The sequence below is a fragment of the Nonomuraea sp. NPDC004702 genome (genome assembly GCF_053601695.1).
Map to the genome: position 1 here is coordinate 166,860 of NZ_JBSGCE010000010.1, position 57,180 is coordinate 224,039.

The window sequence follows — 57,180 nt, forward strand, 5'->3', positions numbered from 1 at the left end:
CACCAGCAGCGGGCAGAACGACGAGGCGGCCACCGCGAACGCCAGCCCCACCACGTCCGCGACCGGCAGCGCCCGCGCCCACAACGCCAGCGCCAGCGGCACGGCGACGGCCATGAGCGTGGCGATCCGGAACGAGCGCACCCCGCCTTTCAGCAGGTCCTGCGCGATCACCCCGGCGACGGACACGGTCAGCCCCGAGGAGGTGGACAGGAAGGCCGCGAAGGCCCCGGCCGTCACGAGGGCGGTGAGCAGGTCGCCGAGCGTGCCGCCGATCATGCGGCTGGGCAGGGTGAGCACGACCGCGTCGGTGCGCACGAGGTCGGGGGCGTAGAGGCGGCCGAGCCAGCCGTACAGGGCGGGCAGCAGGTAGAACGCGCCGAGCAGGGTCAGCACGACCAGCGTCGTACGGCGGGCGGCCCGGCCGTCGGGGTTGGTGTAGAAGCGCACGAGCACGTGCGGCAGGCCCATCGTGCCGAGGAACGTGGCCAGGATCAGCGAGTACGTCGAGTAGAGGCCGTACTCCTTGGCCCCGGCCAGCGGCATCTGCCAGGTGGTGGCGTCCTGGACGCTGAGCGCGGGCGCGCCGTCGCCCTTCCAGGCCAGCAGCAGGAACACCAGCGGCACGGCCAGCGCGGTCAGCTTGAGCCAGTACTGGAACGCCTGCACGAACGTGATCGACCGCATGCCGCCGGACAGCACGTTCACCGCCACCACCCCCGCGACCAGCAGCCCGCCCGCCCACACCGGCGCCCCGGTGATCGTGCGCAGCACCAGCCCGGCGCTCTGGAACTGCGGCATCAGGTACAGCCATCCGATCAGGACGACGAGCACGCTGGCGGTCCTGCGCACGGTCATCGACTCCAGCCTGGCCTCGGCGAAGTCGGGCAGCGTGTACGCCCCCGAGCGCCGCAGCGGCGCCGACACCAGCACCAGCAGCACCAGGTAGCCGCCGGTCCACCCGACGGGCAGCCACAACATGTCCACGCCGTAGGACAGGATGAGCCCGGCGACGCCGAGGAAGGAGGCCGCCGACAGGTACTCGCCGCCGATGGCGGAGGCGTTCCACAGGGGGCTGACGGTCCGGGAGGCGACGTAGAAGTCGGAGGTGGTGCGGGAGAACCTGATGCCGTACGCGCCGATGAGCACGGCCGCCGCCATCACGACGACCACCGCGGTGAGGCTCACGAGGGGCCCTTCGCGCCGGTCACCGGCGTTCCACCAGCTCGGCGAAGTGGCGTTCGTTGCGCTCGGCCTGGCGGACGTACAGCCAGGCGCCGATGACGAAGGCGGGGTAGATGAGCCCGGCCAGCACCGCCCACGGCAGGGAGACGCCGAGGACGTCCACCTCGCGCAGTTCGGGGATGAGCAGGAACAGCAGCGGCAGGCCGCCGACCACGCAGGCCAGCACGGTGCAGACGAACAGGGCGAGCCGGAACTGGGTGCGCAGGAGCGAGCGCATGTAGACCTCGCCGAGGCGGGTCTGCTCGTCGATCTCCCTGGTGGCCGGGTAGCGGGGGCGACGGGCGGCGGCGGTGCGCGGGCTGGTGACGCTGACCCGGCGCGGCGTCTCGGAGCGGCGGAAGGCGTCCATGCGGCGGGCGGCGTCGGTGCGGCGGGCGGGGTCGGTGCGGCGGGCGGGGTCGGTGCGCGGCGACCCCGCAGGACGCCCCGGCCGGGGATCGGAGGTCATTCCGTCCTGCCCTTCCTGGCGCGGCGGACCAGCAGGTCGCGCAGCTCGCGGGTGTGCCGCCGGCTCACCGGGAGCTCGGTGTCGCCGACCCGGACGCTGCACCGGCCCGAGTCGATGTGCAGTTCCTCGATGTGCTTGACGGCGACCAGATGGCTGCGGTGCACCCGGACGAACCCGGCCGGGGCCCAGCGCTCCTCCAGCGTGGCGAGCGGGATGCGGACGAGGTGGCTGCCGTTCGCGGTGTGCAGCCGGGCGTAGTCGCCCTGGGCCTCCACGTAGAGGACGTCGGCGCTGGAGACGAACCGGGTCACGCCGCCCAGCTCGACGGGGATGGTGTCGCTCTCGCCGGTCTCGGCGGGCACGTCGGCCGAGACCGCCACGCGCCTGATGGCCTCGGCGAGCCGTTCGGGACGCACCGGTTTGAGCAGGTAGTCCTCGGCCTTGATCTCGAAGGCGTCCACCGCGTGCTCCTCGTACGCGGTGACGAACACGACCCGCGGCGGGTTGGCGAACTGCGACAGCAGCCGTCCGAGCACGACGCCGTCCAGGCCGCGCATGCGGATGTCGAGGAAGACGGCGTCGATCGGGCGGCCCTCGGCGATGCCGCGGTCCAGCAGGCGCAGCGCGGCCGCCCCGTCGCGCGCCGTCACCACCTCGCCGATGCGGGCGTCGGCGCGGAGCAGGTAGGACAGGTCCTCCAGCGCGGGTAGCTCGTCGTCCACCGCCAGGACGCGCAGCCCGGTCACACTCACTCCTCACACCTCGAATGCATTAGACAGTGATGAAACCCGCACCAAACGTCAAGGCCGTCACGGCGGGGTCACAGGTGGGGGCAGGTGTGGGAAGTCGGCGGGAGGTCAGCGGGCCGAGACGCCGGGGTGGTACTTCGGCAGGCGCACGTTGACCTTGGTGCCCGCGCCCGTGCCGGTCTCGACGACCAGGCCGTACTCGTCGCCGTAGACCTGGCGGAGCCGTTCGTCGACGTTGGCCAGGCCGACGCCGCCGGTGGGGGCGATCTCGCCGGCCAGGATGCGGCGCAGCCGGTCGGGGTCCATGCCGAGGCCGTCGTCCTCGACGCTGATGCGGCACTCGGCGCCGGCGTCCTCGGCGATGATCGTGATGCGGCCGACGCCGTTGCGGCTCTCCAGGCCGTGCCGGACGGCGTTCTCGACCAGCGGCTGCAGGCACAGGAACGGCACCGCGACCGGCAGCACCTCGGGGGCGATGCGCAGGGTGACCTGCAACTGGTCGCCGAATCTGGCGTGTTCGAGGGTGAGGTAGCGCTCGATCGAGTGCAGCTCCTCGGCCAGCGTGGTGAACTCGCCGTGCCGCCGGAAGGAGTAGCGGGTGAAGTCGGCGAACTCCAGCAGCAGCTCGCGGGCGCGTTCGGGGTCCGTACGGACGAAGGAGGCGATCGTGGTGAGCGAGTTGTAGATGAAGTGCGGCGAGATCTGCGCGCGCAGGGCCCGGACCTCGGCCTCCATGAGCAGCGTGCGCGAGCGGTCGAGCTCGGCCAGCTCCAGCTGCGAGTTCACCCAGCCGGCCACCTCCTGCGCCGCCCTGACCAGGCCGGCCGAGGCGTTCTGCCCGTAGGCGGCCAGCGCGCCGACCAGGCGGTCGTCGGTGGTCAGCGGGACGACGACGGCGTGCCGGATCGGGCATTCGAGCAGCTCGCAGTCGATGGTGAGCACCTGGGTGCGGCCGTCGCGCAAGGTCGCGGCGGCGTGCTCGAACGCCTGGGCGGCGTGGTGGTCGCCGGCGCCGTCGTAGACGAGCAGGCGCTCGCGGTCGGTGATCGCGAGCGCGGCCGAGCCGAGCAGCGCGCGCAGGTGGCGGGAGGCGCGCTCGGCGCCCTCGGGGGTCAGCCCGGCCCGCAGCGGCGGCCCGGCCATGGAGGCGGTGTGCAGGGTCTCGAACGTGGCCCGCTCGGCCGGGCTGGTGCCCAGCTCGCGGCGGCCCCGCATGACGCGCCAGAGCACGATCGCGGGCACGCCCACCAGCACGGCCACGACGGCGACGCCGACCAGGTACTCCACGCGCCCCGAGCCTAGCGCCCGCCGCAGCCCGTGCCGCGCGCCGCCCTCACTCGGCCGCCAGCGCCTTGGCCACGGCCGCCGCGTAGGTCTCGGCCTCCTGCGCGGACTCGTAGGTGGTGCGCGGCCAGAAGAAGCCGCGCAGCCCGTCCTTGCGGTTGCGCGGCACGACGTGCACGTGCAGGTGGGGCACGCTCTGGCTGACCCGGTTGTTCATCGCCACGAACGTGCCGGCCGCCTCCAGCCCCTCCTCCACGGCCCTGGCCATGGCCTGCACCCGGGAGAAGAACGGCCCGACGTCGGCGAGGTCGGCCAGCGTCTCGACGTGCAGCCGGGGCACGACGAGCACGTGCCCCTTGAAGACCGGGCGGGTGTCGAGGAAGGAGACGGCCACCTCGTCGGCGCTCACCACGTGGGCGGGACGCGCGCCGGCGATGATCTCGCAGAACAGGTCGGTGCTCACCGCCCGACCTTATCGGCGAAGGCCGTCCAGCTCGTCATGTTGGGCGCGGTCCACTCCTCGGGGGCGTGCAGGAAGTGCTTGCCGACGCGGTCGCGCAGCCGCCCGGGGACGTCGGCGACCTTGGCCCCGCGGCAGTGGTAGACCAGCCCGCCCGGCCGCTGTCCCATGGCCATCCAGGGCAGCCAGGGCGAGACCCGGCACCAGGAGAAGACCGCCGGCACGTCGGGCATGCCGGACTCGACGTCGGCGGCCGAGGCGAAGAACTGGAAGAGCTCCAACGCCCGATACGTGTCCCGAGCCGAGTTTTCCGGATATTTCGCGACAGGTAGTGGCGAAGGGTAGGAAAGGCGGATGTCGGCGTTGTAGACGACCTGCTCCCCCAACCGCGTCACCGGCACCGGATAGGCCCCGAGCCGCTGGTTGACCGGGTCGTTGAAGACGTGCTGCACCTCGACGGACCGCCCGGTGAGCGGGTTGTCCCACACGTCGATCGGTTCCCTGGTCCTCGGGTCGAGGTAGAGCGCCGCCTCCCTGGTCAGCAGCTCCCAGCCGCCGTCGGCCGGGCGCGCCCGCGCCACGTTCAGCCCCTCGAAGCCGAACAGGTGATGGGGGCCGTCGTCGTCCTGCCAGCCGTAGACGTCGCCGGTCCAGTAGGAGATCGTCTCGGCGCCGTCGGCCGAGGCACGCACCCGGATGAAGTCCATGATCCGGAGCTTACCCCTTGCTTCGAGACAGCATGTTGCTATCTTTAGAGACATGGTGTCGCTAAATGAGCGGACCCGGCAGAGCTGGCTCCCGCTGATCGTGCTCGGCGTCGGGATGTCGATGATCATCATCGACGCGACGATCGTGAACGTCGCCGTCCCCGCGATCATGGGCGATCTGGGGTTGTCGGCCACGGACGTCGAATGGGTCAACTCCATCTACTCCCTGGCCTTCGCCTCCCTGCTCATCCCCCTCGGCCGGACCGGCGACGTGCACGGCAGGCGCCGCATGTTCGCCGTCGGCCTGGCGGTGTTCCTGGCCGCGAGCATGCTGGCCGCCTCCGCGCCGAGCGGCGCGCTGCTCATCGCCGCCCGCGTCGTCCAGGGCGTCGGGGCGTCCATGGTGGTCCCGATGACGCTGGCGATCATCAACTCCCTCTACACGGGCTCGCGCCGGACGATCGCCTTCGCCGTCTGGGGCTCGATCATCGGCGGCATGGCCGCGCTCGGCCCGCTGCTCGGCGGCTGGGTGGTGACCGACTTCGGCTGGCGCTGGGCGTTCTGGGTGAACCTGCCGATCGGCCTGCTCGTGCTGCTCGGCACGGCCCGGGTGCCGGAGTCGAAGGACGCGGCGGCGGGCGGCTCGGACGTCCCGGGCGTGCTGCTGTCGGTGGTCGGCCCGGCCGCGCTGGTGTTCGGCCTGATCGAGGGCCAGCGCTACGGCTGGTTCACGCCGACCGGCGAGGCCACGCTGTTCGGGTGGACCTGGCCGCTCGGCGGCGTCTCGCCGATCCCGTTCGCCTTCGGGCTCGCGGCGCTCGCGCTGGCCGCGCTGCTGCTGGTCGAGCGCTCGCGGGCACGATCGGGCCGCCCGGTCGTGCTGGACCTGTCGCTGTTCGCCATCCCCTCCTTCAGGTACGGCGGCGCCGCCGCGATGATCGTCAGTCTCGGCGAGTTCGGCCTGATCCTGGTGCTGCCGCTGTTCCTGCAGGCGGCCATGGGGTTCACCGCATTCGCCACCGGCCTGATCATCGCCTCGCTGGCCGGGGGCACGTTCCTGGCCGGCGGCGTCGTCCCGCGGCTCGACCTGGCGCCCAGGGTCATCGTGCGGCTGGGGCTCGTCCTGGAGGCCGTGGGCGCGATCGCGATCGGCCTGGCCGTCTCCCCCTCGCTCGGCCCGTGGACGCTGGTGCCGTGGCTCGTCCTGTACGGCGTCGGCGTCGGCTTCGCCTCGGCCCAGCTCCCGAACGTGATGCTCGCCGACGTGCCCGCCCGCCGCTCCGGCGTGGCCTCCGGGCTCCAGAGCACGATCCGCCAGCTCGGCGCCGCCGTCGGCATCGCGGTGCTGGGCGCCGTCCTGGTCACCGGCCTGGACGCGGCGATGGCCGAACGCCTGCCCGGCGAGCCCGCGCTCGGGCAGGCCGTCCGGGAGAGCGCCGGCGCGGCCATCGCGGCGATCAGGGACCCCGCCGACCACGCCGCCGCGGTCGCGGCGGGCGCCGACGCCACCCGCCGGGTCACGATCGTGACCGGCCTCGTGCTGTTCGGCGGCGTCGGGGCGACGTTCCTGCTGCCCGATACTGGGAGGAGACGACGCGAGGAGGAGTGAGTCCGGTGCCGAGGATCAGCGCGGCGACGGTGGCCGACCATCGGGCCAGCCAGCACGCGGCCCTGCTGGCGGCCGCCATGGAGGTCCTGGCGGCCGAGGGCCCGGCCGGGCTCACCCCCGCGGCCGTGGGCGCGCGGGTCGGGCTGGCCCGCTCCAGCGTCTACCGCTACTTCTCCTCCACCGCCGACATCCTGGCCCAGCTCGTGGAGGACGCGATCCCCCGCTGGGCCGACCGGCTCGTCACGGCCACCCGCGACGGCGGCCTGGAGGAGCGGGTGCGCGCCTTCGGCGCCGTGTCGCTGGCGTTCGTGACCAGCCCCGACCACGCGCTGCTGCGCGCGGTGGCCGCGGTCGACCTGCCCGCCGAGTGCCGCCACCGGCTCGACCAGCTGCACGAGACGATGATCGAGCCGCTGCGCGGGCTGCTCGCCGAGGCCGGGGAGCCGCATCCCGACCTGGTGGCCCACCTGGGGTGGAGCATCCTGGGCGAGGGCCGCCGCCGCCTGGCCGCGTGCGCCGACTCCGGCGAAGGCGCCGAGGCCGAGGTGATCGCCGCGACCACCCTCGACGTGTTGTGCCGGGCCGTGCTCAGCGCACGGTGATCTCGAAGACCGCCTCGCCCGACTGCCGCCTGCTCTCCTCGTCGGGCGGCGTCGAGCTCTGACCGCACCGCCAGCAGTCGCGCAGCGTGATCTCGGCGGTGCCCGGGCTCTTGGTGTTGAAGACGAAGTAGGCGGTGCCGCCGCTGCCGGGGGCCTGGCCCGCGCTCCTGCGCTCCTCGCTGATGTAGGAGGCCACCCTGGCGTCGGGCACCGCCGCCAGCCGCCAATTGTCGCCCACCGAGGGGTTGTCCGGGACGGCCAGCGAGAACCGCTGCCCCGGCCGCAGCTCGGCGCGCACGGTCGTGCCCTTGGCGCCCTTGACGACGGTGCCGAAGTCGCTGACCGCCGAGCCGTCGCCGCAGCCGGCCACCAACCCCGAGGTCAGCAGGGCGAGTGCGGCGACGACGGCCTTTCCACGCTTCACTCGGGAAGGCTATCCTCCTTCGGCGGGTCCCGGGGCTCCACGTACGGCTCCTGCCCGACGGGCTCGCCCTCGGCGATCTGGCGTTCCCTGATGAGCTCGGCGTCCAGCTCGGCGCCCAGCAGCAGGGCCATGTTCGACAACCACAGCCAGATCAGGAACACCACGACGCCGGCCAGCGTGCCGTAGGTCTTGCCGTAGGACCCGAAGTGGGCCACGTACAGGGCGAAGCCGCCGGAGACCACGACCCAGAGCACCACCGCGAGCAGCCCGCCGGGGGTGATCCAGCGCACGCCGGGCTGGCGCACGTTCGGCGCGGCCCAGTAGAGCACCATGATCAGCCCGGCCGCGACGAGCGCGAGGACCGGCCATTTCAGGATGTCCCAGGCGGTCACCAGCGCGCTGCCCAGGCCGAGCGCCTTCCCGACGCTCCTGGCCAGGTCGCCGGTCAGCGCGACGGAGATCGCGCCGAGCGCCAGCAGCACGGTGGCCAGCACGGTGAGCCCGATCCGGAGCGGGGTCACCTTCCAGAACGGACGCCCCTCGTCGATGTCGTAGATGGTGTTGCCGGCCCGGATGAACGCGCCGATGTAGCCCGACGCCGACCAGAGCGCGACCAGCAGGCCGACGATCGCGACCAGGCCGGCCGAGGCCGCGTTCTCCTGGACCGACCGCACGCCCGTGACGATCAGGGAGCGCACCTCGTCGGGCGCCAGCACCACGAGGTTGCCGACCAGGGTGGCGGTGTCGCGCCTGCCGAGCAGGCCGAACACCGACACCAGCACGATCAGCGCGGGGAAGATGGACAGGACGGCGTAGTAGGTGAGCGCCGCCGCGAGGTCCTGGACGCCGTCGTTGCGGAACTCGACGACGGTGCGTTTGAGCACGCTCCACCAGGCCCTGCGCGGCAGTTCCGCAGGTCTTTCGGGGGAACGCACGCCTACTTCGCCCTGTTGCGCTTCCTGAGCCGCCGCACGACGAGGGCCGTCACCGCCGCCGCCGCGGCCAGCAGCAGCACCGGACGCTTGCGCGCCCCGGTGGCGGCGTCCTTGACCTGGTGGGGGGTGGCCTCGCGGACCTTGCCCGCGACCTCGCCGGCCAGGCCCTTGGCCGTGCCGGTCACCTCGGCGGCCTTGCCCTTGGCCACGCCGGTCATCTCGGCGACCTTGCCCTTGGCGGTGCCGGCCGCCTCGGCGGCCCGGCCCTTCAGGTCGGCCTTGTGGGCCAGGGCGCTGACCGTGTCGCCCAGTTCGTTCCTGGTCTCCTTGATGCTTTTTCGCACGTCTTCCTCTTCCTCGTCGTCCTCGCCACGGCCCCCGCCCCCGCCCAGCGACTCCTCCTCGACCGCGCGGCTCTCCACCGCCTCGGTCCGGTCGTCCGGCACGGGGGTCTCGGGGATGAAGGTCTCGTGTTCCTGCCGGGCCAGTTCGGCCCGTTTCGCGTTCTCCGCAGCCCCCGGTCTCGTCGGAGGCACGTTGATCGACTCGCGTTCGGTCGGCGTGCCGACGGTCGCCCTGCGGGCGCCCACGTCACCGGCGTGCTGCTCGCTGTATCCGGGGTCCGTCTCGCTCATCGGCGTGCCCTCTCCTTGACCATGTCGATATCGGCCTTGACGCTCGCGATGGTCTCCTCGGGGACCGGCGGCGTGGCCTGTTTCACCTGGTTCTTTCCGGTCAGGCCGAGCAGGGCGGCGGCGATGAGCAGGACCGCCCCCACGATCGCGGCGGCCGCCCACGCGGGCATGACCAGAGCGAGGAGCAGGACGACGGCGGCCACCAGCGCGGCAGCGCCGAAGAACGCGGCCATCCCGGCCGCGCCGAACAGCCCCGCGCCGAACCCGGCGCGCCTGCCCTTCTCCGCGAGCTCCAGCCTGGCCAGGCGCAGCTCGTCCTTGACGAGCCTGGAGACCTGGTCGGACAGATCACTGACCAGCTTGTGGGTATCGTTCACGACGTCGCCTCCTCCGCTGAGGAAGGCGACTACCCAGCTGACCGCCTGTTATTACCTCTTGGCGGCCTTCAGCAGGAACCGGAGGACGGACGCCACCGGCGACTCGGGCGCCTCGCACCAGTTGTCGGGCTGCTTCGGCTTGCTCCACGGTGCGGGCAGCTCGCACGAGGGAGCCTGCGGCTCAGGCCGCTCACACCACGATCCGGGAGTGTTCATCCTTCGATGGTACGACCTCCGGCCCGGCCCGCAGAAGACTCGCGGACCGGTCGCTCCAGGCCGGCGGTAACCTGCCGGGGTGCTGGTACACGGGGTGTGGGCGGGTGACGGGCTCGCCTTCTGGGGAGAGGTTCCCGGCCGGGCCGCCGCCGTGTCCCGTGGGGCGGGCGCGCGGCCCCATCCGTTCGCCGCGTCCCCTGCCGAGCTGGCCGGCGTGCCGGGCCTCGGGGTGGGCGGGCCGTCCAGGGAGCTGGAGCTGCTGCTGCCGGGGTCGGCCAAGGGGCCGCTGCCCTCGCCGGAGACGGGGCTGCTGACCGAGGTGGTCAGGCCGCGGCTGCTGCCGTGGCGGGTGCCCGCGGTCGTGCTGCCGCCCGCCGAGGCCCTTGCCGCGCTGGACGGCCTTCCGGGCGACGCCACCGCCACCGTCCGCCACTGGGCCGCCGTCGCCGCGCTCGCCCGCGACCTGGTGGGCCGTGGCCGGGTCGTCCCCCAGCTCGTCCCGGTGCCCGATGCCGACGGCGCCGCGCTGGCTCTGTGGCGGCCCGTGCTGACCGGGGCCGACGCCGCCTACTTCCGCGACCTGGCCCTGGCCATGCCGCCCGCCTGCCGCACCTGGGCCGCCGAGCGTCCGGCCGCCGGGGTGCAGCTCCAGGCGCTGGAAACGTTCACCGACGCGCTCGTCCGGCAGGCCGTCACCACTCCCCTGGCCGCTCCCTCCGCCGCCGCCCCGGCGACGCCGCGGGAACGGTGGCTGGCCGCGCTGACCGGCGACCCGGCCTGCCCCGACGACCCTGGGCTGCGCGAGGAGCTGGACCGCTGGCGGGCGGCCGTCACGGCGGCCGAGGGCGCCACCCGCGTCTGCTTCCGCCTGCTCGAACCGGCCGCCGGCGACGACTGGCGGGTCGAGCTGGCGTTGCAGGCCGCCGACGACCCCAGCCTGTACGTCCCGGCCGCCCGCGTCTGGGACGGCGAGAAGGGCCTGCCCGGCCGGCCGGAGCGTGAGCTGCTGGCCGGGCTCGGCCGGGCCGTGCGGCTCTACCCGGAGCTGGACCGGGCCCTGCGCGTGCCGGAGCCGAGCGAGCTGGCCCTCGACACGGCGGGCGCGTTCGGCTTCCTGCGCCAGGCCGCGCCGCTGCTCCAGGCGGCCGGGTTCGGGGTGCAGCTGCCGCGCTGGGCGGGCCGTACGCGGCTCGGGCTCAAGCTCACCACCAGGACCAAGCCGCAGACGGCGGCCGTCAGCCAGGGCTTCGGGCTGCGCGAGCTGGTCGATTTCCGCGTCGACCTGGCGGTGGGCGAGGAGACGATCAGCGAGGCGGAGCTGGCCGAGCTGGCCAGGCTCAAGGTGCCGCTGGTCCGGGTCCGCGGCCAGTGGGTGGAGCTGGACGACCGGCAGCTCAAGGCCGCGCTGCGGGCCGTGGAGGGGGTGCGCGCGGGCGAGGCGGCCGCGGCCGACCTGCTGCGCCACGTGATCCAGGGCGACGACGAGCTGCCGTTGCTGGCGGTCGACGCCGACGGCGTGCTCGGCGACCTGCTGTCGGGCCAGGCCGAGCGGCGGCTCACCCCGCTCGCGACCCCGCCGGGCCTGGACGCCGTGCTGCGGCCCTACCAGGAGCGCGGGCTGGCGTGGCTGAGCTTCCTGTCGGAGCTGGGCCTCGGCGGCGTGCTCGCCGACGACATGGGCCTGGGCAAGACGGTCACCACGCTGGCGCTGCTCGTCCACGAGCGGGCCACCGCGCCCACGCTGCTGGTCTGCCCGATGTCGCTGGTGGGCAACTGGCAGCGGGAGGCGGCCAGGTTCGCCCCGGGGCTGAGCGTGTACGTCCACCACGGCCCCGGCCGGGACGCCGCCCGCATCGCGGCGGCCGACCTGGTGATCACCACGTACGGCACCGCCCACCGCGACCTGGAGATCCTGCGGGAGCACGAGTGGCGCCGGGTGGTGTGCGACGAGGCCCAGGCGATCAAGAACAGCGGCACCCTCCAGGCCCGCGCCGTCCGGTCGATCCCCACCCGCACCCGGCTGGCCCTGACCGGCACGCCCGTCGAGAACCACCTCGCCGAGCTCTGGTCGATCATGGAGTTCGCCAACCCCGGCCTGCTCGGGCCGCGGGCCCGCTTCCGCACCCGGTTCCAGGAGCCCATCGAGGCCCGCCAGGACGAGCAGGCCGCCGATGCGCTGAAGCGGGCGACGGGCCCGTTCATCCTGCGCCGTCTCAAGACCGACCGGTCCGTCATCTCCGACCTGCCGGAGAAGATCGAGATCAAGGAGTGGTGCCCGCTCACCCCCGAGCAGGCCACGCTGTACCAGGCCGTCGTGGACGACATGCTGGCCCGGATCGACGACAGCGAGGGCGTCGAGCGGCGCGGCCTGGTGCTGTCGGCCATGGCCAGGCTCAAGCAGGTCTGCAACCACCCGGCCCACCTGCTCAAGGACGGCTCCCGCCTGGCCGGCCGGTCGGGCAAGCTGGCCCGGCTGGAGCAGCTGGCCGAGGAGGTCCTGGCCGAGGGCGAGAAGGCGCTGCTGTTCACGCAGTACGCCGAGTTCGGCACGATGCTCCAGCCCTACCTCGCCCAGCGGCTCGGCCGCCCGGTCCTGTGGCTGCACGGCGGCCTGCCCAAGAAGACCCGCGACCGTCTGGTCGAGCGTTTCCAGCACGACCCGGAGCCGATGTTGTTCCTGCTGTCGCTCAAGGCGGCCGGCGTCGGGCTCAACCTGACGGCGGCGAGCCACGTCGTCCACGTCGACCGCTGGTGGAACCCGGCCGTGGAGGACCAGGCCACCGACCGGGCCTTCCGCATCGGCCAGCGCAGGAACGTCCAGGTGCGCAAGCTGATCTGCGCGGGCACCCTCGAAGAGCGCGTCGACCAGATGATCGAGCGCAAGAAGGCGCTGGCCGAGCGGGTGGTGGGCGCCGGCGAGGAGTGGCTGACCGACCTGTCCACCGACGAGCTGCGCGAGGTGTTCCGCCTCACGGGAGGGTCCTGACCATGCCCGACTGGTACGACGGCGGCGGCCCCATCGAGGTCGAGGGCGGCCTGCGGGCCCGGTCGCGGCGCGGCAGCATCGGCTCGGCCTGGTGGTCCAGGCGCTTCGTCGACATCCTGGAACGCGTCTGCGACAAGGGCCGCCTGTCCCGCGGCCGCGCCTACGCCCGCAAGGGCCAGGTGCTCTCGATCGACCTGTCGGCGGGGCTGGTCCGGGCGTCCGTGCAGGGGTCGCGGCCGAAGCCGTACGACGTCGTGGTGAGGATCGACGTCTACGGCGAGGACGTGTGGGCGCGGCTGGAGGAGGCCGTCGCGGCGCAGGCCGTCCACCGGGCCAGGCTGCTGGCCGGGGAGATGCCGGTCGAGATCGAGGAGCTGTTCGCCGCCCATGGCGTCGACCTGTTCCCGCGCGACCTGGACATGGAGTGCTCGTGCCCCGACTGGGGGTTCCCGTGCAAGCACCTGTCGGCCGTGCTCTACCTGCTGGCCGAGTCGTTCGACGACGACCCGTTCCTGGTGCTGGCCTGGCGCGGGCGCACCCGCGAGCAGCTGCTCGGCTCGCTGGCCGACGACCCGCCCGCGCCCGACCCGCTGGAGGTGGCCGACGTGCCGTTCGCCGACCGGCTGGCCGACTTCTACGCCCCCGGCGCCACCGCGCACCGCCCGGAACGCCGCCCCGCCGCGGCCGCCCCCGACCTGCTGCCGCGGGTCTTCCCGCCGCCCGCCGGCCTGGCGGACGCGCTCGCCCCCGCCTACCGGGCGCTGGGCGAGGGCTGAGGTCAGTTGTCCTCGAAGGAGTCGGGGACCATCACGCGCACGCCGTTGGGCACCACGCGCAGCGTGATCGGGGTGCGCAGGCGCACCTCGCCGTCGACGTCGGCGGCCATCGGCGGGTCGGTCTCCAGCAGCATCTCCCGGCCGACCACGAACGGGCCGCCCGCCAGGCTGCGCCAGCGGCCGGTGGTCGCGCGCAGCAGCGTCTCGCCGAGCAGGCGCAGCTTCTTGCCCGAGCCGAGCTGGTAGGCCACCAGCATGCCGTTGTCGATGCTGATGTCCTTGGCCACCTGCCAGCCGCCGTGGAAGCGGCCGTTGGCGATGTTGAGCTGGTGGGTGAGCAGCTCGTGGCGCTGGCCCTCGACGGTGATGTAGGCCCGGAAGGGCCGGTGGCCCGGCAGCACGGTGAGCGCGGTCATCGGGTAGGCCGGACGGCCCACGATGCGCTTGAGCCAGGGCTTGACCCGGCCGGCCACCTCGACCGAGACGCCGAAGCTGGCCAGGTTGGCGAAGGGCCGGTCGCCGGCCATGCCGAGGTCGATGTCGGCGACCTTGCCGGTGGAGAACACCCGGATGGCGCCGGCCAGGTCGAGCGGCAGGCCGAGGCTCCTGGCGAAGTTGTTGGTGGTGCCGAGCGGCAACACGCCGAGCGCCACGTCGCGGTGGGCGACGTGGCGCACGGCCGAGGAGAGGGTGCCGTCGCCGCCGCCCACGATCAGCAGGTCGGGGTCGGTGGCGAGGGCGGTGTCGAGCAGGTCGCGCAGCCGCTTGGGGTTGTAGACCGACAGCTCGGCCAGCGGCTCGAACCCCAGGTTGTGCAGTTGCTCGATGACCTCGAAGTAGTGGCGGCGGCCGCGGCGTGAGCGAGTGTTCACCACCACCGCCACCCGGCGATCCCGCCGGATCGCCTCAGTGTGCTCGATCTTGGTGCGCAGTTCGCTCATGGTCATCAATCGTAGGCGCTGTGTCCGCCGCTCAGTGCTGGATCGGGGGGCCGCCGGAGACCCGGCGGCCCCCCTCACGCTACTTCTTCGGCGGGACGACCTGGACGACGGCGCCCAGGTTGCCCGGCAGCTGGCTGATCAGCTTGAACTGCACGCCCAGCGCCTTGCCCTCGTCGCCGGGGTTGCCCGAGCCGGCCACGTGGCCGTTGCCGAGGTCGGTCCCGTACAGCTCGGTGGCGGGGGTGCCGTCCAGGTGCACCACGCGGGTGCTGTACGGCTGGTCGCCCTTGCTCGGCACCACCGCGGAGGCGTCGAAGTCACGGTAGTAGAGCGAGCCGTTCTGCAGCTCGAAGCCCGGAACCCAGGTCTTCGCGTCGGTGAAGGACGACACGCCCCTGAGCGCGGGGATGTTGGTGCAGTACTCGCTGAACGGCTCGTCCGGCGCCTCCAGGCACTCCTTCAGCGGGTACGTCTGGTCGAAGGAGAACGCCGCGTTCGAGGACTGCGTGCGGCCCTCCATGTTCTTGTGCCTGGTCGGGTCCTTCTGGGCGGCGGTGCCGGTGCGGCGCAGCGGGTCGTAGTGCGAGTCCACGACCAGCAGGCTGCCCTTGGAGCCGATGCTCGGCGGCAGGGTCAGGTTGTTGACCACCGAGTTGTTGGTGAAGGTCGAGTCGCGGTACCAGACCAGCAGGCCGGGCGCGTTGTACTTGACCTTCTCGACCTTCCACGCCCCGTCGCGGGAGTAGTTGGTGTCGTAGGCGTACTGCAGGCCCTTGTCGAAGCCGTCGAAGTTGCGCCACTCGGCGAGGTAGAAGCGGGAGATCTCGCGCGAGCCGTTGTTGACGGTCCAGCCCTGGCCGCTGGTGTTGGTGAACGTGCCGCCGGTGGCCTTCCAGCCGTTCTCGCCGTTCTCGACGTCGTCGCTCCAGACGGCGGTGCCGCCGTTGGTGAGCGAGAAGTCGTCGGCGTGCCAGCCGCGCGGCTCGAAGGCGGCGTCGGTGTTGTAGGTCAGGCGCAGCTTGATCGACTGCCCGGCGTACGGCGTCAGGTTGACGTAGTCGTGCCGCCACTGGCCGCCGGTGTCACCGGTGAGCCCGTACTTCTTGTTGCCGAACGTCTTGAGGTTCTTGTTCGGGTCGGGGTAGCCGTCGGGGGTGGTGACCTCGGCGCCGGCCTCGTCGTAGACCTTGAGCTGGGTCCAGGTCTGGCCGCCGTCGGTCGAGACCTCCACGAAGCCGAAGTCCCAGTCCTGCTCGATCTCGTAGTTGTTCCACATCCAGAACCGCACGTCGGAGCCGGCGGGCACCGGGACGTCGCGGGTCAGGGTCTGGTTGGCCCAGTCCTGGTCGAGGTTGGACCACCAGGCCTTCGTGCCGCTGTGCGGGTCGATCATCTTCAGCGGCGTGGAGGCCAGGTTCACCCGGACGCCGTCCTCGGTGTACTTGGGCGTGCGCGAGGACTGCCCGACCGTGACGGACTGGGCGGCGTCACCCGGGTTGAACGTCTTCGGGTTGGCCCAGCCGAGCACCCACTTGTCCCACAGGCCCATGTGCGTGGGCATGGACTGGAAGATGGGGCCGGAGTGGGAGCCGCTGGACATCAGGTCCCAGAAGTCCACCGCGGAGCTGGCCTGGCCGCTGGTGTCGTACAGGTCGGGCAGGCCCAGGTCGTGGCCGTACTCGTGGGCGAAGACGCCGACGCCGGAGTCCTCGGGCTGCACGATGTAGTTGGAGATCTTCTTGTCGCTGCCGGGGATCTTGTAGCCGCCCGCGACCGCGCTGGAGTGCGCCCAGATGGCGTAGGTGCCCTCGGCGCCGCCGTCGGAGGACTTGTCCTTGCCGGCGTGCACCATCACCAGGTGGTCGATGACGCCGTCGGGCTCGTTGAAGTTGCCGTCGCCGTCGGAGTCGGCCACGTCCTCCTGGTCGTAGTCGGCCCACGGGAAGTTCGGCTGGGCCGCGGCCAGGGCGTTGACCGTGTCGATGGCGAGCTGGCCCGCGCCGGTCGGGTTGCTGGGGTGACCCGACATGTCCTGCGGCTGGCCGCCACAGGCCGCGGCGCCGTAGTACGCCTCGGAGTGGGGGGCCTTGATCCAGCCGACGGCCGAGCCGGTGACGGAGTAGGCGCCCTTGGACAGCTCCTCGTACATCTTCTTCATCGTGAAGCCGGAGATGTCGATGCCGGGCTTGCCGTCGCGCGGGTCCTTGAGGTCCTTGCGCACGCGCTCGGTGATGCCCTCGTCGCTGTAGAGCATCTTGTTGAAGTGGTCGGTGCTGAAGTCCTTGAGCCAGAAGGAGTTGTTGTCCTTCTGCGGCAGCGTCGCCGGGTCGGGGATGTTGTTGTGCAGCGGGCCGTTCTTGAGCGTGCCCGGCGGCTCGACCACGCAGTCGTCCGGCGCGCTGTCGGTCGTGCGCAGCCGGTTGAAGCCGGAGAAGTCGTCGTTCGCCTGCTCGTTGAACTCGACCAGGACGGTGAGGAGCTTGGCGGTCTTGACCTGCTTGGAGTTCTTGTAGATCCATTCAGCCGGGTTGCGGCCGGTCCTGATCGCCTGGTTCTCCCGGGCGGCGAGGACGCGGGCCGCGGCGGGGTTCCCGCTGACGAACTTCCTGTCGAACTTCTCCGCCGGTGAGAGCGAGCGGGCCTTGCCCTTGTTCAGGCCGGGTTCCTGCGGCTCCTTCTCGACCCGCGGGGGAGCGTAGTTGATGTAGTAGTCCGCCGCCGTGGGCTGGTAGCTGGCCACTGACGTGGCCTGGGCCGCCGGGACGGTCAGCGCGGCGCCGAGGAGGGCGACCGCCGGGAACGCGACTAACAGGCGCTTTGAGCTTGGCACCAGGTACCCTCTCTGCCCGGGGTCGCCGGGCGCATGGCCATAGGGTGTGCAATGCCGGACGCTAGAGGGTGGATAAACGGGTCGTAAAGTACGTTGTTGAAACGTGATCAAACTACGACATTTTGACCAACAGAATTGTCGCGGCGGCATCGCCCGCAATGACCCCGCATAAACGCAACAACGCGATCTTGAAACGCCGGATCGGCCGGAAGGTCAGTCGGCGGCGAGCACCGGCGGCGGCTGCTCAGGGCCGGGGTCCGGCGGCGGCTGCTCAGGGCCGGGGTCCGGTTCCACGGCGGGCGTCGCGTCCTCGTGCGGGTAGTGCAGGTCGAACGCGGGCCGCTCGGAGCGGATCGGCGGCATGCCGGTGAAGTTGTGCCGCGGCGGCGGGCAGGAGGTCGCCCACTCCAGCGAGTTGCCGTAGCCCCAGGGGTCGTCGAGCGTGACCCTGGGCGCGTGCCTGGCCGTCCGGTACACGTTGTAGAGGAACGGCAGCGTCGAGGCGCCGAGCAGGAACGCCCCGGCCGAGGAGATCTCGTTGAGCGCGGTGAACCCGTCGGCCGCGCTGTAGTCGGCGTACCGGCGCGGCATGCCGAGCTGGCCGAGCCAGTGCTGGACGAGGAACGTGGTGTGGAAGCCGGCGAACAACGTCCAGAAGTGCACCTTGCCGAGCCGGTCGTCGAGCATCTTGCCGGTCATCTTCGGCCACCAGAAGTAGAAGCCGGCGAACATGGCGAACACCACCGTGCCGAAGACCACGTAGTGGAAGTGGGCGACGACGAAGTAGGTGTCGCTGATCTGGAAGTCCAGCGGCGGCGAGGCCAGGATGACGCCGGTCAGCCCGCCGAGCAGGAACGTGACCAGGAACCCCACGGCGAACAGCATCGGCGTCTCGAACGACAGATGGCCGCGCCACATCGTGCCGATCCAGTTGAAGAACTTCACCCCCGTCGGCACCGCGATGAGGAACGTCATGAACGAGAAGAACGGCAGCAGCACCTGCCCGGTCGCGAACATGTGGTGCGCCCACACGGTCATCGACAGCCCGGCGATGGCGATGGTGGCCGCGACCAGGCTCAGGTAGCCGAAGATCGGCTTGCGGCTGAACACCGGGATCACCTCGGTGACGATCCCGAAGAACGGCAACGCGATGATGTAGACCTCGGGATGGCCGAAGAACCAGAACAGGTGCTGCCACAGCAGCGGCCCGCCGTTCGCGCCGTCGAAGACGTGCGTGCCGAGCTTGCGGTCCGACTCCAGCACCAGCAGCGCGGCGGCCAGCACGGGGAAGGCCATCAGCACGAGCATGCTGGTCAGCAGCACGTTCCAGGTGAAGATCGGCAGGCGGAACATCGTCATGCCCGGGGCCCGCATGCCGATGATCGTGGAGATGAAGTTGACCGCGCCGAGGATCGTGCCGAGGCCGGACATCACCAGGCCCATGATCCACAGGTCGCCGCCGACCTGCGGCGAGTGGATGGCCGACGACAGCGGCGTGTAGGCGAACCAGCCGAAGTCGGCGGCCCCGCCCGGGGTGAGGAAGCCCGCCACCACCATGAGCCCGCCGAACAGGAACAGCCAGTACGCCACCGCGTTCAGCCGGGGGAAGGCCACGTCGGGCGCGCCGATCTGCAGCGGCATGACCACGTTGGCGAACCCGGCGAACAGCGGCGTGGCGAACAGCAGCAGCATCACCGTGCCGTGGATGGTGAACAGCTGGTTGTACAGCTGCTGGCTGACCACCTGCATGCCGGGCCGCGCCAGCTCGGCCCTGATCAGCATGGCCATGACGCCCGCGACGAGGAAGAAGCCGAAGGAAGTGATCAGGTAGAGGTACCCGATGACCTTGTGGTCGGTCGTCGAGAGCCAGGAGGCGATGACGGTCCCGGTACGGCGGCGCCTGACCTGCTCGATCGAGGTGTCCCGAACAGTCGTCACGGCTGCTCCCTCCTTCGCGGAGTTGTGCCTGCCCCGATGTCCTCCATTCCACTCCGGCGATCGCCGGACGGGAAGCGCTTCTTTAGAACGTCTTTGAACCGGTGTCCCACATGCCGGGCGATTACCGGACCCCTCGGGGACTTCTTCTATCCTTTGGACCGAACCGACTCGGAGGAGAGATCTCGTGACCGCACAGAGTGACTACGCCGCCCTCGTCCAGCGGGGGCTCTCGCTCGACCTCACCCGGGGCAAGCCGTCACCGCGCCAGCTCGATCTCTCCGACGGCATGCTCAAACTGCCCACCTCCGTCAAGGCCGCCGACGGCACCGACGGCCGCAACTACGGCAACCTCCAGGGCCTGCCCGAGCTGCGCGAGATCTTCGCGCCGCTGGTGCAGGTGCCCGCCGGTCAGCTCGTCGTGGGCGGCAACTCCAGCCTGACGCTGATGCACGACACGATCGTGCACGCGCTGCTGTCGAAGGTGCCGGGGGCCGAGCGCCGCTGGGTCGAGGAGCCGGAGATCACGTTCCTGTGCCCGGTGCCCGGCTACGACCGGCATTTCACCATCTGCGAGCGGCTCGGCATCAAGATGACGGCCGTCCCGATGAACGCCGACGGCCCCGACATGGACGTCGTGGAGCGCCTGGTCGCCGCGGACCCGGCGGTCAAGGGCATCTGGTGCGTGCCGAAGTACAGCAACCCGTCCGGCGTCACCTACAGCGACGAGACCGTGCGCAGGCTGGCCGCCATGCCGACGGCCGCCCCCGACTTCCGGATCATGTGGGACAACGCCTACGCCGTCCACCACCTCACCGACACGCCGGACGAGCTGGCCGACCTGCTCGCGCTGGCGGCCGAGCACGGCAACCCCGACCGCGTGTTCGTCTACGCCTCCACCTCGAAGGTGACGTACGCGGGCTCGGGCGTGTCGTTCTTCGGCTCCTCGCCGGCGAACGTGGAGTGGTTCCTCGCCAACACCGCCAAGCAGTCCATCGGCCCCGACAAGCTCAACCAGCTCCGGCACGTGGAGTTCCTGCGCGACGCCGCGGGCGTGGCCGCGCACATGCGGCGGCACGCCGAGCTGATCGGCCCGAAGTTCGAGCTGGTCGACAAGGTGCTGACCGAGCGCCTCGGCGACCTGGCCACCTGGACCAGCCCGCGCGGCGGCTACTTCATCAGCCTGGAGGTGCCGCACGCCGCCGAGGTCGTGGCCAGGGCCAAGGCCGCGGGCATCGCGCTCACCCCGGCCGGCGCCACCCACCCCTACGGCCAGGACCCGGAGGACCGCACGATCCGCATCGCCCCCACCTTCCCCGAGCTGGACGAGCTGGAGCAGGCCATCGACGGCCTGGCCGTCTGCGTCCGCCTGGTGGCGGAGGAGCGCGGCTAGATCGCCCGGCCCCGGAAGCCGAAGATGTACTCGCGCGTCTCGCCCGGATGGAACGAGACGCCGACCCCCGGCTCGAACGCGACGTTGTCGCGGGCGCAGTAGTACAGCCGTTCCCACACGGCCAGCGCCTTCTCCCGGGCCGGGGCCTCGGCGTGGTCGCGCCTGCGGGCGCCGCGCGCGCCGAGCACGAACAGCAGCCCGAGCCCCCAGAACAGCCCGGTGAGGCAGAAGGGCGCGAGCAGCACCTCGCTCCACTGCGAGTCCTTGCCCATCGCGATCACCAGCGACACGACGAGGTGCACCAGGGCCGCCACGCCGAGCATGATCCACCCCTGGTTCCTGGCCCAGGGCGTGTAGTGGCGGCTGGGGAACGACATCCACACCGCGAGCTGCGTACGGCTCATGACATGCTTCGACGCGCCCATCGACGGCGCGGTCGGCAGGTCGGCGACCTCGCGCTGGCCGGGCAGTCTGACCCTTCCGATCCGGTATGTCGTCCCCGCGGCGACCGCGCCCGGAACCGAGACGAGCTGGTCAGCCTGCGTACATACCGGGCACCTGACTTCCACCCAGGGCAGTCTGGCCTTAAGGAACGGTCCGCGCAAACCGTAGGGTGCAGGTGTGAGACCGATTGATGCCCTGGTGAACTCGCTGTCCGAAGCTCGCGTGCTGACCGACCCGGACGTGATCGACTCCTACGCCCGCGACCGCACGTTCGTCGAGCCGGGCAAGCCGCTCGGCGTGGTGCTCGCCGCCTCGCGCGAGGACGTGGTGACGACCCTGCGGTGGGCCACCGAGCACCGGGTGCCCGTCGTGCCGCGCGGCGCCGGCACGGGCCTGGCGGGCGCGGCCACGGCCGGCGACGGGACGATCGTGTTGTCGCTGGCCAGGATGACGGCCATCAGGGAGCTCTCCCCCGCCGACGAGATCGCCGTGGTGGAGCCGGGGGTCATCACCGCCGACCTCGACCGCGCCGCCCGGGAGCACGGGCTCATGTACGCGCCGGACCCCTCGTCGTACGAGATCTCCACGATCGGCGGGAACCTGGCCACCAACGCCGGCGGCCTGCGCTGCGTGAAGTACGGCGTCACCAGGGACGCCACGCTCGGCCTTGAGGTCGTGCTGGCCGACGGGCGGATCCTGAACACCGGCCGGCGCACGATGAAGGGCGTCACCGGCTACGACCTGACCGGCCTGTTCGTCGGCTCGGAGGGCACGCTGGGCGTGATCACCGCGGCCACCGTGCGGCTGCGGCGGGCTCCGGCCGCGCCGCCGGCCACGTTCGCCGCCGAGTTCGGCTCGCTGCGCGAGGCGGGCGCGGCCGTGTCGGCGATCATGGCCGCGGGCTGCCAGCCCTCGCTGATGGAGCTGCTGGACCGGGCCACGCTGGAGGCCATCGACGACTGGCGCAACATCGGGCTCGAACCGGCCACGCAGGCCATGCTGATCGGCCAGTCCGACGCGACCGACGGCCAGGCCGTGGCCGCCCGCATGGAACGGCTCTGCCTGGACAACGGCGCCTCGTTCGTGGCCGTCTCCTCCAGTCCGCAGGAGACCGAGGAGCTGGTTGGGCTGCGCAGGATGGCCTACCAGGCAAAGGAGCGGCTGGGGGCGTGCCTGGTCGAGGACGTGTGCGTGCCGCGCTCGGCGCTGCCCGAGATGATCACCGCGATCGAGGCCGCGGCGGCCCGGCACGGCGTGCGGATCTGCACGGTCGCCCACGCCGGCGACGGCAACCTGCACCCGGTCTTCATCTTCGAGCACGGCACGGCCGAGCCGCCCGCGCAGGTGTGGGCCGCGGCCGACGAGGTGTTCCGGCACGCGCTCTCGCTCGGCGGCACGCTGACCGGCGAGCACGGCGTGGGCGTGCTCAAGCGGCGCTGGCTGGGGCTGGAGTCCGGGCCGGTGGCGGCCGAGGTGCAGCAGGGCATCAAGGCGGTCTTCGACCCGCTGGGCATCATGAACCCGGGCAAGGCCATCTGAATTTGCCAAGCCGTGACCTTGGGGCTCCGGCGCGGACACGACCTGCGACGAAACACTGACATGTTCCGTCAAAAGGTGGAACTTACTTACAGGTCCGGCAGACGTCCCACATGTCACGCTGGTAGCGTTTTGCCCCATCTATTGGTTGTCATGGGGGTCCGACGTGAATCAGTTCCAGCCGCTGGCGGCGGACGACCCGCGGCGGCTGGGGGCGTATGACATCGTCGCCCGGCTCGGCGAGGGTGGTCAAGGCGTCGTCTATCTGGGCAAGAGCGACTCGGGTGACCAGGTCGCCGTCAAGCTGCTGCACAACGCCCTCGTGGCCGACGCCGACGCGCGGACCAGGTTCCTGCGCGAGGTGGCGGTGGCGCAGCGGGTCGCCCGGTTCTGCACCGCGCCCGTCCTCCACGCCGACCTCGACGGGAGCCGCCCGTACATCGTGAGCGAGTACGTGCCCGGCCCCTCGCTGCGCGAGCTCGTCATCAACGAGGGCCCGCGGCGGGGCGCGGCGCTGGAACGGCTCGCGATCAGCACGGCCACCGCCCTGGCGGCCATCCACCGGGCCGGGATCCTGCACCGCGACTTCAAGCCCGCGAACGTGCTCATGGGCCCCGAGGGGCCGGTCGTGATCGACTTCGGCATCGCCCGCGCGCTGGACTCCCCCGGCGCGACGGCCACGGGGATGGCGATGGGGACGCCGTCGTACCTGGCGCCGGAGCAGCTCAGCGGGGCCGCCGTGTCGGAGGCGGCCGACGTCTTCGCGTGGGGCGTCACGATGGTGTACGCGGCCACCGGCAAGCCCGCGTTCGGGGCCGACTCGATCCCCGTGGTGATGAACCGCATCCTGAACGAGGAGCCGCAGCTCGGCGGGATGGAGGGCGAGCTCGGCGCGCTGGTGGGCCTGTGCCTGTCGAAGGACCCGGCGCAGCGGCCGAGCGCCGACGAGCTGATCGTCCGGCTCACGGGGCAGCCCGCTCCCAAGGCCGCCATCGAGCCGGTCACCGGCGCGACCGCCACCCCGGCCGTGCCCCACCAGGCCGGCCCTGCCAACAGCCCTGTGAATGGTCCTGCGAATGGCCCTGCGGCCGGCTCCTCCGGTGCGGCGCAGGACGCCTACCCCGGTCCCTGGACCCAGCCCACCGGCGCCAACGCCGTGCCCCGGCAGCCCGGCCCCGACAACCGCCCCGCCCCCGGCGTCCCCCAGGGCGCGGCGGGCCCCCAAGGTACGGCGGGGCCTGCGGCGGGCGGTCCTCAGGGCGGCCCGGCCGGGCCCGGCGCGCCCGGCGGCCCCCACGCGGGCGCCATGCCCGGCGCCGCCCAGGGCGTCCCGCACCCGGGCGTCCCGCAGGCCGGAGCCCCGGGCGGTCCGCAGGCCGGCGTTCCCGGCGGCCCGCACACGCCCGGCGGGCCCCAGACGGGCGCTCCCCACGGCGGCGCACCCGCCGGCTCCCCCGGCACGCCTCACGGAGGCACGCCCGGCGGCCCTCAGGGCGGCGTTCCCGGCGGTCCCCAGAGCGGGGCTCAGGGCGGCGTTCCCGGCGGTCCTCAGGCCAGTGGCATGGGCGGTGCGGCCGCGCAGGCCGGTGCGATGGGCGGTCCGGCCGCGCAGGGCGCGGTGCCGCACGGGCACCCGCACGGCGGCATGCCGGGCGCTCCTCAGCCGGGACATCCCGGCGGCCCCCAGGCGGGGCACCCCGGTGGACCCCAGGCGGGACATCCCGGTGGACCCCAGGCGGGACATCCCGGTGGACCTCAGGCGGGGAACGCGGGGGCGACCAGGGTCGGCGGTCCGCAGGGCGGGACGTCCGGCGAGACGTCCGGCAAGGCGCCCGACAAGCAGCGGCGGACGCTGACGCTCGCGCTCTCCGGCGCGGCCGCCGCCGCGCTGCTGGTGGTGGCGGGCGCCGTCGTGGTGCAGGCCAACAGCGACAAGGTCGCCGTGACCGCCACCGGCAGCACCTCCGAGAACCCCACGGGCGACGGACAGGGCGCGGGACAGCCCGAGCCGCCGGTCGCCGAGGTGACCCCGGACCCGATCCTCCCGGCGGAGACCGGCGAGCCCGTCCCCACGCTGGACGTCGGCGAGGCCGAGCCGCCCAAGAAGGTCAAGCACACCAAGGACCCCGTCATCGCGGTCCCGAACCCGGTGACGACCGTGACGGCGACGGCCCGCCCGGCGACCAAGCACCCCACGCCCACGCCCAAGCCCACCAAGACGAAGAAGCCCACGGGCTTGATCGACGGCGAGGACCAGCCGACCACCACCCCGACCCCCGGCCCCACGACGACGGTCCCGGCCAAGAAGCCGACGACGAGCAAGCCGACCGTGAAGCCCACCGTCAAGCCGACCGCCACGCCCAAGCCGAACACCTTCAACGTGGTGGCCGTCTGCGGCACCGGCTACAGGGTGATCGACAAGCACGCGCTGGGCACCTCGGCCACGATCTTCCTGCTCTACAACACCAGCGCGGGCAAGAACTGCGTGGTCACGATGTCGAAGCTGGTCTATCCCGGCAAGGTCTCCATGAACGCCACCCTCCAGGTCCAGGGCGGCGCGAGCGCCGGCAACCCGGGCAAGTTCACCGCGTACGCGGGCCCGGTCCGGCTGGCGGCCGTGAAGAAGTGCGTGATCTGGGGCGGTTCGTGGAACTCGCTGAGCTGGAAGTCCGGCTGGAGCCACTGCACCTGATGTGACGGCGCGCGGCGGGACCCCTTCCTTCCGCGCGCCCCGCTCGCTACGGTGACTGACGTGATCGTCAGGTCCCTGACCCTGCGCGGCAAGCGCACCCGGGCCACGTTGCTCGCGGCCGGGCGTGAGGCGTTCGAGGAGCACGGGTACGACGCCGTGCGGATCGACGACGTGTGCGCGCGGGCCGGGGTCTCCCACGGCACCTTCTACACGTACTTCGACTCCAAGGAGTCGCTGTTCGGGGAGGTGGCGCAGACGGTGGTCGGCGAGATGTTCGCGGCGAGCGCGGTCGGCGACGCCGCCTCCGGCGACCCGTACGCCCGCATCGAGGCGGCCAACCGCCTCTACCTGCGGGCCTGGGCCGCCAACTCGCGCCTGGTCCGCATGGTGGAGCACGCCGCCGACGCCGACGCCCGCTTCGGCCGGCTGGTGCTGGAGCTGCGCGAGGCGTTCGTCCGGCGCGGCGCCGACGGGCTGCGCCGGCTGCAGGAGCAGGGCCTGGCCGACCCCGCGCTCGACCCGCGGCTGACGGCCGTCATGCTGGGCGGCATGGTCGAGCACTTCGCCCACGTGTGGCTGGATCTCGGGGAGCGGGCCGGCGAGCAGGACGCCGTCGACCACCTGACCCGGCTGTGGGCGCGGGCCATCGGGCTGACGCCCGCGTCGACTTCGCGACAGGAGGCCCCGTGATCAGGAGCCGGCTCGACCCGCGCGACGCCGAACATCAGGCCCGGCGCGCGGCCATGCTCGCCAAGCTGGCCGAGCTCGACGCCGAGCACGCCAAGGCGGTGGCCGGCGGCGGCGAGAAGTACGTCGAGCGCCACCGCCGGCGCGGCAAGCTGCTCGCCAGGGAGCGCGTCGAGCTGCTGATCGACCCCGATTCGCCGTTCCTGGAGCTGTCCACGCTGGCCGCGTGGGGCAGCGAGTTCCAGGTGGGCGCGGGCATGGTGACCGGCATCGGGGTGATCGAGGGCGTCGAGTGCCTGATCACCGCGAACGACCCCACGGTCAGGGGCGGCGCGTCCAACCCGTGGACGCTGCGCAAGTCGCTGCGCGCGGCCGACATCGCGCTGGCCAACCGGCTGCCGTACGTCAACCTGGTCGAGAGCGGCGGCGCCGACCTGCCGACGCAGAAGGAGATCTTCATCCCGGGCGGCCGGATCTTCCGCGACCTGACGCGGCTGTCAGCGGCGGGCGTCCCGACGGTGGCGCTGGTCTTCGGCAACTCCACGGCCGGCGGCGCGTACGTGCCCGGCATGAGCGACTACGTGGTGATGGTCCGCGACCGCGCCAAGGTGTTCCTGGGCGGGCCGCCGCTGGTGAAGATGGCCACCGGCGAGGAGTCCGACGACGAGTCGCTGGGCGGCGCCGAGATGCACGCCAGGACCAGCGGCCTGGCCGACTACCTGGCCGAGGACGAGCACGACGCGCTGCGCATCGGCCGCGCCGTCGTGCGCTCGCTCAACTGGCGCAAGCAGGGCGTGGCGCCGCTGCCCGCCCGCGAGCCCGCCTACCCGGCCGACGAGCTGCTGGGGATCGTCCCGGAGGACCTGAAGATCCCCTTCGACCCGCGCGAGGTGATCGCCCGCGTGGTGGACGGCAGCGAGTTCGAGGAGTTCAAGCCCCTGTACGGCCCCTCGCTGGTCACCGGCTGGGCGCGCGTCCACGGTTACCCGATCGGAGTGCTGGCCAACGCGCGCGGCGTGCTGTTCAGCCAGGAGTCGCAGAAGGCCACCCAGTTCATCCAGCTCGCGAACCAGTCGCGCACGCCGCTGCTGTTCCTGCAGAACACCACCGGCTACATGGTGGGCAAGGACTACGAGCAGGGCGGCATCATCAAGCACGGCGCCATGATGATCAACGCCGTGTCGAACTCGACCGTGCCCCACCTGACCGTCGTCATGGGCGCCTCCTACGGCGCCGGCAACTACGGCATGTGCGGGCGCGCCTACGACCCCCGCTTCCTGTTCAGCTGGCCGAGCGCCAAGTCGGCGGTGATGGGCCCGGCCCAGCTCGCCGGGGTGCTGTCGATCGTCGGCCGGGCCGCGGCGCAGGCCAGGGGGCAGGTCTACGACGAGGAGGCCGACGCGGCGATGCGTGCCATGGTGGAGTCCCAGATCGAGGCGGAGTCGTTGCCGTTCTTCCTGTCGGGACGGCTCTACGACGACGGGGTGATCGACCCGCGCGACACCCGTACGGTGCTGGGGATGTGCCTGTCGGCGATCAACAGCGCGCCGGTGCCGCCCGCGGCGGGGTTCGGGGTGTTCCGCCCGTGATCACCCGTCTGCTCGTGGCCAACCGGGGCGAGATCGCCCGCCGGGTCTTCCGCACCTGCCGCTCGCTCGGCGTCTCCACGGTCGCCGTCTTCTCCGACGCCGACTCCGGCGCGCCGCACGCCCGCGAGGCCGACCTCACCGTCCGCCTGCCGGGGGCCCATCCGGCCGAGACCTACCTGGCGGTGGACCGGATCATCGAGGCGTGCCGGGTCTCCGGCGCCGACGCGGTGCACCCGGGCTACGGGTTCCTGTCGGAGAACGCCGCGTTCGCACGGGCCGTGCTGGACGCCGGGCTCACCTGGGTGGGGCCGCCGCCCGAGGCGATCGAGGCGATGGGCTCCAAGATCGCGGCCAAGCGGCTGATGGCCGAGGCCGGCGTGCCGGTGCTGCCCTCGCTCGACCTGGCCGCCCCGGACGAGTTCCCGCTGCTGGTGAAGGCGTCCGCGGGCGGGGGCGGGCGCGGGATGCGGATCGTCAGGCACCCCGGCGAGCTGGCCGCCGAGGTGGAGTCGGCCCGGCGGGAGGCCGAGGCGGCCTTCGGCGACGGCGCCGTGTTCGCCGAGCCGCTGCTGGAGGCCGCCCGGCACGTCGAGGTGCAGGTGCTGGCCGACGGGCACGGCACGGTGTGGGCGTTGGGCGAGCGGGAGTGCAGCGTCCAGCGCAGGCACCAGAAGGTCGTCGAGGAGTGCCCGTCGCCGGGGATCTCGGAGCGCACCCGCGAGCTGCTGTGCGCGGCGGCCGTGCGCGCGGCCCGGCGCATCGGCTACGTCGGGGCCGGCACGGTGGAGTTCCTGGTCAAGGGTGAGCGGGTGGCGTTCCTGGAGATGAACACCCGGCTCCAGGTCGAGCATCCGGTCACCGAGCTGGTGTTCGGCGTCGACCTCGTCCGGCTGCAGCTGGAGGTGGCCGAGGGCGCGGCGCTGCCGTCCGGGCCGCCCGCGCCGCGCGGCCACGCGATCGAGGCGCGGCTGTACGCCGAGGACGCCGCCTACGTGCCCCAGACGGGCGTGCTGCGCCGGTTCGAGGTGCCGGGTGACGTCCGGGTCGACTCCGGCGTCGAGTCCGGGTCGCGGGTGTCGCCGCACTACGACGCGATGCTGGCCAAGATCGTCGCGTACGGCGCGACGCGGGCGGAGGCGGCGCGGAAGCTGGCCGCGTCCCTGCGCGGGGCCCGGCTGCACGGCCTCACCACCAACCGCGACCTGCTGCTGGAGATCGTGACCAGTCCGGCCTTCCTCGCGGGTGAGACGAACACCGCCTTCCTCTCCCCCGGCGCCCCGCTGTCGCCGCCGTCGTCCCCGCCTTCCGGCGACGGCGGGCTGCCGGCGCTGGCCGCCGCGCTCGCCATGGCCGCCGGCCGCCGGCGCGCGGCCCCCGTCCTGGCCGGGCTGCCCAGCGGCTGGCGCAACGTGCGCTCGCAGCCCGCCCGCGCCCGGTTCGAGGAGGCCGACGTCGTCTACGACCCGCTGCCCGCGGGCGTCACGGTGGTCTCCGCGCGGCCGGAGGAGGTGGTCCTGGAACGCGACGGCCTGCGGCGCACGTTCCACGTCGCCCGGTACGACGGCGACGAGCGCGTCTACGTCGACTCCCCCATGGGCGCGGCCGTGCTGACGCCGGTGCCGCGCCTGCCCGAGCCGGTCGAGCACGTCGCCCCCGGCTCGCTGCTCGCGCCCATGCCGGGCAGCGTGCTGCGGGTCGAGGTGGCCGAGGGCGACACGGTGGCCCGGGGCCAGCCGGTCCTGGTGCTGGAGGCGATGAAGATGGAGCATCGCATCGCCACCCCGGCGGGCGGCGTGGTGTCGGACGTACGCGTCGAGAAGGGGCAGCAGGTCGAAGCCGGGGCCGTGCTGGCGATCATCCAGGAGGAGACCACATGACGAGCCTGGTGCACAGGGAGCTGGCGGACGGCGTGGCCACCGTCACGCTCGACTCGCCGGCCAACCGCAACGCGTTGTCCAGGCGGCTGCTGGCCGAGCTGGCCGAGCACCTGCGCTGGGCGCTGGCCGAGCCGGGGGCCCGGGTGATCGTGCTGACCGGCACGGGCCGGGTGTTCTGCTCGGGCGCCGACCTGAAGGAGCAGCGCGGCGACTCGGACGCGCCGGTGACGGCGTCCTTCCCGGAGATCATGACGCTGCTCTGGGAGAGCCCGAAGCCGGTGATCTGCCGCCTGAACGGCACGGCCCGCGCGGGCGGCCTCGGCCTGGTCGCCGCGTGCGACTTCGCGATCGCGCCGGACACGGCGTCGTTCGCGTTCACCGAGGTGCGGCTCGGGGTGGTGCCCGCCATGATCTCGGTGCCCGTGCTGCGCAGGCTCGACCCGCGGGCGGCGGCCGAGTACTTCCTGACCGGCGAGGTGTTCGACGCCGCCACGGCGGCCCGCATCGGCCTGCTGACCAGGGCCGTCCCGGAGGACGAGCTGGACGCCACCGTGCGCCACTACGCGGGGATGCTGGCCAGGGGCGGCCCCGAGGCGCTGGCCATCACCAAGCGGCTGGTGCGGGAGGTCCCGGCGGTGTCGTTCGAGGAGGGCCTGCGGCGGATGAGCGAGCTGTCGGCCGAGCGGTTCACCTCGGCGGAGGGGCAGGAGGGCATCGCGGCGTTCATGGACAAGCGCCCGCCCAAGTGGGTGCCGTGATGGCGCTGCGCGTCGCGAACTGCAGCGGTTTCTACGGCGACCGGCTCTCGGCGGCCAGGGAGATGGTCGAGGGCGGCCCGATCGACGTGCTCACCGGCGACTGGCTGGCCGAGCTGACCATGCTCATCCTGGCCGGCAACCGGCTCAAGGGCCGTCCCGGCTACGCCCCGACGTTCCTGCGCCAGCTTGAGGACGTGCTCGGCCCGTGCCTCGACCGCGGCATCCGGATCGTGACGAACGCGGGCGGCCTCGACCCGGCCGGGTGCGCCGAGGCCGTGCACGAGCTGGCCGCCCGGCTGGGCCTGTCCCCCAAGGTCGCCCACGTGACCGGCGACGACCTCATGGGCCGCCCGCTCGACCTGGTCCACGCCGGCACCGGCGAGCGCGCGCCGGCCGCGCCGCTGACCGCGAACGCCTACCTCGGCGGCCGTCCGATCGCCGCCGCGCTGTCGGCGGGCGCGGACGTCGTGGTGACCGGCCGGGTAACGGACGCCGCCCTGGTCACCGGCCCCGGCATCTGGCGGTACGGGTGGGGCCCCGGCGACCTCGACCCGCTGGCCGGCTCGGTCGTCGCGGGCCACGTCATCGAGTGCGGCTGCCAGGCCACGGGCGGCAACTACGCCTTCTTCCAGGACGTGCCCGACCTGGCCCACTGCGGCTTCCCCATCGCCGAGCTGCACGCCGACGGCTCGGCGGTGATCACCAAGCATCCGGGCACGGGCGGCCTGGTCTCGGTCGGCACGGTCACCGCGCAACTCGTCTACGAGCTGGGCGGCCCGCGCTACCTGGGCCCCGACGTGGTGGCCAGGTTCGACACGATCACGCTCTCCGACGACGGCCCCGACCGGGTGCTGATCTCCGGCACGCGCGGCGAGCCGCCGCCGGACACGCTCAAGGTCGCCGTCAACTACCCGGCCGGCTACCGCAACACGATGACGCTCGTCCTGACCGGCCTGGACGTCGAGGCCAAGGCGCGGGTCGCCGAGGAGGCCGTCTGGGCGCGGGTGCCGCGCGAGACCTTCGACCAGGTGGACGTGACGCTGACGGACGCGGGCCTGCTGCGGATCACCGTCATGGACGCCGACCGGCGCACCGCGGGCCGGGTCTTCTCCTCGGCCGTCGTGGAGACCGGCCTGTCCAGCTACCCGGGCTTCTACGGCCTCACCCCGCCCGGCGACGCCTCCCCGTACGGGGTGTACTGGCCGGTCCTGGTGCCGGCCTCGCAGGTGCGCCCGCGGGTCTTCCTGGACGGCGTGGAGCTGCCCGTCCAGGAGGAGCAGCCTCGCGCTTCCCAGGACGGGCCGGTCCCCGAGCCGCCCGCGCCGCCGGTTCCGGCGCCGCCGGGCGGGCCCGCCGTGCGCGTGCCCCTGGGCCGGGTGGCGGGGGCGCGCTCCGGCGACAAGGGCGGCGACGCCAACCTCGGCGTCTGGGTCGCGACCGACGAGCAGTACGCGTGGCTGGCGGCCACCCTCACCGCCGACCGGCTCACGTCCCTGCTGCCGGAGCTGGCCGCCCACCGCGTCGAGCGGCACGAGCTGCCCAACATCAGGGCGCTCAACTTCGTCGTGCACGGACTGCTGGGCAGAGGCGTGGCGGCCAGCCCGCGGATGGATCCGCAGGCCAAGGCCCTGGGCGAGGAGCTACGCGCCCAGGTGGTCGACGTGCCCGCCGCCCTGCTGCCCCAGCGCCCGCAGGCCGAGCAGCCCGGCCCCTAGCAGGCCCGCGTCCACGCCGAGCGCCGACACCCGCACCTCGGGCGCGGGGCGGAAGGCGAGCCGCGCGGCCAGCCGGGCGCGCAGCGGGGTCAGCAGGGCGTCCCCGGCCAGCGACAGGCCGCCGCCGACGACGATCACCGCGGGGTCCAGCACCAGCGTGTACGTGGCCAGGGCCAGTGCCAGCGCCTCCACGGCCTCCGCCCACACGCGGGCGGCCGGCTCGTCCCCGGCGGCGGCCCGGCGGACGACGTCCTCGGCGCAGGTCTCGCCGGCGCGGGCGGCGACGGAGGCGGCCGAGGCGTAGGCGGACAGGCAGCCGCGCTGCCCGCACGGGCACGGGAGCCCGCCGGGACGCACCGGGATGTGCCCGATCTGCCCGGCCCAGCCGGCGGCGCCGCCGTACAGGGAGCCGGTCAGGACGACGGCTCCGGCGATGCCGGTGCCGATGGGCAGGTAGAGCGCGTCGGGGGCCGCCGATCCGTAGGCCAGCTCCGCCTCGCCGGCCGAGCGCACGTCGTGGCCGAGGGCGAGGGGGAGCCTCCCGTCGGCGAAGGCCGCGGCGGGCACGTCCCGCCAGCCGAACGCGGCCGAGAAGACCGCCCGCCCGGACGCGACCAGGCCGGGCACGGCCAGGCCCACGGCCGCCGGGCGCAGCAGGGCGCCGGCGACGGTCCGCGGCGCGCTGAGGTCGGCGACGAAGGCGGAGATCGCCGCGATCACGCGTTCCGGCCCCTCAGTGCGGGGGGTGGGGCGGCGTTCCCGATGGAGGATGCCGCCGTCCTGGGCGATCAATCCGCCCTTGAGGGTCGTTCCCCCCACATCAACTGCCACAACGCACTTCATCCACCCATGTTCTCCCAGCAGCGCCGCCATCGGCCCGGTCGTGGCCCAGGACGAGCCGACCGCCCGCGACCTGCCGGGCGACCGGTCGCGGCAGTTCCCGCCGTTCATGCCGAGCCCCGGGTTGACCGGGCGTCGGGGCTCTCGTAGGTTGAAGCCTCCAGAATATCGTTCTGCCAAAGGGCGGCCATGACCTCCACCCACATCGACGTCAGCGCCATCGACCTCGACGACCTCGGCGCGTGGATGGACGCCGAGGGGCTGCCGGGCGGGGCGATCACGGACGTCGCGCCGATCCCCGGCGGCACCCAGAACGTCATGGTCCGCCTCGAACGCGGCGGCCGGCCGTACGTGCTGCGCAGGCCGCCCCTGCACGCCAGGGCCAGGAGCAACGAGGTGCTGCGGCGCGAGGCGCGGCTGCTGGCGGCGCTGAGCGGCACGGCGGTGCCGGCGCCCCGGCTGGTGGCCGCGCAGACCGCCCGCGAGCCGGTGTTCTACCTGATGGAGCCGGTGGCCGGGTTCAACCCCTCGACCGGGCTGCCCGAGCCGCACGCCTCCGACGCCGCGATCCGGCACCGGATGGGCCTGGAGGCCGCCGCCGCGCTGGCCGAGCTGGGACGGGTCGATCCGGCGGTGCTGCCCGGGTTCGGCCGTCCCGAGGGCTTCCTCGACCGGCAGGTGCCGCGCTGGCTGAAGGAGCTCGACTCCTACGGCGAGCTCGACGGCTATCCCGGCCCCGACATCCCCGGCCTCGACGCCACCGCCGACTGGCTGACCCGCCACCGGCCCGCCGCGTTCGTCCCGGGGATCATGCACGGCGACTACCACTTCGCCAACCTCATGTTCGCCCTCGACGGGCCCCGGGTGGCGGCGATCGTCGACTGGGAGATGTGCACGATCGGCGACCCGCTGCTCGACCTGGGCTGGCTGCTGGCCACCTGGCCGGTGAACAACGGGCACGTGCCGGGGCTGCCGTCGGAGCGGGAGCTGGTCGCGTACTACGCGGCGCTGTCGGAGCGCGACCTGTCGGCGATCGACTGGTACGCGGTGCTGGCCTGCTTCAAGCTCGGCATCGTGCTGGAGGGCACGCACGCGCGGGCGTTCGCCGGCAAGGCGCCCCGGGACATCGGCGACGTGCTGCACGCGACCACCCTCGGTCTGTTCGGCCGCGCCCACGACATCATGGAAGGCTTGTTGCGCTGAACCCGATGCGGGAAAAGGATCACGCCGGACGCCCAGATGCGTACAATTGCGCGCAATTGCATCTGGCATTCGGGGAAAGGATCGTCATGCGCATGCGGTTCCTCGGCTCCACCTCGGAGGCGGGCGCCTGCCCCACCCTGTACGAGACCGATCGCGGCACCATCGTCGTCCAGGGACTTCACGTCACCGACCCCGAGGCGCTCGCGGACCTCCGCGACGTGCTCGACGGCGAGGCCGCCGTCGAGGTGCCCCGCGAGCTCATCACCGAGATCGCCCGCCGGGTCCTGCTCGACGGGTCAGCCGGCGCCCGGCCCACCAGCGACGGGACACCGACGGCAACCGCTTGATCACGATTGCGCGGCTGGGCCTGGCATGATCGGTGCCCGCGGAGCTAGCCTCTTGCCGCGTGACGTCCTATCAGCAGGCGCGCATCGACCTCGGCGGCCAGCTTCGCCAGTTGCGCGAAGCCGCCCACCTGTCGGGCAAAGACCTGGCCGAGCGGCTGCGCTGGCAGCCGTCCAAGGTCTCCCGCCTGGAGAACGCCAGGCAGACGGCGACCGAGGACGACGTGGTCGTGTGGGCGCAGGCCGTGGGAGCCGCGCCCGACACGACCGACGAGCTCATCAGGCAGGCCATCGCGCTGCTGGAGCGGCACGACGACTGGAAGCAGCGGCACCGCAGCGGCCTGGCCGCCATCCAGGAGGACATCCGCGACCTGGAGGCGCGCACGAAGCTGTTCCGCGTCTTCGAGCCCGGCATCGTCGTCGGCCTGCTGCAGACCTCCGAGTACGCCCGGCACGTGTTCCGCAAGGTCAAGCGCCTCTACAGCGCGGCCGACCAGATCGACGCGGCCGTCCGCGTGCGCATGCAGCGCCAGGAGATCCTCTACGACCGCACGCGCACGTTCCGCTTCGTGGTGCCGGAGTCGGCGCTGCGCAGCGCGCTGGCCCCGGCCGACGTCATGCGCGGCCAGCTCGACCGGCTGCTGGCCGTCAGCACGCTGCCCAACGTGGAGTTCGGGGTGATCCCCTTCGGCACCGAGCTGCCGTCCGCGCCGATCAACGGGTTCTGGATCTACAACGAGGCCATGGTGGGCGTCGCCACGATGACCAAGGACCTCGTGCTGCGCGACCCCGACGACATCGCCTTCTACGTGCGGGCCTTCGACGACTACGCCAAGGTGGCGGAGTTCGGCGAGCCCGGGCGAGAAGTCATCATCCGTATTCTTCGCGAATACCTGCAACAAACCCCACATTAACCTCAGCAATTGCTTGCCACCCGTAGCAAGATCGTGCAATTCTGTCGCGAGACGTTGCGGAGGTGACGCATGATGCTTGATACCGCGCTCTGCCTTGAGCGGTTCGCGTGGCACGCGGGCCGTCACGCCGATCTTTCGGTGCAGAATGTCGCGCTGGCCAGCGACCCGGCGTACGTGTCGGTGCGCAACCGGTTCTCCGCCACCCTGGCCGAGACGGTGACCTGCTCCGACGACGGCGCGTACATCACGTCGTGGGGCTACCGCCTCGGCACCGCCGAGGACGTCGAGTCGGCGGCCGCCCGCCTGGCCTTCCTGCTGGCCGCCCTGCCCGCCTGACCCGGGCCGGACTCAGCCGAACCGCTCCACCGCGATGCCGGCCTCCCCGGCGGCGGCCGTGCGCGCGTGGGCCAGCAGCCGCGCCCGGTCGAGCACGTTGGGATGCAGGGTGTAGCGGATGATCAGGCCGTCGAGCATGGCGTCGATGCGCTCGGCCGCGCCCGCCGGATCGGCGCAGGCGAACTCCCCCGCCTCGGTGCCGGCCGACAACACCTGGGCCAGCGCGTCGAGCCAGGCCGTCTCCAGCTCCAGCATGATCGCGTTGACCGCCGGCTCGCGCAGCGCGGTGTTCCAGGCGTCGATCCAGAGCAGCCAGCTCTGGTCGGAGCGCGACTCGGGGATGTAGTAGCGCAGCACCCGGTCGAGGCGCTCCACCGCCGTGCCGGGGCCGTCGGCCAGCTCCTTGAGCCGGGCGCTCTCGATGTCGAGCGTGGCCCGCAGCATGGCGGTGATCAGCTCGTCCTTGGTCGCGAAGTGGTAGTGGATCAGGCCGCCGCTGACGTTGATGGACTTGGCGATGTCGGCGATGCGCGTGTTGGCCAGGCCACGTTCGAGCACCACTTTGCGGGTGGCCTCGAGAAGCTCTGCTCTGCGCTGGTCGGCCTGATCGGCCCGGGTCGTACTCGCCACCCGATCAGCCTATAGCGCGCCGCGGAGACGGGCCCCGCGGCCGCCGTCGCTTCCTCAGGGGGCGCAGTCGTACAGGCCGGTGTGGCCGTCCACGGCCGCGCAGTCGGCGGTGACCCAGGTGGTCACCGCGGTGTCGCCGCCGCCGGGGCCGCCCCGGCCGCCGGGCAGCACGTACCTGAGCCGTCCCGACGAGACGAGCTCCCGGAGGCGGGGGACGGTCATGGCGGGGTCGGAGCCGGTGAAACCGCCCATGGCGATCACCGGGCGGCCGGTGGACAGGATGATCGAGGACGCCTGCTGGGCGCTGCCCACGGCCACCAGCCACGTCGCCCGGCCCTGGTTGGCGACCAGGTACTGCACCGTCGAGCCGGCCACGCCGCCGCCCATGGAACCGCGCTCCCGGGCGCCCGGCTCTCCCTGAGGCGGCTCGTCGCCCTGGCGGGCGTCCGTCCGGGCGCCGGGGAGCTCGCCGCCCGGTGGCGGGCCGCCGAAGCCGCCGGGGCCGCCCGTGCGGCCCGTGGACGGGCCCGCCGTGGGGTTGGTCCCGTTCACCGGCGCCCCCAGCGGTGAGACGGCGTAGGCCGCCGGACCGGCGAGCCCCGCGACCACAGCGGCCGCCAGCGCCACGACGGTCACCCGGCCCGCCACCCGCCCCCTGCCCGCCACGAGCCCTGTCACGAGCCCTGTCACGATCACTGTCACGAGCGCCACCACGGCCACTGTGGTCGCCCCGAGCACGACCCAGGCCAGCCACGGCAGCCACTCCGGCGTGCGGCGCAGCACCACGAACGCCCACCCGCCGGTCACCGCGACCGCCGCGGGCAGCGCCCACGCCCAGCCCCGCGACCCGCGGTACGCCTGCCACATCACGGTCGCCCCCATGCCGGTCAGCGCGGCCACGGCGGGCGCCATCGCGGTCGTGTAGTAGGGATGGAACGTTCCATGGGAGAAGCTGAACACGACGTGGTGCACGACCAGCCAGCCGCCCCACAGCAGCCAGGCGGCCCCGTCGAAGACGGTCCCGCGCGCCCGCAGCAGCACGGCGAAGGCCAGCGCCACCGCGCAGAACGGCAGCAGCCAGGAGATCTGCCCGGCCATGACGTCGTTGAACAGCCGCCCGGCCCCGGCCTGCCCGCCGAAGTTCGCGCCGCCGGACCCGCCGCCGGCCCGGTCCTGGCCGAAGATCCGGCCGAGCCCGTTGTAGCCGATCACCAGGTCCCGGACCGTGTTGTCGGTCGAGCCGCCGACGTAGGGCCGCGAAGCGGCGGGCCAGAGGTCGACGACCACCATCCACCAGGCACTGGACCCGACCAGCACGACCCCGGCGGCCAGCAGGTGCCCCACCCGCCGGGCCAGGCCGTGACGAGCGCACACCAGGTACGCCACCCCGAACGCGGGCACCACCAGGTACGCCTGCAACATCTTGGCGTTGAACCCGAGCCCCACGAACAGCGCGGCGAGGAGCAGCGGCCGCAGCCGGGCCGTGCGCAGCGACTCCAGGCAGAACCAGGCCGCCAGCACCAGCAGCAGCACGAGCACGGTGTCGGGGTTGTTGTCCCGGTTGATGGCCACCGTGATCGGGGTGAGCGTCATGACCACGGCCGCGACCAGCGCCGCGACGTGCCCCTGACGGGTGCGCCCGAAGGACCGGCGGACCGCCGAGTACACCGTCCCGACGGCCGCCACACCCGCGAGGACCTGCGGCATCAGCATGCTGTACGTGCCGTGGCCGAAGATCCGCGCCGACAGCCCCATGACCCACAGCGCGAGCGGCGGCTTGTCCACCGTGATGAAGGACCCGGCGTCGATCGCGCCGAAGAAGAACGCCTTCCAGCTCCGCGTGCCCGACAGGACGGCGGCGGCGTAGTACTCGTTGGCGTTCCCGCTGAGCGCCCAGGCGTACAGGACGAAGGCGGCGGCCAGCACCGTCCACATCGCGGGCCGCGACCAGCGCGGGTCGCCCGCGGCGCCGGTCAGCGCGCGCACCCGGGCGGGCGCGACGACGGCGGTCACCGCCCGCTCCTGCGCCGGGGGTTGAACACCCACACGCGCAGCAGCAGGAACCGCACGAGGGTGGCCGCCGCGTTGGCCGCGATGACCGCCACCAGCTCCACCCCGTGCGAGACCCCGCCGGGCAGCAGCGCGAGGCTCCCCGACGTCAGCGCCAGCCCCACCAGGAACGCGATCAGGCCTTCGAACTGGTCGCGCAGCGCCCCGCCCGAGCCCTTGACCCCGAACGTGAAGCGGCGGTTGGCCGCCGTGTTGGCCACGGCCGTGACGAGCAGCGCGACCGCGTTGGCGGGCTGCGCGGGGACGACCTGCCGGGACATCGAGAACAGCGCCAGGTAGGCCAGCGTGCTGACCACGCCCACGATCGCGAACCTGGGCAGCTGCCTGGCCATCCCCTTCGGCAGCTCGGCCCGCCGCACCCGGGCGGGCATCGGCAGGCGCGCCGCGCCCGACAGGGTCCTGCGGGCCACCCTGGCCAGCCCGCGCAGGTCGTCCAGGGCGGTCCGCAGGAGGTCCACGCGGCTGTCGGGGTCGTCCACCCAGTCGACGGGGACCTCGTGGATGCGCAGGCCGTGCCGCTCGGCCAGCAGCAGCAGCTCGGTGTCGAAGAACCACTGCTCGTCCTCGACGGCGGGCAGCAGCGCCTGCGCGATCTCCGTGCGCACGGCCTTGAACCCGCACTGCGCGTCGGAGAACCCGGCGCCCATCACCGAGCGCAGCAGCAGGTTGTACGAGCGGGAGATGAACTCCCGCTTGGGCCCGCGCTCCACCCGCGAGGCTCTGGCCAGGCGGGTGCCGATGGCCAGGTCGCTGTGGCCCGACAGCAGGGGGGCGACCAGCGGGAGGAAGGCGTCCAGGTCGGTGGACAGGTCGACGTCCATGTAGCTGACGACGTCGGCCTCGCTGGTGGACCAGACTCGGCGCAGGGCCCGGCCGCGGCCCTTCTCGTCGAGGTGCACGGCCCGTACCTGCGGCAGCTCACGGGCCAGCTCGGTGGCCAGCCGCCAGGTGTCGTCGGTGCTGGCGTTGTCGGCGATGGTGATGCGGAAGCCGTACGGGAACGTGGTGGCGAGGTAGGCGTGCAGCCGGGCGACGCTCTCCCGCAGCGCCCGCTGCTCGTTGTGGACCGGGACGACCACCTCTACCAGGCGCGTCCTTACCGCTGTTGTCTCCATGCAGCCAGCTCACGATTCGGGTCTTTGAGAGGACTTATCCGATTGTGAGTGACGCGTGAGAGTTCCGGGAAGATCGATCGTCGCGATCGCGCCGCCGCCGGGCGCGTTGGACAGCCGCACCTTGCCGCCGGTCTCGGACACGGCCTGCGCCACGATCGCCAGGCCCAGCCCGGAGCCGGGCAGGCCGCGGGCCGAGGGCGAGCGCCAGAAGCGCTCGAAGACGTGCGGCAGCTCCTCCTCGGGGATGCCGGGGCCGTGGTCGCGGACCGTCAGCCGGCCGTCCTTGAGCGAGACCTCGACCTGGCCCTCGGGGCTGAACTTGCGGGCGTTGTCGATGAGGTTGAGCACGGCGCGTTCGAGCGAGGCGGGGCTGCCGACGACGTACCAGGGGTGCAGGTCGGTGCGCACGTCGGCGCCGCGCAGCCGGGCGCGTTCGGCGGCGGCCGTGACGACGTCGTGCAGGGCCAGCTCGACGTGCGGCTCGTGGTCGGTGTCGCCCCTGGCGAGCTGGAGCAGGTCGCCGACCAGCGTGGACAGCTCCGCGAACTGCGCCTTGACGTTGACCAGCAGGCGTTCCTTGGCGCCCGGGTCGAGCTGCCTGCCGGTCTGCTCGCTGCGCAGCAGCAGGTCGATGTTGGTGCGCAGGGTGGTGAGCGGGGTGCGCAGCTCGTGACCGGCGTCGGCGACGAGCTGCTGCTGGCGTTCGCGGGAACCGGCCAGGGCGGCGGTCATGGCGTTGAAGGAGGAGCTGAGCCGGGCGATCTCGTCGTTGCCCTGGACGGGGATGCGGGTGTTGAGGTCCTCGGTCTCGGCGATGTGCTCGGCCGCCTTGGTCAGCCGGACGACGGGACGCAGCGCGGCGCGCGCGATGAGCAGCCCGACCCAGGCCGCCAGCAGGACGCCGAACAGCGCCACGCCGCCCAGCAGCAGCGCCACCGCCTTCAGCGTGTTGCGCAGCTCGCGCAGGGGGGCTGCGTCCATCACCGCGACGCCCGGCGCGATCTGCTGGGTGAGGACGCGCATCTCGGTGCCGTCCGCGGTGACGCCGTTGTGGAAGTGCCTGGACTCGGGCCACTCGCCCTTGGCCACCGCCATGTCCTCGGGCGTCACCACCAGCGCGGGGCCCACGTAGCAGGGCGGGGTGCCGTTGGCGAGGATGAGCTGGGTGGAGTGCGGCGGGCCGTAGTGGTCCTTCGGCGCGGGGGTGGCGCGGCAGTTCTTGCGGATCCAGACCAGGTCGTTGCTGGGGTCCTTGCCCGGCTGGGAGCCGAGCTGGCGGTCGGCCTGCTCGTAGGTCTGGTGGCGGACGATCAGGAAGCAGGCGCCGGCGCTGATCGCGACCGCCAGCGCCACGGCGAAGGTGATGAGCAGCGTCAGCCGGGCGCGCAGGCTGTTGCGGATCACGGTGTGGCCCGTAGGACGTACCCCACCCCGCGGACCGTGTGGATCACCCGGGGCTCTCCCCCGGCCTCGGTCTTGCGGCGCAGGTACATGACGTACACGTCGAGGGAGTTGGAGGTCGGCTCGAAGTCGAAGCCCCACACCTCGTTGAGGATCTGGTCGCGGGTCAGGACCTGGCGGGGGTGGGCCAGGAACAGCTCCATCAGCAGGTACTCGGTCCTGGTGAGGTCGAGCGCGCGGGCGCCGCGGGTGACCTCCCTGGTCGCCGGGTCCATGCGCAGGTCGCCGTAGGACAGCGTGCCGCCGTCGGCCGAGCCCGCGTTGAGCGCGCCGCGGCGCAGCAGCGCGCGCACCCGGGCCAGCAGCTCGTCCAGCTCGAACGGCTTGACCAGGTAGTCGTCGGCCCCCGCGTCGAGCCCGGACACCCGGTCGCCGACGGCGTCGCGGGCGGTGAGCATGAGCACGGGGATGTGGTTGCCCTGGGCCCGCAGCCGCCGGCAGGCGGTGAGCCCGTCGAGCCGCGGCATCATCACGTCGAGCAGCACCGCGTCGTACGGCTCGCCGGCCAGCGCCTCCAGCGCCGCCTGCCCGTCGTTGGCGGTGCCGACCCGGTAGCCCTCGAACTCCAGGCTCGACTGCAGCGCCTCGCGCAACGCGGGCTCGTCGTCCACCACCAGCAACCGTGCGGGCTCACTCATGTGTCACAAGATATGAGCCCACTATGAGAGCACGATGAACGGGATCATCGATGTGCCCTGAGAAATCGCCGCCGGGGAACGGCGGTCCTTCCGGCCCGGTTCAGGGCCGCAGCAGCGCCATGGCCGCGTTGTGGCCGCCGATCCCGCTCACGCCGCCGCCCCTGCGGGCCGCGGCGCCGCACAGCAGGATGCGTTCGTGCCCGGTTTCGACGCCCCATCCCCTCTCCTCCGCGTACGGCCAGCTCAGGTCGGCGTGGAAGATGTGGCCGCCCGGCAGTCCCGCGTCCCTCTCCAGGTCGACGGGGGTTCTGACCTCGACGCACGGGGCGCCGTCGGGGGTGCGGAGCAGGCAGTCCTCGATGGGCTCGGCGAGCACCGCGTTCATGGAGGCGAACGTGGCCCGCAACGCATCCTCACGCGCTTTTTCTGGATTTTCCCGGAAAAGTCGGGCGGGCATGTGGAGGCCGAACAGGGTCATCGTCTCGGCCTTCCCCCGCAGTTCCGGCCCCAGAATGGACGGGTCCGTCAAGGAATGGCAGTAGACCTCCGCGGGCGGCGATTCCGGGATCTCCCCTCGCGCCGCCTGCTCGTACGCCTTCGCGAGCTGGTCGCGCCCCTCGTTGATGTGGAACGTGCCGCTGAAGGCGGCCCGGGGATCGGCCGAGGGGTCCTTCAGCCGGGGCAGCCGGGCGAGCACCATGTTGATTTTGAGCTGCGCGCCCTCCGGCACGGTCGCGGGCCCGCCGAGCACCCGGTCCAGCACCGCCGGGGGCAGGTTGACCAGCACGTGGCGGCCGTCCACGGTGTGCTCGCCGTCCTCGGCGACGTACGTGACCTCGCCCGACGGCGAGATGCCGACGATCTCCGCGCCGGTCCTGATCTCCGCCCCGGCCCGCCTGGCCGCCCGCTCCAGCGCGCCGGAGACCGCGCCCATGCCGCCCACCGGGACGTTCCACTCGCCGGTGCCGTCGCCGATCACGTGGTAGAGGAAGCACCTGTTGGCCAGCAGGTCGGCGGACGGGTCGGCGAACGTGCCGATCAGCGCGTCGGTGAGCACGACGCCGCGCACGGTGTCGTCGGCGAACCGCTCGTCCACGGTCTGGCCGACGGGCCGGGCGAACAGGTCGCGCCAGGCCTCCGGGCCGACCAGGCGCTCGATCTCGGCGGGCGTGCGCAGGGGTTCGAGCAGCGTGGGGGCCAGGACGCGGGCCACGTCCGCCGTCATGGCGTAGAAGTCGCGCCAGGCGCGGTGGTCGTGCTCGCCGCCGGTGACGGCGCGGAAGGAGGCGGCGGTGCGGGCCTCGTCCTCGTTGTCGACGAGCAGGCCGGTGTCGCCCTTGGGGGTGTAGGAGGCGTACCGGCGGCGGCGCAGGTCGAGGTCGAGGCCGAGGTCGCGGACGATCCGGGTGGGCAGCAGGCTCACCAGGTAGGAGTAGCGGGACAGGCGGACGTCCACGCCCGGGAAGGCCCGCGTGGAGATCGCCAGGCCGCCGACGTGCCCCAGGCGCTCCAGCACGAGGACACGGCGGCCGGCTCCGGCGAGGTAGGCGGCCGCGACCAGCCCGTTGTGCCCGCCACCTGCCACGACGACGTCATACGCACCCATCCCCGCACCTTATGACCCGACCTGTGCCCTTAGTCAACGGTTCGTGCGGAGATGGCGCGGCCACTCGCGGGTGGGCCCGGCCGGGGTCCCCTCCCGGCCGGGCCCGGATCCGTCAGCCCGTCCTGTTCACCCAGACGCGCTTGACCGGCCACGGCGTGAGCCGTACCGAGGAGACCCCGCCGACGGCCGTCCAGCCGCCGGTGAGGACGATCGGCCCGGCGTACGGGTGCGACTGCTCCACCCCGACGGCGTGCTGGCCGGTGCCGGAGGCGCAGCTGCTGTAGGCGTAGCCGCCGCTGACCCAGGCGGTGCAGTCGGTGGGCGCGGCCAGGGCGGGCGACGGCGCCAGGCCCGCCGCGGCGAGGCACATCACCGCCGATCCGGCCAGGGCGACGAGGGGACGACGAAGGCTCATGCGGAGTCTCCTGAGGTTCGGGGGGTGAACGCGCTCTTACTTTTAGGAAACTTTCCTAAGGGAAAGCTAGATCGCGTTCCAGGCGGCGTCAACGGCCACCTTCGGGGACGTGCTCACGGACGGCTGGCGATGGCCAGGAGCGTGGCGGCCGGGGCGGTGAGCGAGCGCCCGCGCCGCCACACCGCGCGCAGGTTCCGGACCAGGTTGAGCCCGGCGAGGGGCACCTCGACCAGGCGGCCGGTCGCGATGTCCGCCTCGACCGCGTAACCGCTGAGCACCGCGGGCGCGGCCCCGGCCTGCGCCGCCCCCTTGACCGCCGAGTTCGACCCGAGCTCCAGGCGAGGGCTGGCCCGGTGGAGGCTCTTGAACGCCACGTCCAGCGTCTCCCGGGTACCCGAGCCTGGCTCACGTACCACCAGCGGCGTGGCGGCCAGCTCGGCCCCGCGCAGGGCCGTACGGCGGCGCGCCCAGGGATGGCCGGGGGCCACCACGACGACCAGCCGGTCGGTGCCCACCACCCGGCTGTCCAGCCCCTCCGGCACGGTCGGCCCCTCGACGAAGCCGAGCTCCACCTCCTCGCCCAGCACCCTGGCCGCGACGTCGGCGGAGTTGACCACGTCCAGCCCCACCTGGACCTCGGGCTCGCGGTTCTGCAGCTCGCCGAGCCAGCGCGGCACCAGGTACTCGGCCACCGTCATGCTGGCGGCCACCCGCAGGTGGGCCGCCTCGCTGTGCCGCACGGCCTCCACCGCCCGCATCAGCTCCTCGGCCGCGGCCAGCACCTGGGCCGCCCATCCGGCCACCATCCGGCCCTCGGCGGTGAGCGTGGACCCGCGCGGCGTGCGCTCCAGCAACGGGACGCCGAGGCGGCGCTCCAGCATGGCCACCCGCTTGCTGGCCGACGGCTGGGCCATGCCCGCCGCCTTGGCCGCCTGGCCCAGGCTGCCCAGCTCGCCCACGTCGACCAGCAGCTTCAGCGAGTCGAGATCCGGCAGCGCACTCATAGCCACAGGCTATGGCCTCCCAGTCAACGCGTGTCTACCGGCCGGTACGCAGGGCCCGAAGACTGGGATCATGCCTCTCCCCGACCAGCGGATCCCCCCGCTCACCGCGCCCCGGCCGACCCCCGACCCCCGAGGCGGCGCGGCGCCGGCCGTCCCCGCGGCGTCGGTGTGGCCGGGCATCGGGCTGGCGGCCGTCGCCGTGGTGGTGGCCATGGTGGCGAACCGGTTCGCCCCGGCGTTCAGCCCGGCGGTGATCGCGGTGCTGTCCGGGGCGGTCCTGGCCAACCTCGCGGCCTGGGCGGCGACGTCCGCGCGGTGGGGCGGGGCGGGGGCCGTCTGGGAGCGGTTCAGGCCGGGGCTGGCGTTCGTGGCCCGGCGGGTGCTGCGGGTGGCGATCGCGCTGCTCGGGCTCCAGATCGCGCTGCCGCAGGTGCTCGCGCTCGGCTGGCAGACGCTGGTGATCGTGGTGACCGCGACCGGCGTGACGTTCACGGTGACGCCGCTGATCGGCCGCCGCCTGGGCCTGTCGTCCGGCACGTCGCTGCTGGTGGCGACCGGGGTGTCGATCTGCGGGGCGGCGGCGGTCGCGGCCATGCGCGAGAGCGCGGAGGACACCGACGACGACGACGCGGCCGCCGCGCTGAGCGTGGTCGTGCTCTACGGCAGCGCGGCCATCGTGGCCGTCCCGGCGCTGGCGGCGCTGCTCGGGCTGTCGCCGGCCCAGCTCGGCGTCTGGACCGGCGCGGCCGTGCACGAGGTGGCGCAGGTGGCCGCGATCGGCGCGGCGTCGGGCGTCCTGGCCGCCGCGGTGACGGTGAAGCTGGCCCGCGTCGTCCTGCTGGCCCCCATCGTCGCCCTGACGTCCTTCCGTGCCCGCCGCTCCGTGACCGGTGCGCCCGCGGCCGGCCGGCGGGAGGGGCGCCGGACGCCCGTCATGCCGCTGTTCGTGGCGGCGTTCCTCGTCATGGTGGCGGTACGCAGCACCGGCTGGGTCCCGGACGTCGTCACGCGGGCGGTCCCGCAGGTCACCAACGTGCTCATGGCCGCCGCCCTGTTCGGCCTGGGCACCGGGATCGACGTGCGCAAACTCGTCAAGGGCGGGCGGGCCGTGCTGCTCGGCGCCATCGCCACCGGGCTCATCGCCGCCGTCTCGCTCACCGGGGTCGCCGTGCTGCTGTGAGGGCCGCCCGAGTGGACGTCCTGGCCAGGCCACCGTACGCTGCTCTGTTCGGAACAAATTCCGTCAGGTACGCCGTTCTCCCTGAACCGGCCAGGACCACTCAAGGAGCTTGAAACCCGTCATGCGCAGCGCCACCGATCCCCTTCTTCAGCCGTCCGACGAGGTCGCCGAGGCCCTGGCGGGCGGCGCGCCCGTCGTGGCCCTGGAGTCCACGATCATCTCCCACGGCCTGCCGCAGCCGCGCAACCTGGAGGTGGCCCGCGAGCTGGAGGGAGTGGTCCGCGCGGCGGGCGCGGTCCCGGCGACGATCGCCGTCCTCGACGGCGTGGCCAGGATCGGCCTGAACGAGCTGGAGCTGGAGCGCATCGCCACCGAGTCCGGGCTGCGCAAGCTGGGTCAGCGCGACCTGCCGCTGGCCGCCGCGCTGAAGGCGAGCGGGGCGACCACCGTGTCGGCCACGTCGTTCCTGGCCGCCCGCGCCGGTGTGCGGATCTTCGCGACCGGCGGCCTGGGCGGCGTGCACCGCGGCTGGACCGAGGACCAGGACGAGTCCGCCGACCTCGACACCCTGGCCCGCACCCGCATCACGGTCGTCTGCGCGGGCGTGAAGTCGATCCTCGACGTGCCGGCCACGCTGCAGCGGCTGGAGACGCGCGGCGTGACCGTGGCCGGCTACCGCACCGACACCTTCCCCGGCTTCTACCTCAACTCCTCCGGCCAGCCGATCGACTGGCGGATCGAGTCGCCCGAGGACGCCGCCGCCGTCATGCGCGGCCAGGACGCGCTGGCCGGCCCGGAGACCGCGTTCATCGTGGCCAACCCGGTGCCGCGGGACCAGCAGCTCGACCCGGCGCTGCACGACCGCGTGCTGGCCGAGGCGCTGGCCGCCGCCGAGCGCGAGGGCGTCAAGGGGCAGGCGATCACGCCGTTCCTGCTCAGCTACCTCGTCAACGGCACCGGCGGCGCGTCGCTGGAGGCCAACCTGGCCGCCGTGCGCGGGAACACCGCCCTGGCCGCCGAGATCGCCGTGGCCTGGTCGCGGGCGTGAGCGACACCGGCCTCCTGGTGATCGGTGACGTCGTCACCGACGTGGTGGCGCTGCACGGCTCCCCGGTCATGGCGGGCACCGACACCGCCGCGGAGATCGTGCTGCGGCCCGGCGGCTCGGGCGCGAACACCGCCGCCTGGGCCGCCCACCTGGGGGCCGACTCGCGGCTGCTGGCCAAGCTCGGCTACGACAGCAGCGAGTGGCACACGACCGAGCTGGTCAGGACGGGCGTCCGGCCCCACGTGCTGGTGGACCAGGAGCACCCCACGGCGGTCGTCATCGCCATGGTGGACAAGACCGGCGAGCGTTCCATGCTCACCAACCGCGGCGCGGGCGGCCTGATCTCCGACGCCGACTGGGACCCGTCCCTGCTGGACGGGGTCGGCCGGCTGCACCTGTCGGGTTACACGCTGTTCGCGGCCCCCGGTCTCCGCCTGGCCAGGGCCGCCGTCCGGGACGCCGTCGCCGCCGGGGTGCCGGTCAGCATCGACCCGGCCTCGACGGGCCCGCTGCGGGACTTCGGCGTCGAACGTTTCATGCGGGAGACGTCCGCGGCCGACCTGATCATCCCGAACCTGGACGAGGCGCTCGTCCTGACGGGCGTCCCGGCGCCGGAGCGGGCCGCCGTGCTGCTGAGTGAGACGTACGGCACAGCGGTCGTGAAACTGGGCGCCGAGGGCGCGCTGGTGGCGGTGGACGGCAAGGTCACGGCGACGTGCGCGGGCGTGTCCGCCGAGGTCGTGGACTCCACGGGCGCCGGTGACGCCTTCGCGGCCGGGTATCTCACCGCCTCCCTCCAGGGGGCGGACGCCGCGCTCGCGCTGGAGGCGGGTTGCCGTGCCGGTGCGCAATGTGTGGCCCAGGTGGGCGGCCGTCCACGGTACGGTTTGGATCTGAACCGTCTTTACCCTATTCACACTGATTGATAGCTTGCCGCGTAGGCTGCACCATTAGCCACATGCGTACCGGGTTGCCCACGCGGCCCACTGGGGAGGTTAAGGTCCGCCGATGGAAGTCGAGTCATCGATCTGCCTGAGCGACCTCGTCCCTGCTCTGCGCTGGAGCCGCCCTCAGCAGGTGGCCGAGGTGCTGGGTGATCCGCGGCTGCCGGCGGGGTGGTGGTCCTCGCTAGCGGTGTCCAGGGCGCTCGGCACGGCGGGTCTCGACTGGGTCTGCGAACGGCTCGCCCGGCTGATCTCCTCCCGCTGGGACCATCTCCCGCTGGTGGACCTGCTTCCCGCGCTCGCCGTCCATCAGGTCGATCCGGCGCTGCCCGGCTGGCCGGAGGCCACCCGTACGGCGATCACCGGGCTCGGCGGCTGGCAGCGGCTGCGCCGCCTGTCGCCCGGCGATCTCGCCACCCCGTCCGCGACGCCCGAGGTGGTGGTCGGCTCGGTCCTGCGCGAGGTGCTCGGGCGCATCCCGGCGCAGCGGGAGGCCGTACCCGCCCAGCAGTCCGGCTCGCCGGACGTCACCCGTCCGCTCGCGCGCGGCGCGACGGGGTCCTTCCCGGCCGTCCCGGTGGCCGAAGCCGGTGCGTACGCCGCCCAGCCCGCCAGCGGCCCCCAGCGCCCGCCCGCCGCCTTCACCCCGCACAGCGACGCCTTCCCGGCCCAGCCCCAGGGCGCCCCGCGCCCGGCCCCGGCCGGTGAGGGCGGCCTGCCGCAGCGCCCGGCCGCGGCCCGCCCCGCCGCCCAGCAGCCCGGCTCGTTCCCCGCGCCGGAGAACGCCCAGGGACACCAGACCGGCTCCTTCACCGCCCAGCCCGACGCCACCCGCCAGACCGGCTCGTTCCCGGCGCAGTCCGAAGGCGGCCGCCAGACCGGCTCGTTCCCGGCCCAGCCCGCCAACGGCCCTCAGACCGGCTCGTTCCCCGCGCAGCCCGCCAGCGGGCCTCAGACCGGCTCGTTCCCCGCGCAGCCGTCCAGCGGGCCTCAGACCGGGTCCTTCCCGGCGCAGGGTGGTGCGCGGTTGCCGCAGCGTCCCACCGCCGGGCGTCCGGACGGCGGCCCGCAGGCCGGCGCCGACGGCCCCCCGTACACCGCCCCCGTCCCCGGCGGGACGGCCGCTCCCGGCCCGGTGCCCGCCGACCCCGACCACGCGATGGTCCGCGTCGTGGACGGCCTGTTCCGCGGCCTGGACAAGCTGGAGCTGGCCGTCGCCGTGCACCGGCTGTTCGCCGAGGACCCGGTCAGCCTGCGCACCCTGGCGCACAAGCTGCTGGTGGACCGCGACGTGCTCTCCCAGGCCCAGCGCACCGCCGAGGAACGCGTCCTGCACTGGCTGCGCTCGTCGGAGTCGGCGCCGGTCACCGGCCACATGTTCCGGCTCACCGAATGGCTCGGCGCGGCGGCCACCGAGGAGCAGCTCATCGGCGCCGACCCGGCCCACCCGGCGATGGTCCCGTCGCTGCGCACGCCCCTGTGGCGGGTCCTGGTGACGCTCATGCCCGACCGCCGCCTCCAGGACGGCTGGCTGGTCGTCGGTGACATCCACGGCCTCCAGGCCCGTACGCGGCAGCTCCTGGCCGCCGCCCCGCCGGACACCGACGTCGTCGAGCTGCTGGCCGAGCTGGGCATCCGCGCCCACTCCGCCAAGGCGTGGCTCGACGCCCTGCCCTCGGAGTCGGCCCCCGGCCCGGCGGACGCCTCCCCGCAGCCCGCCCAGCCCCTCCCCCGCCGTACGCCCGGCGCCAACGGCCACCACCACCGGGGCGGCCAGCCCATCCCGACGGCGGGCGCGAACTCGATCGACCCCTCGGCGGCCCTGGCCACGTTGTCGGCGCTGTCCGGCGGCCGGTCCGGCATGCTGCCCGGCAGCCTGGCCGGAACGCCGTCCACGCCGCCTCCGCCGCTGCCGAGCCCGTCGTCGGACCCGCGCCGCTGGCAGCGCATCGAGGTCACCCCGGAACACCTCAGGGGCGGCCCGGTGCCGGTGCCGGAGGGTTACGCGGCCCAGCTCGGCATGCGTCCGGGCACCCTGCTGTCGGTGACCGGCCCCGGCGACAACGCGATCGTGCTGGTCTGGCAGGGCCACCAGCCGGTCTTCGACTCGCTGCAGCCGGTGCTCATGCGCCTGAACGCGCGCCCCGGCGACCAGGTCTACGTCACGGTGGACGGCTACCGCCTGGAGGCCCAGCTCACCGGCTGACGCTCCGCCGCGGTCACCCGAACAGGCCCAGCCGGTGGGCCGTGGCCGCCGCCTCGCCGCGAGTGGCGACGCCCAGCTTGGCCAGGATGTTGGAGACGTGCACGCTGACCGTCTTCACCGAGATGAACAGCACCGCGGCGATCTCCCGGTTGCTGCGCCCGTTGCTCACCTCGCGCAGCACCTCCAGCTCGCGCGCGGTCAGCCCCAGCGGCGGCCCCTCGGGCTCGTCGGCGCCGCCGACGCGGCCCCGCCGTCCGAACACGTCGAGCTGTTCGAGCAGCGGCGTGGCGCCCAGCTGCGCGGCCAGCTCCCGCGCCCGCGTCACCATCCCGGCCGCGGCGCGCCGGTCGCCCTCGGCCAGCGCCGCCTGTGCGGCCCCCACCAGGCACTGCGCCTCCGCGTACGGCTGCCCCAACCCCGCCCAGGCCGCCACCGCCGACTCCCACGCCTTGAGCTGGGCCGCCCCGCCGAGCCCCTCCTCCGGCCCGGTCAGCGCCGCGAACGTCAGCCGCTGCGCCTCCTGCAGGTCGCCGTCCACGGCCAGCTCCCGCGCGACCTCCCGCAGCCGCGCCACGAGGGCCGCCGCGACCCCCGCGTACGGCGCCCCGCCCTCGCCGAGCGCGGGCCGGGCGAGCTGCGCGAACGTAACCAGCAGCGGCCAGGCGTAACGCGGCGAGGGCAGCAGGTCCTGGTTCTCCAGCCCCCGGGACGCGGCCTCCAGCGCCTCGCCGAGCCGCCCCTGCGCCCGCAGCAGCAGAACCTGCCTGCGCAGTTGCGGCAGCACGGTCTGGTCCCGGTAGGTCCCGCGCGCGAACACGCTGGCGGAGGACGACAGCAGCTTGTCGGCCCGGTCGATCTGTCCCCGCGCGAGCGCGATGTCCACCAGGAACCCCTGGAGACTGGCCCGGTAGGGGGCCGGCGGCGCGAGGTCGAGCGCCTGCTCGACCACCTGGAGCGCCTCGTCCCAGCGGCCCAGCGAGAGCAGCGGCTCGGTCAGGTTGATCGCCAGGAAGGTGCCGGACGTGCGCGCCAGGCCGTAGTGCCCGGCCTCCTGCACGCCCTCGCGGGCGACCTGGGCGGCCCGCTCGTGCCGTCCGGCGCCCTCCAGCGCGTCGGACTCGGAGATCGCGCAGCGCATCAGCGCGTTGTAGGCGCCCTGGGCGCGGGCGACCCGGCGCGCCTCGGCGAACTGCCCGAGCTGGGCCTCGATGTCGGAGAAGCGCGACCGTGCCCAGGCGAGGCTGATGAGCGCGTGGGCCTCGACGTTGGCGTCGCCCATCTGGTGGCCGATCTCCATGGCGAGCTGCGCCGTCGCCAGCTTCTCCGGCCAGTCCTCGGGACGGTGCAGCATGCGCGCCAGCGTCTCCAGGACCTGGCCGCGCAGCTTGCTCGGCGGCTCGGCGGGCACCAGCTCGGCCGCCTGGCGCAGGTCGTCGAGATAGCCGGCGCGGCCCAGGTCGTAGCGGGTCAGGCCGCGCTGGCGCAGCAGGGTGGCCGCGGTGATCGGGTCGGCGTCGAGGTCGACCTCGGCGAGCGCGGCCCCGGCCAGGGCCAGGCTGCGCTCGTACTCGCCGGCGAGGTGGGCGACCGTCGAGGTCTGCCTGAGCACGTCGAGGCGGCCGCAGCCGATGCGCTCGGCGGCGTCGGGCACCTGGTCCCACAGCTCCAGCACCCGCGAGAGCATCCGGAGCTGCTCGTCGTAGGCGGTGGACTTGCGGGCCGCGGCGGCCGCGCGCCAGGCGCTGACCAGCGCCCAGGTGGAGTCGTGGGCGGAGTGCCAGTGGTGGGCCAGCTCGATCGCGCCGCGCGGGGCGGGCAGGATCGACAGGTCGCGTTCGAGTGCCTGCGCGTAGCGGGTGTGCAGGCGGGTGTGCTCGCCGGGCAGCAGGTCGTCGTGGAGCGCCTCGCGGATGAGCGCGTGCCGGAAGCCGTAGCCCTCGCCGTCGACCACCAGCACGTTGCCCGCCACGGCGGGGCGCAGCGCCCGCGACAGGGCGGTGTCGTCGAGCCCGGCCACCGCGCTCAGCAGGTCGTGCTCGATGCGCTGGCCGCCCGCGCTGGCCACCCGCAGCAGCTCCTGGGTCTCGTCGGGCAGCCGCTCGACGCTGGCCAGCAGCAGGTCGCGCAGGGACTCGGGCAGCATGTCGCCGCCGTCGGCCTCGCTCAGCAGCGCCTCGACGAACAGCGGGTTGCCCTCACTGCGGGCGTAGATGAGGTCCATCGCGGCGGCCGACGGCTCGCGCCGCAGGATGCTGGCCGCCTGCGCGACGGCCTCCCTGCGGGTGAGGCGGCGCAGCTCGATCCGGCTCACCCACTCGATGCGGCCCAGCTCGGCCAGCATCGGCCGGAGCGGATGGGTGCGGTGCAGCTCGTCGGTGCGGTAGGTGACCACGATCATCAGCCGGGCCGCCGTGCGCTGGTAGCGGACCAGGAACGACAGCAGGTCACGGGTGGAGCGGTCGGCCCAGTGGGCGTCCTCGACCACCAGCAGCACCGGACGCTCCTCGGCCAGCCGCTCCAGCAGCCCGAGCACCTGCTCGAACAGCCGGGCCCGCGCCTCGGCGCCGTCCTTGTCCGGCTCGCCGAACTCGGGCAGCAGCCGGGCCAGCCCGCGCGTCGTGCCGCCGGGCACCAGCGCCGCCACGCCGTCGCGCCCCAGCTCGCGCACGAGCCCGCGCAGCACGGCCGTGAACGGCGCGAACGGCAGGCCCTCGGTGCCCAGCTCCAGGCAGCCGCCGACGAGCACCCGCGCCTCGCCCGCCCGGTCGATGAACTCGCTGATCAGGCGGGTCTTGCCGACCCCCGCCTCGCCGCCCACGAGCACGGTGGACGACGCGCCCGCACGCGCTCTGGCCAGGGCGTCGCCCAGAGCGTGCAGCTCGCGGGCGCGCCCGACGAACAGGGGGCTGACGGTGTGAATGCTCACGCCCCAAGGATGCCATCAAACACCGACAAAACGGACCGAAACTCCGGGCCGTCGTCTGTCAGCGCAAAACCTTGCGGAAGAAGGTGGCCGACGCCTCGTACCCCAGGGCGTGGTAGAACTCCGGCGCCCGCCGGGTGGCCATCGCCACGTACCCGGCCTGACGGGTACGTGCCCACGCCTCGAACTCCTCCAGCAGCCGGCGGCCGATGCCCTGCCGGCGCGAGCCCGGCTGGACCATCGCCTCCTCGACCCAGGCGACCGGCCCGTTGGCGAACAGCGTCAGGTGCACGAACCCCAGCAGGTACCCGTGGACGCGCCCGCCCACCACGGCCGTGAGCAGCAGGGCGTCCTCGTTGCGCAGGAGCTGCGGGAGCGCGGCGTCGAAGGCCGCGCGCTCCGGCCTGAAGGTCAGCCCGAACTCGCGCGCCAACGCGAACACCTCGTCCGCGTCCGCCTTCTCCGCCCTCCTGATGAGAAGATCGTCCGCCGTCATGAGGTACGACACTAGAACCTCTGTGCCCTTTCGTCCATCGTGCCACGGGAGTGTGCCGTGACGTCCGGTACGGCCTCCGGTCAGAGGTCGCCGAGGCCGAGCTGGCGGGCGATGAGCATGCGCTGCACCTCGCTGGTGCCCTCGCCGATCTCCAGGATCTTGGCGTCGCGGTAGAAGCGGCCGACCGGGAACTCGTTCATGAAGCCGTACCCGCCGAACACCTGGGTGGCGTCGCGGGAGTTGTCCATGGCCGCGTTCGAGGACACCAGCTTGGCGATCGCCGCCTCCTTCTTGAACGGCACCCCGGCCAGCATCTTCTCGGCCGCGTGGTAGTAGGCCAGACGGGCGGTGTGGGCGCGCACCTCCATGTCGGCGATCTTGAACTGGATGGCCTGGTAGTGGCCGATCGGGTGGCCGAACGCCTTGCGGTCCCTGACGTACTTGAGGCATTCGTCCACGCAGCCCTGGGCCAGGCCCACGCTGAGGGCGGCGATGGCGATGCGGCCCTCGTCGAGGGTCTGCAGGAACTGCGCGTAGCCGCGTCCGCGCTCGCCGAGCAGGTTGGCGGCGGGCACCCGGCAGTCGGAGAAGGACAGCTCGCGGGTGTCGGAGGCGTTCCAGCCGACCTTGGAGTACTTCTTGGAGACGGTGAACCTCGGCGTGCCGCTCGGCACCAGGATCGTGGAGATCTCCCGCTCGCCGGTGAGCGCGGCCACGCCGATCACGCCGGTGATGTCGGTGCCGGAGTTGGTGATGAACGCCTTCGTCCCGTTGATCACCCATTCGCCGCCGTCGAGCACGGCGGTCGTCCGCATGCCGCCCGGCACGTCGGAGCCGCCGCCGGGCTCGGTCAGCCCGAACGCGCCCAGCATCTCGCCGGAGGCCAGCCGGGGCAGCCACTCCTGGCGCTGCTCGTCGGTGCCGAACCGGTAGATCGGCATCGCGCCCAGCGAGACGGCGGCCTCCAGGGTGATCGCCACGCTGGAGTCGGCGCGGGCCAGCTCCTCAAGGGCCAGGCACAGCGCGAAGTAGTCGCCGCCCATGCCGCCGTACTCCTCCGGGAACGGCAGGCCGAACAGCCCCATGTCGGCCATCTTGCGCACGATGTCGTAGGGGAACTCCTCGCGCTCGTAGTAGTCGCCGATCACGGGGGCCACCACGTCACGGGCGAACGCCTCGACGGTCTTGCGCAACTCTTGGTATTCGTCGTTCAGCATGATCAGCCTTTCGCGAGGGCCTGGACGACGCGCGAGGGGCTGGGCCGGCCCAGCCGCTCGGCCAGCCAGGTGCTGGTGGACACGAGTTTGTCCAGGTCGAGCCCGGTCTCGATGCCGAGCCCCGACAACATCCACACGAGGTCTTCGGTGGCCAGGTTGCCGGTGGCGGACTCGGCGTACGGGCAGCCGCCGATGCCGCCGGTGGAGGCGTCGACGGTGGTCACGCCCGCCTGCAGGGCGGCGAGCGTGTTGCCGAGCGCCTGCCCGTAGGTGTCGTGGAAGTGCACGGCGAGCCGCTCGGGGCCGCCGAACGCGCCGATCAGCTCGGTGACGTGGCCCGGCGTGCCGACGCCGATCGTGTCGCCGAGCGACAGCTCGTAGCAGCCGAGCCCGAGCAGCCGCTCGCCGACCGCGACGACCTGCCCGACCGGCGTGGGCCCCTCCCAGGGGTCGCCGAAGCACATCGACACGTACGCGCGCACCCGCAGCCCGTGCTCCAGCGCCCTGGCCACGACCGGCTCGAACATGTCGAACTGGCTCTCCAGCGTGCGGTTGAGATTCTTGGCGGCGAAGGTCTCGGTGGCGCTGGCGAAGATGGCGATCTCGGTGACGCCCAGCTCCAGCGCGCGGTCGAGCCCGCGCTCGTTGGGCACCAGCACCGGGTAGCGCACGCCGGGCCTGCGGTCGAGGCGGCCGAGCAGCTCACCGGCGTCGGCCAGCTGCGGCACCCACTTGGGGTGCACGAAGCTGGTCGCCTCGATCACCTGGTGGCCGGCGTCGGCCAGCCGGTCGATGAACTCGGCCTTCACCTCGACCGGCACGATCGCCGACTCGTTCTGCAGGCCGTCGCGCGGGCCCACCTCGTAGACCGTGACCCGCTCGGGAAGCCCTCGCATGCGGTACGGCATCACGCCTCCTCACCGGTGACCACGGCCAGCACGGCGTCCATGTCGACCGGCTTGCCCGGCTGGACGGGCAGCTCGGCGACCACGCCGTCGCAGGGGGCGGTGACCGTGTGCTCCATCTTCATGGCCTCGACGACGACCAGCGGCTGCCCCTCGCTCACCCGGTCGCCGGGCTGCACCTTGACCAGCAGGACGGTGCCGGGCATGGGGCTGCGCACCACGCCGTCGGCCGCCCCCGCGGCGCCGGGCCGGTCGCCCGGGTCGCCGATGAGGTGGCGGGTGAACGCCCACGACTCGCCGTCCTTGCCGAGCCAGAGCGTGTCGCCGTGGCGGGCGGTCAGGTAGCGGGTGGTCCGGCCGCCGAGCGTGACGGCCGCCGCGCCGCCGCCGGTCGTGACCCGGGCGGGCACCGCCTCTCCGTCGAGCAGCACCTCGGCCGACCGGCCGGGCAGGCCGCGGACGGGCACCGCGTGCACACCGTCGCGCGACTCCAGCCGCCAGGTCGTCCAGGCGGGCGCGCCGACCCGCCAGCCGTCGGTGACCTGCCAGGGGTCCGGGCCCTGCGGCAGCGTGTGGAAGATCAGCGCCGCCGCCGCGGCCACCTCGCGCGGCACGCCGGACTCCGGCAGCAGCCCGGGCAGCACCCGTTCGACCAGGCCGGTGTCGAGCTCGCCCGCCACGACCGCGGGGTGGCGGGCGAGCCCGCGCAGGAACGGCACGTTGGTGACCACGCCCAGGACCGCGGTGCGGGCCAGCGCCCGGTCGAGCGCTCTGAGCGCCGCCTCTCGGTCCGGCGCCCAGGCGATCACCTTGGACAGCATGGGGTCGTAGTCGCTGCCGACGACCCCGCCCTCGGCCAGGCCGGAGTCGACCCGCACCCGGCCCGGCCCGTCGTCGCCGGGCTCGCGCAGGGCCAGCACGCGCCCGCCGCTGGGCAGGAAGCCGCGCGCCGGGTCCTCGGCGTAGACGCGCGCCTCGACCGCGTGGCCGTCGAGCCGCACCTGCTCCTGGCCGAACGGCAGCGGCTCGCCGGCCGCGACGCGCAGTTGCAGCTCCACCAGGTCCAGGCCGGTGACCAGCTCGGTGACCGGGTGCTCGACCTGGAGCCGGGTGTTCATCTCCATGAAGTGGTAGGAGCCGGTGGTGCCGTCGACGATGAACTCGACCGTGCCCGCGCCGACGTACCCGACCGAGCGGGCGGCCTCGACGGCCGCGGCGCCCATGTCGGCGCGCATGCCGGGGGTCACGAAGGGCGACGGCGCCTCCTCGATGATCTTCTGGTGCCGGCGCTGCAGGCTGCACTCGCGCTCGCCCAGGTGCACGACGTTGCCGTGGGCGTCGGCCATGACCTGGATCTCGATGTGCCGGGGGTTCTCGACGTAGCGCTCGATGAGCAGGGTGCCGTCGCCGAACGCCGCCCGCGCCGTACGGCGGGCCGACTCCAGCGCGTCGGGCAGCTCGGCGGCCGAGCGCACCAGCACCATGCCCTTGCCGCCGCCGCCCGCGGACGGCTTGATCAGCGCCGGGAAGTCGGCCCACTGCGCCAGGTCGTCGCCCGGCTCGGCCCCGCCGGGGACGACCGGCACCCCGGCCGCCGACACGGTGGCCTTGGCGCGGATCTTGTCGCCCATGGCGTCGATGGCCTCGGGGGACGGGCCGACGAAGACGAGCCCGGCCTCGGCGCAGCGCCGCGCGAACGCGGCGTTCTCGGCCAGGAAGCCGTAGCCGGGATGCACGGCCTGCGCGCCGGAGGCGAGCGCCGCCTCAACAATCGCCTCGATGTCCAGATATTTCGAGACTTCGAGGGCGATGTCTGCTTCGCGGGCGTGCCTGGCGCC

General features: G+C 73.2%; 49 protein-coding genes (2 of these 49 running past the window's edge). 20 read left to right on the forward strand and 29 right to left on the reverse strand.

The genetic code is table 11. The annotated features are described in order from the left end of the window. The 6 genes from ACWEJ6_RS15860 to ACWEJ6_RS15885 all read right to left on the reverse strand — a co-directional run. A protein-coding gene (locus ACWEJ6_RS15860) for a sodium/solute symporter (protein ID WP_357964520.1) crosses the window boundary here: on the reverse strand, nucleotides 1-1,185 show its 5' portion. It extends 303 nt beyond the left edge of the window; only the first 1,185 of its 1,488 coding nucleotides appear in the window; the start codon lies at nucleotides 1,183-1,185; its stop codon lies beyond the left edge, outside the window. Nucleotides 1,186-1,204: 19 nt separating this feature from the next. Beyond that, on the reverse strand, nucleotides 1,205-1,690 hold the full coding sequence (locus ACWEJ6_RS15865) for a hypothetical protein (RefSeq protein WP_452424267.1): 486 nt from the start codon (nucleotides 1,688-1,690) through the stop codon (nucleotides 1,205-1,207). Beyond that, complete coding sequence (locus ACWEJ6_RS15870; protein ID WP_352324464.1) at nucleotides 1,687-2,436, reverse strand: LytR/AlgR family response regulator transcription factor; 750 nt, start codon at nucleotides 2,434-2,436, stop codon at nucleotides 1,687-1,689. The genes ACWEJ6_RS15865 and ACWEJ6_RS15870 overlap by 4 nt, the downstream gene beginning before the upstream one ends. A 111-nt stretch (nucleotides 2,437-2,547) precedes the next feature. Continuing rightward, the gene (locus ACWEJ6_RS15875; RefSeq protein WP_352356966.1) at nucleotides 2,548-3,726 is read right to left on the reverse strand and encodes a sensor histidine kinase; all 1,179 of its coding nucleotides are present in this window, start codon (nucleotides 3,724-3,726) and stop codon (nucleotides 2,548-2,550) included. A gap of 46 nt (nucleotides 3,727-3,772) precedes the next feature. Beyond that, nucleotides 3,773-4,186, reverse strand: a complete 414-nt coding sequence (locus ACWEJ6_RS15880; RefSeq protein WP_352356968.1) for an HIT family protein — start codon at nucleotides 4,184-4,186, stop codon at nucleotides 3,773-3,775. Then, nucleotides 4,183-4,890, reverse strand: coding sequence for a DUF1838 family protein (locus ACWEJ6_RS15885; protein ID WP_452424270.1), 708 nt, complete (start codon nucleotides 4,888-4,890; stop codon nucleotides 4,183-4,185). Before ACWEJ6_RS15885 ends, ACWEJ6_RS15880 begins: the two co-directional genes overlap by 4 nt. Nucleotides 4,891-4,942: 52 nt before the next feature. On the opposite strand from ACWEJ6_RS15885, the gene ACWEJ6_RS15890 reads away from it, so the two are divergent. Together ACWEJ6_RS15890 and ACWEJ6_RS15895 are read left to right on the forward strand one after the other, a co-directional pair. Then, entirely contained in the window at nucleotides 4,943-6,499 is a 1,557-nt protein-coding gene (locus ACWEJ6_RS15890) for an MFS transporter (RefSeq protein WP_452424272.1), read from the forward strand. Between the two features lie 5 nt (nucleotides 6,500-6,504). Continuing rightward, a complete protein-coding gene (locus tag ACWEJ6_RS15895) occupies nucleotides 6,505-7,101 on the forward strand; it encodes a TetR/AcrR family transcriptional regulator (RefSeq protein ID WP_452424274.1) in 597 nt (198 codons plus the stop codon). Here the strand turns inward: ACWEJ6_RS15895 and ACWEJ6_RS15900 are convergent. From ACWEJ6_RS15900 to ACWEJ6_RS15920, 5 genes are read right to left on the reverse strand one after another with little or no spacing between them, the layout of a single operon-like run. Next, on the reverse strand, nucleotides 7,088-7,525 hold the full coding sequence (locus ACWEJ6_RS15900; protein ID WP_452424276.1) for a protease inhibitor I42 family protein: 438 nt from the start codon (nucleotides 7,523-7,525) through the stop codon (nucleotides 7,088-7,090). The genes ACWEJ6_RS15895 and ACWEJ6_RS15900 overlap by 14 nt on opposite strands. Next, on the reverse strand, nucleotides 7,522-8,460 hold the full coding sequence (locus ACWEJ6_RS15905; RefSeq protein WP_364337943.1) for a YihY/virulence factor BrkB family protein: 939 nt from the start codon (nucleotides 8,458-8,460) through the stop codon (nucleotides 7,522-7,524). The genes ACWEJ6_RS15900 and ACWEJ6_RS15905 overlap by 4 nt, the downstream gene beginning before the upstream one ends. A 2-nt stretch (nucleotides 8,461-8,462) precedes the next feature. Beyond that, nucleotides 8,463-9,095 (reverse strand): DUF3618 domain-containing protein, encoded by a 633-nt coding sequence (locus ACWEJ6_RS15910; RefSeq protein WP_452424278.1) that lies wholly within the window; start codon nucleotides 9,093-9,095, stop codon nucleotides 8,463-8,465. Then, complete coding sequence (locus tag ACWEJ6_RS15915) at nucleotides 9,092-9,472, reverse strand: phage holin family protein (protein ID WP_387664432.1); 381 nt, start codon at nucleotides 9,470-9,472, stop codon at nucleotides 9,092-9,094. Before ACWEJ6_RS15915 ends, ACWEJ6_RS15910 begins: the two co-directional genes overlap by 4 nt. Before the next feature lie 51 nt (nucleotides 9,473-9,523). Continuing rightward, nucleotides 9,524-9,688: a hypothetical protein gene (locus tag ACWEJ6_RS15920; RefSeq protein WP_358285249.1), complete on the reverse strand. Its 165-nt coding sequence runs from the start codon at nucleotides 9,686-9,688 to the stop codon at nucleotides 9,524-9,526. Nucleotides 9,689-9,767: 79 nt separating this feature from the next. Here ACWEJ6_RS15920 and ACWEJ6_RS15925 point away from each other — a divergent pair, with 79 nt between their 5' ends. Further along, entirely contained in the window at nucleotides 9,768-12,674 is a 2,907-nt protein-coding gene (locus tag ACWEJ6_RS15925; protein WP_452424281.1) for a DEAD/DEAH box helicase, read from the forward strand. A 2-nt stretch (nucleotides 12,675-12,676) separates the two neighbouring features. Beyond that, nucleotides 12,677-13,450 carry an SWIM zinc finger family protein gene (locus ACWEJ6_RS15930; protein WP_452424283.1) on the forward strand — a complete coding sequence of 258 codons (774 nt, stop codon included), beginning with the start codon at nucleotides 12,677-12,679 and terminating at the stop codon, nucleotides 13,448-13,450. A 2-nt stretch (nucleotides 13,451-13,452) separates the two neighbouring features. On the opposite strand, the gene ACWEJ6_RS15935 is transcribed toward ACWEJ6_RS15930, so the two are convergent. The 3 genes from ACWEJ6_RS15935 to ctaD all read right to left on the reverse strand — a co-directional run bounded on the left by ACWEJ6_RS15935 (nucleotide 13,453) and on the right by ctaD (nucleotide 19,159). After that, on the reverse strand, nucleotides 13,453-14,391 hold the full coding sequence (locus ACWEJ6_RS15935; RefSeq protein ID WP_358285242.1) for a diacylglycerol/lipid kinase family protein: 939 nt from the start codon (nucleotides 14,389-14,391) through the stop codon (nucleotides 13,453-13,455). A gap of 79 nt (nucleotides 14,392-14,470) precedes the next feature. Beyond that, nucleotides 14,471-17,221: an immune inhibitor A domain-containing protein gene (locus ACWEJ6_RS15940; protein WP_452424285.1), complete on the reverse strand. Its 2,751-nt coding sequence runs from the start codon at nucleotides 17,219-17,221 to the stop codon at nucleotides 14,471-14,473. 213 nt (nucleotides 17,222-17,434) lie between these two features. Further along, complete coding sequence (gene ctaD / locus ACWEJ6_RS15945) at nucleotides 17,435-19,159, reverse strand: aa3-type cytochrome oxidase subunit I (RefSeq protein ID WP_452424287.1); 1,725 nt, start codon at nucleotides 19,157-19,159, stop codon at nucleotides 17,435-17,437. Between the two features lie 184 nt (nucleotides 19,160-19,343). Between ctaD and ACWEJ6_RS15950 the strand changes: the two genes are divergently transcribed. Next, entirely contained in the window at nucleotides 19,344-20,549 is a 1,206-nt protein-coding gene (locus tag ACWEJ6_RS15950; RefSeq protein WP_387664421.1) for an aminotransferase class I/II-fold pyridoxal phosphate-dependent enzyme, read from the forward strand. On the opposite strand, the gene ACWEJ6_RS15955 is transcribed toward ACWEJ6_RS15950, so the two are convergent. Beyond that, nucleotides 20,546-21,118, reverse strand: coding sequence for a hypothetical protein (locus ACWEJ6_RS15955; protein ID WP_364337936.1), 573 nt, complete (start codon nucleotides 21,116-21,118; stop codon nucleotides 20,546-20,548). The two genes, ACWEJ6_RS15950 and ACWEJ6_RS15955, sit on opposite strands and share 4 nt — an antisense overlap. Before the next feature lie 52 nt (nucleotides 21,119-21,170). Between ACWEJ6_RS15955 and ACWEJ6_RS15960 the strand changes: the two genes are divergently transcribed. The 7 genes from ACWEJ6_RS15960 to ACWEJ6_RS15990 all read left to right on the forward strand — a co-directional run bounded on the left by ACWEJ6_RS15960 (nucleotide 21,171) and on the right by ACWEJ6_RS15990 (nucleotide 31,847). Beyond that, nucleotides 21,171-22,532, forward strand: a complete 1,362-nt coding sequence (locus tag ACWEJ6_RS15960; protein WP_387664417.1) for an FAD-binding oxidoreductase — start codon at nucleotides 21,171-21,173, stop codon at nucleotides 22,530-22,532. Between the two features lie 163 nt (nucleotides 22,533-22,695). Further along, entirely contained in the window at nucleotides 22,696-25,221 is a 2,526-nt protein-coding gene (locus tag ACWEJ6_RS15965; protein ID WP_452424290.1) for a protein kinase domain-containing protein, read from the forward strand. 60 nt (nucleotides 25,222-25,281) lie between these two features. Continuing rightward, on the forward strand, nucleotides 25,282-25,911 hold the full coding sequence (locus ACWEJ6_RS15970) for a TetR/AcrR family transcriptional regulator (protein WP_397163849.1): 630 nt from the start codon (nucleotides 25,282-25,284) through the stop codon (nucleotides 25,909-25,911). A gap of 53 nt (nucleotides 25,912-25,964) precedes the next feature. Then, a complete protein-coding gene (locus ACWEJ6_RS15975; protein WP_452424328.1) occupies nucleotides 25,965-27,497 on the forward strand; it encodes an acyl-CoA carboxylase subunit beta in 1,533 nt (510 codons plus the stop codon). After that, entirely contained in the window at nucleotides 27,494-29,374 is a 1,881-nt protein-coding gene (locus tag ACWEJ6_RS15980) for an ATP-binding protein (RefSeq protein ID WP_452424293.1), read from the forward strand. The genes ACWEJ6_RS15975 and ACWEJ6_RS15980 overlap by 4 nt, the downstream gene beginning before the upstream one ends. Then, nucleotides 29,371-30,132 carry an enoyl-CoA hydratase-related protein gene (locus tag ACWEJ6_RS15985; RefSeq protein ID WP_397163847.1) on the forward strand — a complete coding sequence of 254 codons (762 nt, stop codon included), beginning with the start codon at nucleotides 29,371-29,373 and terminating at the stop codon, nucleotides 30,130-30,132. The genes ACWEJ6_RS15980 and ACWEJ6_RS15985 overlap by 4 nt, the downstream gene beginning before the upstream one ends. After that, complete coding sequence (locus tag ACWEJ6_RS15990; RefSeq protein WP_452424295.1) at nucleotides 30,132-31,847, forward strand: acyclic terpene utilization AtuA family protein; 1,716 nt, start codon at nucleotides 30,132-30,134, stop codon at nucleotides 31,845-31,847. The genes ACWEJ6_RS15985 and ACWEJ6_RS15990 overlap by 1 nt, the downstream gene beginning before the upstream one ends. On the opposite strand, the gene ACWEJ6_RS15995 is transcribed toward ACWEJ6_RS15990, so the two are convergent. After that, nucleotides 31,773-32,678, reverse strand: a complete 906-nt coding sequence (locus ACWEJ6_RS15995) for an ROK family protein (protein ID WP_452424297.1) — start codon at nucleotides 32,676-32,678, stop codon at nucleotides 31,773-31,775. The genes ACWEJ6_RS15990 and ACWEJ6_RS15995 overlap by 75 nt on opposite strands. A 198-nt stretch (nucleotides 32,679-32,876) precedes the next feature. On the opposite strand from ACWEJ6_RS15995, the gene ACWEJ6_RS16000 reads away from it, so the two are divergent. The 4 genes from ACWEJ6_RS16000 (at nucleotide 32,877) to ACWEJ6_RS16015 (ending at nucleotide 35,484) form a co-directional block, all read left to right on the forward strand. Further along, the gene (locus ACWEJ6_RS16000; RefSeq protein WP_397163842.1) at nucleotides 32,877-33,890 is read left to right on the forward strand and encodes a phosphotransferase family protein; all 1,014 of its coding nucleotides are present in this window, start codon (nucleotides 32,877-32,879) and stop codon (nucleotides 33,888-33,890) included. 86 nt (nucleotides 33,891-33,976) lie between these two features. Beyond that, the gene (locus ACWEJ6_RS16005; RefSeq protein WP_387664401.1) at nucleotides 33,977-34,237 is read left to right on the forward strand and encodes a hypothetical protein; all 261 of its coding nucleotides are present in this window, start codon (nucleotides 33,977-33,979) and stop codon (nucleotides 34,235-34,237) included. A 59-nt stretch (nucleotides 34,238-34,296) separates the two neighbouring features. Beyond that, a complete protein-coding gene (locus ACWEJ6_RS16010; protein WP_357964569.1) occupies nucleotides 34,297-35,148 on the forward strand; it encodes a helix-turn-helix domain-containing protein in 852 nt (283 codons plus the stop codon). A gap of 69 nt (nucleotides 35,149-35,217) precedes the next feature. Further along, the gene (locus ACWEJ6_RS16015; protein WP_352320256.1) at nucleotides 35,218-35,484 is read left to right on the forward strand and encodes a hypothetical protein; all 267 of its coding nucleotides are present in this window, start codon (nucleotides 35,218-35,220) and stop codon (nucleotides 35,482-35,484) included. A gap of 12 nt (nucleotides 35,485-35,496) precedes the next feature. Here ACWEJ6_RS16015 and ACWEJ6_RS16020 read toward each other — a convergent pair whose 3' ends face one another. From ACWEJ6_RS16020 to ACWEJ6_RS16055, 8 genes are all read right to left on the reverse strand, one after another. Beyond that, the gene (locus ACWEJ6_RS16020) at nucleotides 35,497-36,114 is read right to left on the reverse strand and encodes a TetR/AcrR family transcriptional regulator (RefSeq protein WP_387664398.1); all 618 of its coding nucleotides are present in this window, start codon (nucleotides 36,112-36,114) and stop codon (nucleotides 35,497-35,499) included. Nucleotides 36,115-36,168: 54 nt separating this feature from the next. Beyond that, nucleotides 36,169-38,127, reverse strand: a complete 1,959-nt coding sequence (locus tag ACWEJ6_RS16025; RefSeq protein ID WP_452424301.1) for a glycosyltransferase family 39 protein — start codon at nucleotides 38,125-38,127, stop codon at nucleotides 36,169-36,171. Beyond that, nucleotides 38,124-39,299 carry a glycosyltransferase gene (locus ACWEJ6_RS16030; protein WP_452424303.1) on the reverse strand — a complete coding sequence of 392 codons (1,176 nt, stop codon included), beginning with the start codon at nucleotides 39,297-39,299 and terminating at the stop codon, nucleotides 38,124-38,126. Before ACWEJ6_RS16030 ends, ACWEJ6_RS16025 begins: the two co-directional genes overlap by 4 nt. A gap of 9 nt (nucleotides 39,300-39,308) precedes the next feature. Further along, complete coding sequence (locus tag ACWEJ6_RS16035; RefSeq protein WP_452424305.1) at nucleotides 39,309-40,703, reverse strand: sensor histidine kinase; 1,395 nt, start codon at nucleotides 40,701-40,703, stop codon at nucleotides 39,309-39,311. Next, nucleotides 40,700-41,398, reverse strand: coding sequence for a response regulator transcription factor (locus tag ACWEJ6_RS16040; protein WP_358285211.1), 699 nt, complete (start codon nucleotides 41,396-41,398; stop codon nucleotides 40,700-40,702). The genes ACWEJ6_RS16035 and ACWEJ6_RS16040 overlap by 4 nt, the downstream gene beginning before the upstream one ends. Before the next feature lie 100 nt (nucleotides 41,399-41,498). Further along, on the reverse strand, nucleotides 41,499-43,004 hold the full coding sequence (locus ACWEJ6_RS16045; protein ID WP_452424307.1) for a phytoene desaturase family protein: 1,506 nt from the start codon (nucleotides 43,002-43,004) through the stop codon (nucleotides 41,499-41,501). Nucleotides 43,005-43,116: 112 nt separating this feature from the next. Continuing rightward, on the reverse strand, nucleotides 43,117-43,419 hold the full coding sequence (locus ACWEJ6_RS16050; protein WP_352320270.1) for a hypothetical protein: 303 nt from the start codon (nucleotides 43,417-43,419) through the stop codon (nucleotides 43,117-43,119). Nucleotides 43,420-43,532: 113 nt separating this feature from the next. Then, on the reverse strand, nucleotides 43,533-44,423 hold the full coding sequence (locus ACWEJ6_RS16055) for a LysR substrate-binding domain-containing protein (protein WP_358285206.1): 891 nt from the start codon (nucleotides 44,421-44,423) through the stop codon (nucleotides 43,533-43,535). A 70-nt stretch (nucleotides 44,424-44,493) separates the two neighbouring features. On the opposite strand from ACWEJ6_RS16055, the gene ACWEJ6_RS16060 reads away from it, so the two are divergent. The 4 genes from ACWEJ6_RS16060 to ACWEJ6_RS16075 all read left to right on the forward strand — a co-directional run bounded on the left by ACWEJ6_RS16060 (nucleotide 44,494) and on the right by ACWEJ6_RS16075 (nucleotide 49,801). Next, nucleotides 44,494-45,603, forward strand: coding sequence for a YeiH family protein (locus ACWEJ6_RS16060; protein WP_452424310.1), 1,110 nt, complete (start codon nucleotides 44,494-44,496; stop codon nucleotides 45,601-45,603). A gap of 121 nt (nucleotides 45,604-45,724) precedes the next feature. After that, the gene (locus ACWEJ6_RS16065) at nucleotides 45,725-46,651 is read left to right on the forward strand and encodes a pseudouridine-5'-phosphate glycosidase (protein WP_358285202.1); all 927 of its coding nucleotides are present in this window, start codon (nucleotides 45,725-45,727) and stop codon (nucleotides 46,649-46,651) included. Further along, a complete protein-coding gene (locus ACWEJ6_RS16070; RefSeq protein WP_452424312.1) occupies nucleotides 46,648-47,577 on the forward strand; it encodes a carbohydrate kinase family protein in 930 nt (309 codons plus the stop codon). Before ACWEJ6_RS16065 ends, ACWEJ6_RS16070 begins: the two co-directional genes overlap by 4 nt. Before the next feature lie 82 nt (nucleotides 47,578-47,659). Beyond that, on the forward strand, nucleotides 47,660-49,801 hold the full coding sequence (locus ACWEJ6_RS16075; RefSeq protein ID WP_452424314.1) for a hypothetical protein: 2,142 nt from the start codon (nucleotides 47,660-47,662) through the stop codon (nucleotides 49,799-49,801). A gap of 13 nt (nucleotides 49,802-49,814) precedes the next feature. Here ACWEJ6_RS16075 and ACWEJ6_RS16080 read toward each other — a convergent pair whose 3' ends face one another. The 5 genes from ACWEJ6_RS16080 to ACWEJ6_RS16100 form a co-directional block, all read right to left on the reverse strand. Continuing rightward, nucleotides 49,815-52,727 carry a helix-turn-helix transcriptional regulator gene (locus ACWEJ6_RS16080; protein WP_452424316.1) on the reverse strand — a complete coding sequence of 971 codons (2,913 nt, stop codon included), beginning with the start codon at nucleotides 52,725-52,727 and terminating at the stop codon, nucleotides 49,815-49,817. A 58-nt stretch (nucleotides 52,728-52,785) separates the two neighbouring features. After that, nucleotides 52,786-53,220: a GNAT family N-acetyltransferase gene (locus tag ACWEJ6_RS16085; RefSeq protein ID WP_364337917.1), complete on the reverse strand. Its 435-nt coding sequence runs from the start codon at nucleotides 53,218-53,220 to the stop codon at nucleotides 52,786-52,788. An 80-nt stretch (nucleotides 53,221-53,300) separates the two neighbouring features. Beyond that, nucleotides 53,301-54,437, reverse strand: a complete 1,137-nt coding sequence (locus ACWEJ6_RS16090; RefSeq protein WP_452424318.1) for an acyl-CoA dehydrogenase family protein — start codon at nucleotides 54,435-54,437, stop codon at nucleotides 53,301-53,303. 2 nt (nucleotides 54,438-54,439) lie between these two features. After that, complete coding sequence (locus ACWEJ6_RS16095; protein ID WP_364337916.1) at nucleotides 54,440-55,345, reverse strand: hydroxymethylglutaryl-CoA lyase; 906 nt, start codon at nucleotides 55,343-55,345, stop codon at nucleotides 54,440-54,442. Continuing rightward, on the reverse strand, nucleotides 55,345-57,180 hold the 3' portion of the coding sequence (locus tag ACWEJ6_RS16100) for an acetyl/propionyl/methylcrotonyl-CoA carboxylase subunit alpha (protein ID WP_452424321.1). The gene runs 114 nt beyond the window's last position; 1,836 of the gene's 1,950 nt are visible here — the last part of the coding sequence; its start codon lies beyond the right edge, outside the window; it ends in the stop codon at nucleotides 55,345-55,347. Before ACWEJ6_RS16100 ends, ACWEJ6_RS16095 begins: the two co-directional genes overlap by 1 nt.

Coding starts and splice junctions, on each gene's coding strand:
- ACWEJ6_RS16015 (WP_352320256.1), top strand. CDS start 35,218: ATGATGCTTGATACCGCGCTCTGCCTTGAGCGGTTCGCGTGGCACGCG.
- ACWEJ6_RS15935 (WP_358285242.1), bottom strand. CDS start 14,391: ATGAGCGAACTGCGCACCAAGATCGAGCACACTGAGGCGATCCGGCGG.
- ACWEJ6_RS16000 (WP_397163842.1), top strand. CDS start 32,877: ATGACCTCCACCCACATCGACGTCAGCGCCATCGACCTCGACGACCTC.
- ACWEJ6_RS16060 (WP_452424310.1), top strand. CDS start 44,494: ATGCCTCTCCCCGACCAGCGGATCCCCCCGCTCACCGCGCCCCGGCCG.
- ACWEJ6_RS15885 (WP_452424270.1), bottom strand. CDS start 4,890: ATGGACTTCATCCGGGTGCGTGCCTCGGCCGACGGCGCCGAGACGATC.
- ACWEJ6_RS16050 (WP_352320270.1), bottom strand. CDS start 43,419: ATGAGCCTTCGTCGTCCCCTCGTCGCCCTGGCCGGATCGGCGGTGATG.
- ACWEJ6_RS16045 (WP_452424307.1), bottom strand. CDS start 43,004: ATGGGTGCGTATGACGTCGTCGTGGCAGGTGGCGGGCACAACGGGCTG.
- ACWEJ6_RS16095 (WP_364337916.1), bottom strand. CDS start 55,345: ATGCCGTACCGCATGCGAGGGCTTCCCGAGCGGGTCACGGTCTACGAG.
- ACWEJ6_RS15920 (WP_358285249.1), bottom strand. CDS start 9,688: ATGAACACTCCCGGATCGTGGTGTGAGCGGCCTGAGCCGCAGGCTCCC.
- ACWEJ6_RS15975 (WP_452424328.1), top strand. CDS start 25,965: ATGCTCGCCAAGCTGGCCGAGCTCGACGCCGAGCACGCCAAGGCGGTG.
- ACWEJ6_RS16075 (WP_452424314.1), top strand. CDS start 47,660: ATGGAAGTCGAGTCATCGATCTGCCTGAGCGACCTCGTCCCTGCTCTG.
- ACWEJ6_RS16005 (WP_387664401.1), top strand. CDS start 33,977: ATGCGCATGCGGTTCCTCGGCTCCACCTCGGAGGCGGGCGCCTGCCCC.
- ACWEJ6_RS15990 (WP_452424295.1), top strand. CDS start 30,132: ATGGCGCTGCGCGTCGCGAACTGCAGCGGTTTCTACGGCGACCGGCTC.
- ACWEJ6_RS15910 (WP_452424278.1), bottom strand. CDS start 9,095: ATGAGCGAGACGGACCCCGGATACAGCGAGCAGCACGCCGGTGACGTG.
- ACWEJ6_RS16085 (WP_364337917.1), bottom strand. CDS start 53,220: ATGACGGCGGACGATCTTCTCATCAGGAGGGCGGAGAAGGCGGACGCG.
- ACWEJ6_RS16040 (WP_358285211.1), bottom strand. CDS start 41,398: ATGAGTGAGCCCGCACGGTTGCTGGTGGTGGACGACGAGCCCGCGTTG.
- ACWEJ6_RS15890 (WP_452424272.1), top strand. CDS start 4,943: ATGGTGTCGCTAAATGAGCGGACCCGGCAGAGCTGGCTCCCGCTGATC.
- ACWEJ6_RS15985 (WP_397163847.1), top strand. CDS start 29,371: ATGACGAGCCTGGTGCACAGGGAGCTGGCGGACGGCGTGGCCACCGTC.
- ACWEJ6_RS15865 (WP_452424267.1), bottom strand. CDS start 1,690: ATGACCTCCGATCCCCGGCCGGGGCGTCCTGCGGGGTCGCCGCGCACC.
- ACWEJ6_RS16065 (WP_358285202.1), top strand. CDS start 45,725: ATGCGCAGCGCCACCGATCCCCTTCTTCAGCCGTCCGACGAGGTCGCC.
- ACWEJ6_RS16030 (WP_452424303.1), bottom strand. CDS start 39,299: ATGGAGACAACAGCGGTAAGGACGCGCCTGGTAGAGGTGGTCGTCCCG.
- ACWEJ6_RS15930 (WP_452424283.1), top strand. CDS start 12,677: ATGCCCGACTGGTACGACGGCGGCGGCCCCATCGAGGTCGAGGGCGGC.
- ACWEJ6_RS16055 (WP_358285206.1), bottom strand. CDS start 44,423: ATGAGTGCGCTGCCGGATCTCGACTCGCTGAAGCTGCTGGTCGACGTG.
- ACWEJ6_RS16090 (WP_452424318.1), bottom strand. CDS start 54,437: ATGCTGAACGACGAATACCAAGAGTTGCGCAAGACCGTCGAGGCGTTC.